Annotated in this window: 44 protein-coding genes (1 of these 44 running past the window's edge); 30 read left to right on the forward strand and 14 right to left on the reverse strand. The window is 64.4% G+C overall.

Features of this window, described 5'->3' with window-relative positions; all coding sequences use genetic code 11:
* The 12 genes from QMA10_RS10005 to QMA10_RS10060 all read left to right on the forward strand — a co-directional run.
* The coding region (locus tag QMA10_RS10005) for a hypothetical protein (RefSeq protein WP_290167965.1) at positions 1–419 on the forward strand (419 nt) is incomplete at its 5' end.
* Between the two features lie 74 nt (positions 420–493).
* Positions 494–1,696 (forward strand): glycosyltransferase family 4 protein, encoded by a 1,203-nt coding sequence (locus QMA10_RS10010; RefSeq protein ID WP_290167967.1) that lies wholly within the window; start codon positions 494–496, stop codon positions 1,694–1,696.
* The gene (locus QMA10_RS10015) at positions 1,693–3,438 is read left to right on the forward strand and encodes a glycosyltransferase family 4 protein (protein WP_290167968.1); all 1,746 of its coding nucleotides are present in this window, start codon (positions 1,693–1,695) and stop codon (positions 3,436–3,438) included. Before QMA10_RS10010 ends, QMA10_RS10015 begins: the two co-directional genes overlap by 4 nt.
* Entirely contained in the window at positions 3,438–4,349 is a 912-nt protein-coding gene (locus QMA10_RS10020; RefSeq protein WP_290167969.1) for an ABC transporter permease, read from the forward strand. Before QMA10_RS10015 ends, QMA10_RS10020 begins: the two co-directional genes overlap by 1 nt.
* Positions 4,336–5,235 (forward strand): ABC transporter ATP-binding protein, encoded by a 900-nt coding sequence (locus QMA10_RS10025; protein ID WP_290167971.1) that lies wholly within the window; start codon positions 4,336–4,338, stop codon positions 5,233–5,235. Before QMA10_RS10020 ends, QMA10_RS10025 begins: the two co-directional genes overlap by 14 nt.
* A complete protein-coding gene (locus tag QMA10_RS10030; RefSeq protein ID WP_290167974.1) occupies positions 5,236–7,143 on the forward strand; it encodes a glycosyltransferase in 1,908 nt (635 codons plus the stop codon). It begins immediately after the preceding gene.
* Entirely contained in the window at positions 7,124–8,416 is a 1,293-nt protein-coding gene (gene wecC, locus QMA10_RS10035) for a UDP-N-acetyl-D-mannosamine dehydrogenase (RefSeq protein WP_290167976.1), read from the forward strand. Before QMA10_RS10030 ends, wecC begins: the two co-directional genes overlap by 20 nt.
* A complete protein-coding gene (locus QMA10_RS10040; protein ID WP_290167978.1) occupies positions 8,398–11,529 on the forward strand; it encodes a CDP-glycerol glycerophosphotransferase family protein in 3,132 nt (1,043 codons plus the stop codon). The genes wecC and QMA10_RS10040 overlap by 19 nt, the downstream gene beginning before the upstream one ends.
* The gene (locus QMA10_RS10045; protein WP_290167980.1) at positions 11,522–14,275 is read left to right on the forward strand and encodes a glycosyltransferase; all 2,754 of its coding nucleotides are present in this window, start codon (positions 11,522–11,524) and stop codon (positions 14,273–14,275) included. Before QMA10_RS10040 ends, QMA10_RS10045 begins: the two co-directional genes overlap by 8 nt.
* Before the next feature lie 62 nt (positions 14,276–14,337).
* Positions 14,338–17,244 carry a CDP-glycerol glycerophosphotransferase family protein gene (locus QMA10_RS10050; RefSeq protein WP_290167982.1) on the forward strand — a complete coding sequence of 969 codons (2,907 nt, stop codon included), beginning with the start codon at positions 14,338–14,340 and terminating at the stop codon, positions 17,242–17,244.
* 182 nt (positions 17,245–17,426) lie between these two features.
* Positions 17,427–18,152, forward strand: a complete 726-nt coding sequence (locus tag QMA10_RS10055) for a phosphocholine cytidylyltransferase family protein (RefSeq protein ID WP_290167984.1) — start codon at positions 17,427–17,429, stop codon at positions 18,150–18,152.
* An 86-nt stretch (positions 18,153–18,238) separates the two neighbouring features.
* Positions 18,239–19,366: a hypothetical protein gene (locus QMA10_RS10060; protein ID WP_290167988.1), complete on the forward strand. Its 1,128-nt coding sequence runs from the start codon at positions 18,239–18,241 to the stop codon at positions 19,364–19,366.
* Positions 19,367–19,667: 301 nt separating this feature from the next.
* Here the strand turns inward: QMA10_RS10060 and QMA10_RS10065 are convergent, their stop codons facing one another.
* From QMA10_RS10065 to QMA10_RS10075, 3 genes are all read right to left on the reverse strand, one after another.
* Positions 19,668–23,258 (reverse strand): bifunctional glycosyltransferase family 2 protein/CDP-glycerol:glycerophosphate glycerophosphotransferase, encoded by a 3,591-nt coding sequence (locus QMA10_RS10065; protein WP_290167989.1) that lies wholly within the window; start codon positions 23,256–23,258, stop codon positions 19,668–19,670.
* Positions 23,259–23,411: 153 nt separating this feature from the next.
* The gene (wecB, locus tag QMA10_RS10070) at positions 23,412–24,593 is read right to left on the reverse strand and encodes a UDP-N-acetylglucosamine 2-epimerase (non-hydrolyzing) (RefSeq protein ID WP_290167990.1); all 1,182 of its coding nucleotides are present in this window, start codon (positions 24,591–24,593) and stop codon (positions 23,412–23,414) included.
* A 120-nt stretch (positions 24,594–24,713) separates the two neighbouring features.
* Positions 24,714–24,962, reverse strand: coding sequence for a hypothetical protein (locus QMA10_RS10075; RefSeq protein ID WP_290167993.1), 249 nt, complete (start codon positions 24,960–24,962; stop codon positions 24,714–24,716).
* Between the two features lie 174 nt (positions 24,963–25,136).
* On the opposite strand from QMA10_RS10075, the gene QMA10_RS10080 reads away from it, so the two are divergent.
* The 3 genes from QMA10_RS10080 to rsmD all read left to right on the forward strand — a co-directional run bounded on the left by QMA10_RS10080 (position 25,137) and on the right by rsmD (position 29,003).
* Positions 25,137–26,108 (forward strand): DAK2 domain-containing protein, encoded by a 972-nt coding sequence (locus tag QMA10_RS10080; protein WP_290168086.1) that lies wholly within the window; start codon positions 25,137–25,139, stop codon positions 26,106–26,108.
* Complete coding sequence (locus tag QMA10_RS10085) at positions 26,098–28,317, forward strand: ATP-dependent DNA helicase RecG (RefSeq protein ID WP_290167995.1); 2,220 nt, start codon at positions 26,098–26,100, stop codon at positions 28,315–28,317. The genes QMA10_RS10080 and QMA10_RS10085 overlap by 11 nt, the downstream gene beginning before the upstream one ends.
* A gap of 71 nt (positions 28,318–28,388) precedes the next feature.
* Entirely contained in the window at positions 28,389–29,003 is a 615-nt protein-coding gene (gene rsmD, locus QMA10_RS10090; protein WP_290167999.1) for a 16S rRNA (guanine(966)-N(2))-methyltransferase RsmD, read from the forward strand.
* Here rsmD and QMA10_RS10095 read toward each other — a convergent pair.
* Together QMA10_RS10095 and QMA10_RS10100 are read right to left on the reverse strand one after the other, a co-directional pair.
* Entirely contained in the window at positions 29,000–29,803 is an 804-nt protein-coding gene (locus QMA10_RS10095; RefSeq protein ID WP_290168001.1) for a fused MFS/spermidine synthase, read from the reverse strand. The genes rsmD and QMA10_RS10095 overlap by 4 nt on opposite strands.
* The gene (locus tag QMA10_RS10100; protein ID WP_290168003.1) at positions 29,803–31,047 is read right to left on the reverse strand and encodes an aminotransferase class I/II-fold pyridoxal phosphate-dependent enzyme; all 1,245 of its coding nucleotides are present in this window, start codon (positions 31,045–31,047) and stop codon (positions 29,803–29,805) included. The genes QMA10_RS10095 and QMA10_RS10100 overlap by 1 nt, the downstream gene beginning before the upstream one ends.
* Positions 31,048–31,291: 244 nt before the next feature.
* Between QMA10_RS10100 and QMA10_RS10105 the strand changes: the two genes are divergently transcribed.
* The 4 genes from QMA10_RS10105 to QMA10_RS10120 all read left to right on the forward strand — a co-directional run bounded on the left by QMA10_RS10105 (position 31,292) and on the right by QMA10_RS10120 (position 33,316).
* Positions 31,292–31,690 (forward strand): hypothetical protein, encoded by a 399-nt coding sequence (locus QMA10_RS10105; RefSeq protein ID WP_290168004.1) that lies wholly within the window; start codon positions 31,292–31,294, stop codon positions 31,688–31,690.
* Positions 31,691–31,778: 88 nt separating this feature from the next.
* On the forward strand, positions 31,779–32,258 hold the full coding sequence (coaD, locus tag QMA10_RS10110; RefSeq protein ID WP_290168006.1) for a pantetheine-phosphate adenylyltransferase: 480 nt from the start codon (positions 31,779–31,781) through the stop codon (positions 32,256–32,258).
* 4 nt (positions 32,259–32,262) lie between these two features.
* Complete coding sequence (locus tag QMA10_RS10115) at positions 32,263–32,799, forward strand: hypothetical protein (RefSeq protein ID WP_290168007.1); 537 nt, start codon at positions 32,263–32,265, stop codon at positions 32,797–32,799.
* 145 nt (positions 32,800–32,944) lie between these two features.
* Entirely contained in the window at positions 32,945–33,316 is a 372-nt protein-coding gene (locus tag QMA10_RS10120; RefSeq protein WP_290168088.1) for a polysaccharide pyruvyl transferase family protein, read from the forward strand.
* Here QMA10_RS10120 and QMA10_RS10125 read toward each other — a convergent pair.
* Positions 33,313–33,957, reverse strand: coding sequence for a YdcF family protein (locus QMA10_RS10125; RefSeq protein WP_290168008.1), 645 nt, complete (start codon positions 33,955–33,957; stop codon positions 33,313–33,315). The genes QMA10_RS10120 and QMA10_RS10125 overlap by 4 nt on opposite strands.
* A 213-nt stretch (positions 33,958–34,170) precedes the next feature.
* On the opposite strand from QMA10_RS10125, the gene QMA10_RS10130 reads away from it, so the two are divergent.
* The 4 genes from QMA10_RS10130 to mutM all read left to right on the forward strand — a co-directional run bounded on the left by QMA10_RS10130 (position 34,171) and on the right by mutM (position 36,714).
* On the forward strand, positions 34,171–34,737 hold the full coding sequence (locus QMA10_RS10130; protein ID WP_290168010.1) for a YceD family protein: 567 nt from the start codon (positions 34,171–34,173) through the stop codon (positions 34,735–34,737).
* A 2-nt stretch (positions 34,738–34,739) separates the two neighbouring features.
* Positions 34,740–34,943: a 50S ribosomal protein L32 gene (gene rpmF, locus QMA10_RS10135; protein WP_055240805.1), complete on the forward strand. Its 204-nt coding sequence runs from the start codon at positions 34,740–34,742 to the stop codon at positions 34,941–34,943.
* Between the two features lie 72 nt (positions 34,944–35,015).
* Positions 35,016–35,717, forward strand: a complete 702-nt coding sequence (rnc, locus tag QMA10_RS10140; protein WP_290168017.1) for a ribonuclease III — start codon at positions 35,016–35,018, stop codon at positions 35,715–35,717.
* Between the two features lie 4 nt (positions 35,718–35,721).
* Entirely contained in the window at positions 35,722–36,714 is a 993-nt protein-coding gene (mutM, locus tag QMA10_RS10145) for a bifunctional DNA-formamidopyrimidine glycosylase/DNA-(apurinic or apyrimidinic site) lyase (RefSeq protein ID WP_290168019.1), read from the forward strand.
* A 177-nt stretch (positions 36,715–36,891) separates the two neighbouring features.
* Here the strand turns inward: mutM and QMA10_RS10150 are convergent, their stop codons facing one another.
* The 4 genes from QMA10_RS10150 to QMA10_RS10165 all read right to left on the reverse strand — a co-directional run bounded on the left by QMA10_RS10150 (position 36,892) and on the right by QMA10_RS10165 (position 42,490).
* Complete coding sequence (locus tag QMA10_RS10150; RefSeq protein WP_290168021.1) at positions 36,892–37,710, reverse strand: serine hydrolase domain-containing protein; 819 nt, start codon at positions 37,708–37,710, stop codon at positions 36,892–36,894.
* A 75-nt stretch (positions 37,711–37,785) separates the two neighbouring features.
* Positions 37,786–38,814, reverse strand: a complete 1,029-nt coding sequence (locus QMA10_RS10155) for an NAD-dependent epimerase/dehydratase family protein (protein ID WP_290168023.1) — start codon at positions 38,812–38,814, stop codon at positions 37,786–37,788.
* Positions 38,811–41,468 carry an alpha/beta fold hydrolase gene (locus QMA10_RS10160; RefSeq protein ID WP_290168024.1) on the reverse strand — a complete coding sequence of 886 codons (2,658 nt, stop codon included), beginning with the start codon at positions 41,466–41,468 and terminating at the stop codon, positions 38,811–38,813. Before QMA10_RS10160 ends, QMA10_RS10155 begins: the two co-directional genes overlap by 4 nt.
* Positions 41,462–42,490, reverse strand: a complete 1,029-nt coding sequence (locus QMA10_RS10165) for a 3-oxoacyl-ACP synthase III (RefSeq protein WP_290168091.1) — start codon at positions 42,488–42,490, stop codon at positions 41,462–41,464. The genes QMA10_RS10160 and QMA10_RS10165 overlap by 7 nt, the downstream gene beginning before the upstream one ends.
* Before the next feature lie 215 nt (positions 42,491–42,705).
* Between QMA10_RS10165 and smc the strand changes: the two genes are divergently transcribed.
* Positions 42,706–46,389 (forward strand): chromosome segregation protein SMC, encoded by a 3,684-nt coding sequence (smc, locus tag QMA10_RS10170; protein WP_290168026.1) that lies wholly within the window; start codon positions 42,706–42,708, stop codon positions 46,387–46,389.
* A 217-nt stretch (positions 46,390–46,606) separates the two neighbouring features.
* On the opposite strand, the gene QMA10_RS10175 is transcribed toward smc, so the two are convergent.
* Both QMA10_RS10175 and QMA10_RS10180 read right to left on the reverse strand, forming a co-directional pair.
* Positions 46,607–47,338 (reverse strand): glutamine amidotransferase, encoded by a 732-nt coding sequence (locus QMA10_RS10175; RefSeq protein ID WP_290168027.1) that lies wholly within the window; start codon positions 47,336–47,338, stop codon positions 46,607–46,609.
* The gene (locus QMA10_RS10180) at positions 47,335–48,603 is read right to left on the reverse strand and encodes an MFS transporter (protein WP_290168029.1); all 1,269 of its coding nucleotides are present in this window, start codon (positions 48,601–48,603) and stop codon (positions 47,335–47,337) included. Before QMA10_RS10180 ends, QMA10_RS10175 begins: the two co-directional genes overlap by 4 nt.
* 133 nt (positions 48,604–48,736) lie before the next feature.
* Between QMA10_RS10180 and ftsY the strand changes: the two genes are divergently transcribed.
* Positions 48,737–49,939 (forward strand): signal recognition particle-docking protein FtsY, encoded by a 1,203-nt coding sequence (gene ftsY / locus QMA10_RS10185; protein ID WP_290168031.1) that lies wholly within the window; start codon positions 48,737–48,739, stop codon positions 49,937–49,939.
* 80 nt (positions 49,940–50,019) lie between these two features.
* Here the strand turns inward: ftsY and QMA10_RS10190 are convergent, their stop codons facing one another.
* Positions 50,020–51,717: a hypothetical protein gene (locus tag QMA10_RS10190; RefSeq protein WP_290168033.1), complete on the reverse strand. Its 1,698-nt coding sequence runs from the start codon at positions 51,715–51,717 to the stop codon at positions 50,020–50,022.
* A gap of 267 nt (positions 51,718–51,984) precedes the next feature.
* On the opposite strand from QMA10_RS10190, the gene QMA10_RS10195 reads away from it, so the two are divergent.
* The gene (locus tag QMA10_RS10195; RefSeq protein WP_290168035.1) at positions 51,985–53,280 is read left to right on the forward strand and encodes an ammonium transporter; all 1,296 of its coding nucleotides are present in this window, start codon (positions 51,985–51,987) and stop codon (positions 53,278–53,280) included.
* Positions 53,277–53,615, forward strand: coding sequence for a P-II family nitrogen regulator (locus tag QMA10_RS10200; RefSeq protein ID WP_104053827.1), 339 nt, complete (start codon positions 53,277–53,279; stop codon positions 53,613–53,615). The genes QMA10_RS10195 and QMA10_RS10200 overlap by 4 nt, the downstream gene beginning before the upstream one ends.
* Positions 53,616–53,725: 110 nt before the next feature.
* Here QMA10_RS10200 and QMA10_RS10205 read toward each other — a convergent pair whose 3' ends face one another.
* Positions 53,726–55,135: a glucose-6-phosphate dehydrogenase gene (locus tag QMA10_RS10205; RefSeq protein ID WP_290168037.1), complete on the reverse strand. Its 1,410-nt coding sequence runs from the start codon at positions 55,133–55,135 to the stop codon at positions 53,726–53,728.
* A gap of 129 nt (positions 55,136–55,264) precedes the next feature.
* Here QMA10_RS10205 and ffh point away from each other — a divergent pair, with 129 nt between their 5' ends.
* The 3 genes from ffh to QMA10_RS10220 all read left to right on the forward strand — a co-directional run.
* Entirely contained in the window at positions 55,265–56,848 is a 1,584-nt protein-coding gene (gene ffh, locus QMA10_RS10210) for a signal recognition particle protein (protein ID WP_290168038.1), read from the forward strand.
* 149 nt (positions 56,849–56,997) lie between these two features.
* On the forward strand, positions 56,998–57,582 hold the full coding sequence (locus QMA10_RS10215) for an NUDIX hydrolase (protein WP_290168040.1): 585 nt from the start codon (positions 56,998–57,000) through the stop codon (positions 57,580–57,582).
* On the forward strand, positions 57,572–57,671 hold the 5' portion of the coding sequence (locus tag QMA10_RS10220; RefSeq protein WP_290168042.1) for an alpha/beta hydrolase. It continues 641 nt past the right edge of the window; 100 of the gene's 741 nt are visible here — the first part of the coding sequence; it begins with the start codon at positions 57,572–57,574; the stop codon falls past the right edge of the window. The genes QMA10_RS10215 and QMA10_RS10220 overlap by 11 nt, the downstream gene beginning before the upstream one ends.

The raw sequence follows: 57,671 nt of genomic DNA on the forward strand, positions 1-57,671 counted from the left end.
CGGGTTTCCTGATCCACCCGGGCACCGGCTGGCTGATTGAGGCAGGGACCGGCTACCTGGTCGAAGCCGGAAGCCTGCTGTACACGAATTTCCGCTGGGATCCTGTAACCGGCGTTGTGGTTGAGATAGTGGATGACCAGGAGCCGGCCGGCCCCACTCCGTCCCCTGCGGAGCCGCCGTCCCCCTCGCCGACCGCCGCCGCGACAGCGGTCACGTCACCTTCCCCGGCAGCCGCACCCGCGCCGTCGGCAACCGCTTCGCCCAGCCTGCTGGCGGCAGTGCCCGGCAGCGACAGTGAAGGGGCGGACGGCAGCGGATGGCTGGTGCGCACCCTGGTGATTCTGGGACTCATCGGAGCGGGCGCCCTCTATTACATTAAGCTGCGCGGATCCTCGGCGAAGGCTGCTTTCACCCGATAACGGGCGGCAGGGGATAGACTGTCACGGTCTTATACCGTGGTCCATGCCACAGCACAACTCTGGGGGGGTAGTTTTTGCGGGTTCTCTTACTCACTCATTCCTACTCGCCGGAGCACAGCCCTCCGCAGCGCCGCTGGACCCAGATCATCCGTTCCTTCCGGCAGCGGGGCTGGGACGTCGACGTCGTGGCTCCCGTTGCTCATGCGCCCCACGGCCGGCGCACGCTGCCCAAGGCAGAAGCGGGCCGGGCCTTCCGCCGCGATACCGGAGTTTTCGGGGAACAGATTCGACGGGTCCCCTACCTCCTGCACCGCACCACGCGGCTGGGGCGCCTGTCGGACCATCTGTTTTCAGCGGCCTGCAGCGTACCGGCTGCCCTCCTGGGCCCCAAACCGGACGCCGTCATTGTCACCGTCCCCAGCCTGCCCATCCTCGGGGCCGGCTACCTCGCTGCCCGGCTGCTGCGCACACCGCTGGTTGTGGACATGCGGGACGCCTGGCCGGACATAGCACGCGACGCACGGCTGGTTCCGGGCAGCGCAAAAGGCCTGGCCGAGCGCATCATCATGGGAATCCAGGACAGCGCAGCCCTTGTTGTCACAGTGACCTACGGATTCGCGCAGACGCTCAGGGACCGCGGGCTGGGCAACGTAGCCACAGTGAGCAACGGCGTTGACGTGTCAGTCCGCGAGCTGCTGATGCCGCCTCCCGAGCAGTCGGAATTCCTCAACGTGCTGTATCTCGGCAACCACGGCGAGAGCCAGCGGCTGGACATCGTGATCCGTGCGGCCGCCCTGGCCCGGGACTGCGTCCGGCTGAACCTGGTGGGACACGGCGTCCAGCGCCGCGAACTGATAGCCCTCGCCCGGGAGCTGGACGCACCGGTGGTCTTCCACCATCCGGCGGTGGGCGCCGAGGTGATGGAACACTACCGGCACGCTGATACCTGCGTGGTGTCGCTGCGGGATGATTGGAAGTCCTTTGAAACCACCATTCCTTCCAAGACTTATGAAGTGCTTGCGGTTGGCCGGCATGTGACCGGTATTGTGCTGGGCGAGGCCCGCAAGATCATTGAAGAATCCGGAGCCGGTGACGTAGTGTCCGCCCACCCCGAAAAGGTTGCCGAGCTGTGGCGTGAACTCGCAGCTGACCGGACCAGGCTGCTGACCGGCACCGCAGGACGGGACTGGGTTCATGACAATGCCAACGTCGATGCCCTGGCCGATGCCTATGCCGAGCTGCTGACCACCCTGGTGGACGGAGTCTCCACCCCGTGAACCGTTTCGGCACACTTGTGCGCAATCTGCTGCTGGCCGGCGGAACCGCCGTCGAACACCTGGGCGATGATCCGGTGGTCCTGGCACTTCAAATCTCCCGCCGGCTTCCTCCCGGCGTGCTGAGCCCGCCGCTGGACACCGCCGCCCGCATCCCAGGGCGGGGCACCCTCGCCTCGCTGGTGGCGCTGCTGCGCGGGGACAGGCAGCGGCTGGAAGCGAACCTCCGTGCGTGTCTGCAGGGCGGCGGCCGCGACGGTCAGCGGCTGCGGATGGCGGACGTGGCCACAGCTGCCGGACTGCCGGACCTTGCCGCCGGGCTCCTGGAAAACGTCCGGCCGGACGCCCGCGGCCGCCGGGGAACCCTGGCCCGGCTGAACTGGTACAACGGCAGCACCTCCGAAGCGGTCAGCGCCCTGGACGGTGGATCCCGCCGGGAGCTCGCCCAGCAGCGCCGCCTGGCGGCTGAAGCGCGGGTTTTCGCCGGCTGGCAGCCCCGGCTGGCGCCGGTGCGGGGGTATGAGCCGGAGCCCCGGACGGTGCTCCATGTCCTGACCAATTCGCTGCCGCACACGCAGAGCGGATATGCGCAGCGGACACATTCCATCCTCAAAGCCCAGCTGGAGCTGGGGTGGAACGTCCATGCCGTGACCCGGTTGGGCTATCCCGTGCAGGTGGGCAAGCTGGGGGCCGGGGATACGGACGTGATCGACGGCGTGGCATACCACCGGCTGCTTCCGGCCCGGATGCCCTTTGGCATGGACCGCCGGCTGCAGCGGCAGGCAGAGGACATGCTGGCACTGGCCCGGGTCCTCCGGCCAACCGTGCTGCACACCACCACACACTTCACCAACGGACTGGTCACCGCGGCCGTGGCGGAAGCCCTCGGTATTCCGTGGGTGTACGAGGTCCGCGGGCAGCTGGCGGACACCTGGGCCTCCACCCGGCCCGAGGAAGCCCGGAGCAGCCGGCGTTACCGGGATTTCAAGGCCGCGGAGGCCCGGATCATGAACCGCGCCTCGCTGGTGCCCACCCTGGGCACGGTGATGGCTGAGGAAATCACCGCTGCCGGGGTGGACCCCGCCAAGATTGTGCTGCTGCCCAACGCCGTGGGGGAGTTCTATCTGAAGGAGCCGCTGGCGCCCCGGGAGGCGCGCCTGCTGCTCGGACTTCCCGCGGACACGGAGATCATCGGAACCGTCAGCAGCCTGGTTGACTATGAAGGCCTGGACGATCTGCTGCGGGCCTTCGCCGTGCTTGCACCGAAACACCCGCAGCTGACCTGCCTCATCGCCGGCGACGGCGTGGCGGCACCCGCATTGAAGGCGCTCGCCGCAAAACTGGGGATAGACCGCAGGGTGGTGTTCCCGGGTCGTGTATCCCGCCAGGATGCACATTTGTATCATCAGGCACTCGACATCTTTGTGGTGCCCCGGAAGGATCTGAACGTGACACGAGCGGTTACCCCGCTGAAACCCGTGGAAGCCATGGCCTGCTGCACCCCCGTGGTGGCCAGCAGCCTGCCGGCGCTCCGGGAATTGGTGAACGACGGCGGCAACGGCACCCTGGTGCCGGCGGCAGACCACGCGGCGCTGGCGGCAGCGCTCAGCCGCCTGCTCACCGATGGCGGTCAGCGCACCCGGATGGGTGTCAACGGGCGCCGGCATGTCCTGGCTACCCGGACCTGGCACGCCAACGCGCAGCTCTGCGTGGAGAAGTACGGCTCCCTGACGGTTGCGGCCTGATGGCCGGGATCAAGGCGGATTCCCAGTCCGGCCGGCAGGGGGATTCCGTGCCCGGAGTCCAGGTGAAACCGCTGTCCGTGGATGTCCGGGGACTGCAGCGCGTGGGCGCGCGCCCGGGTTTTGTGGACTACGTTGTCCAGGTCTGGAACTACCGCCAGTTTATTTTCTATGACGCCAAGTCACGGGTGCAGAGCGGAAACCGCCGGGACCGGCTGGGCAGCATCTGGCTGATCCTGAATCCCGTGCTGAACGGGCTGACCTACTTCCTGATTTTCGGCCTGCTGCTGGGAACAGGGGGAGGTATCGAGAACTTCATCGGCTACCTGGTGATCGGCATCTTCCTCTTCCAGTACAGCTCACGCGCCATCACCAACGGTGCGCGGTCCATCCAGCAGAACCGGTCAGTTATCCAGGCCTTTTCCTTTCCGCGGGCCACTCTGCCCATTGCCGTAAACCTGCGCGAGCTGCTCGCCAACATTCCGGTGTTCATCGTGATGGTGCTGATTGTCCTGCTGATCCCTCCCACCGAGGAAATCTCCTGGCTGGGATTGCTCATCATCCCGGCTCTGCTGCTGCAGAGCATCTTCAACCTGGGAGTGGGACTGATCCTGGCCCGGGTGATCTCCAAGGTGAATGACGTGGTGCATCTCCTGAGTTTCGCGCTGCGGGCCTGGATGTACGCTTCGGCAGTCTTTTACTCCTACGACAGGTTTATCCACCAGCCGGTGATGCTTGAGATCATCAAGCTCAACCCGCTGTTCAACGTCCTGGATATTGTCCGCGACGTGCTGCTCTACAACACCGCGCCGGACTGGCAGTCCTGGGCCGTCCTGAGCTGCTGGGCGCTGGGTGCGCTTGCCATCGGGTCCGTCTACTTCTGGCGGGCGGAGGAAACCTATGGACGGGGTTAAGGACCTGGAGTACCTGCAGGAGGACCCCTGCATCGTCATCGATGACGTGAGCATGCGTTACCGTGTGCCGTCCAGCGAGGCACCCGCCGCCGATGACACGTCCAGCGGTACCTCGCGATTTCTGCGGCGTGTGATGGCAAGACCCAACCTGGTCACCGTCAACGCGCTGAACCCCATGTCCCTGGTGGCGCTCCGCGGCGAATCAATAGGCATTGTGGGCCGCAACGGCTCGGGCAAAAGCACCCTCATGAAACTCATCAGCGGGCAGGTCAAACCCACCACGGGGGCTGTCTACGCCGTGAGCACCCCGGTCATGCTGGGAGTTAACGCTGCTCTGGTTCCCGAACTGCCAGGTGACCACAACGTGGTGCTGGGCTGCCTGGCCATGGGAATGTCCAAAGCGCAGATCGCTGAGAAGTTCGACGAAATCGTGGAACTCTCCGGCTTGGAAAAGGCCATTCACCTGCCGATGCGCTCCTACTCTTCCGGGATGGCGTCCCGGCTTCGCTTTGCCATTGCCGCCAGCATCGATCCGGAAATACTCCTCATTGACGAGGCATTGAACACCGGTGACGCGCAGTTCGCGGACCGCAGCAAAAAGCGGATGGACGAGTTGCGCGGCAGGGCGGGCTGCGTGTTCCTGGTCAGCCACAGCCTTGATACCATCCTGGAGATGTGCACCCGCGTCGTCTGGATCGACAAAGGGGATCTGCTGATGGACGGCGACCCCGGAGCGGTTGTCAGCGCCTACAAGGACTTCACGCGGCACCTTTCCAAGGGCAACAACATCAGTGCCGCGAAAATCCGGACAGATGCCATGGAATCCCTGACCGTCACCCGGGTGATGGAGCGTTCCACCGGCCGCCGCAGCCTGAGGATGCAGTAGGTGGCTTTGCTGGGCGACGTCCGCACCGGACTCTGGCACCTGCGCGCAGGTGGCCCCGCCCAACTCAAGGAATGGAAAATCCGCAGCCGGGCCGAGCGTAACTTCGCGGATCCCGCCAATGCCCGCGGTGTGGAAGCCGGATGGATCGGCCGGGGCGCCGCACGCCGGTTATCGATCCCGGCGGCACCGCTGCCCGCACCGGTGCCGCGCAGGAGCGACCTCACGGTCGGCGTCATCCTGGACGAATTCTCCGCCATGGCCTTTGCCTACGAGTGGAACACGGTGGCTCTGGACCCGGCGTCCTGGCGGCAGCAGATGACAGCGGCGGCAGTGGACCTGGTTTTCATTGAATCGGCCTGGGCCGGCAACAACCGGCTTTGGCGCGGCAAACTCGCCGGTCCATCCGGTCCTGCTCCCGAACTCGTGGAGCTGCTCCAATGGAGCCGACACAACGGAATCCCGACGGTCTTTTGGAACAAGGAAGATCCGCCCCACTACCAGGACTTCCTTCCTGCAGCAAAGCTCTTTGAACATGTCTTCACTTCCGACGTGCGCCGGGTCCCGTTTTACCGGCAGGATCTCGGTCACGAGCACATTGGTGTGCTGCCGTTTGCCGCACAGCCTGCCATCCACAACCCGGTGCGTCCCCGGCACGGCCGGCACTCCCGGGACATCGCCTTTGCCGGCATGTACTTTGCCCACAAGTATCCGGAGCGCCGCAGCCAGATGGACCTGCTCCTGGGCGGGGCCATGGACGCATCGGAAAAACTCGCCACCGGGCTGGAGATCTTTTCCCGCAAGCTCGGCGGTGACAGCAACTACCAGTTCCCGGCGCCGCTGAATACCCGGGTGGTGGGTTCCCTGAGCTACCCCCAGATGCTCTCCGCCTACAAGACGTACAAGGTGTTCCTTAACGTGAACTCCGTGGTGGATTCGCCCAGCATGTGCGCCCGCCGGATCTTCGAAATCAGTGCAGCCGGCACCCCCGTCATCACTACGCCCAGCGCCGCCGTGGAGCAGTTTTTCGCTCCAACGGAGGTGCCCGTGGCAACCACCAGGGAGGAAGCGGCCGCACTGAGCCGCGGCCTGGCCTCCAACCCGGAGTACAACGACAGGACCGTGCACCTGGCCCAGCGCCGGATCTGGGAGCAGCACACCTACGCACACCGTGCGGAGGAGGTTCTGGCAGCCGTACTGCCGGACCGTGCCCGCCCCCTGATCCGGCCCGCCGTTTCGGCGCTGGTGCCCACCATCCGGCCGCACCAGCTGGACGGCCTGTTCGCCACCATTGCCCGCCAGCGGAACGTGGATGTGGAACTGGTGCTGCTGACCCACGGATTCGAGCTGGAACCGGGCAGGCTCGAGGAACTGCAAACCACGCACGGGGTGGCGAAAGTAAAGCTGCTGACCGCCGGACGCGGCGTATCACTGGGCGAATGCCTGAACAGGTGCGCCGCTGCCGCCACCGGAGAGGTAGTGGCCAAAATGGACGACGACGACCATTACGGTCCCCACTACCTCAGCGACCAGCTGCATGCCCTGCATTATTCGGGCGCGGACATCGTGGGCAAACAGGCGCATTACATGCACCTGCGCACCTCCAACGCCACAGTGCTGCGGTTCGGACACCGGGAGCACCGGTACACGGACTTCGTCATGGGCCCCACCATCACGGCCCGCCGCAGCCTGGTCCTGGAACTGCCCTTCCCCGCGCTGGGGCTGGGCGAGGACACCGGGTTCCTGCGGCAGGCTGCAGCCGCGGGCAAACGCATTTACTCATCAGACCGTTTCAACTACTTTCAGGTCCGGGAAGCAACCGGGCACACATGGCAGGTGGCGGACGCCGCCCTGCTGGCGTCCGGTGACCTGAAATTTTATGGGGGACCGCATGAACACACAGACATTTAATCCCGGGGAGGCTGCCACCGAAGTCTCCACGGTCGCCGTCGTCGGCCTTGGCTATATTGGCCTGCCCACCGCCGCCATCCTGGCCGGCAAGGGACTGCACGTCATCGGTGTGGACGTAAATCCGGACACCGTTCAGGCCGTCAACGAAGGCCGGGTGCCCTTCATCGAACCCGATCTGGGTGTTCATGTGGCCGGCGCAGTGAGCCAGGGGCATCTCACGGCGCAGGAAAGCATGCCGGAGGCGGACGCCTACATCGTGGCTGTGCCCACTCCGTTCCGGGATGACAAGACTGCCGATCTGGTCTACGTGGAGCAGGCCGCCCGCAGCATTGCCGCCAGGATCCGTCCCGGCAACCTGGTGATCCTCGAGTCCACCTCGCCTCCCGGCACCACGCGCCGGATGGCGGACGTCATTCTTGACCTGCGTCCCGACCTGTCCGCGGCGGCCGGCAGCGACAGGGACCGGGTCCTGTTTGCGCACTGTCCCGAGCGTGTGCTGCCCGGAAGAATTATGATCGAGCTGGTCACCAATGACCGCATCATCGGCGGACTGACACTGGAGGCTGCCACAGCCGCCGCCGGCCTGTACAGCACGTTCTGCCAGGGGCGTATCCACCTCACTGACGCTGCCACGGCTGAAATGGCCAAGCTGGTGGAAAACGCCTACCGGGACGTGAACATCGCGTTCGCGAACGAACTCTCCGTCATCAGCGGCAACCTCGGCATTGACGTGTGGAATCTGATTGAGCTGGCCAATTACCACCCGCGCGTCAATATCCTCCAGCCCGGTCCCGGAGTAGGGGGCCACTGCATTGCCGTGGATCCCTGGTTCATCGTGTCCGCGGACCCGGAGAATTCCCGCCTGATCCGCACAGCGCGCGAGGTCAACGACGCAAAGCCCGGCCATGTCATTGCCGAGGTAAAGACGGCGGTTGAGGGGATTGAAGCTCCCGTCATTGCAGCCCTGGGACTGGCTTTCAAAGCGAATATTGATGACACCCGCGAATCCCCGGCAGTGGAGATTGTCCGCCGGCTGGCACTGGAAAACCCCAGGGCGCGGATCCTGGTGGGACGGTCATTCCCGGGAGCTAAACTTCCCGATGAACTGTCCCCGCTGCCGAACGTATCGTCCGTCGTCACCAATGACGCCGTAGCCGCCGCTGACGCCGTCGTCCTCCTGGTGGACCACGATGCCTTCCGGGAAATCCGCCCCGAACAGCTGGCCGGAAAGGCCGTCATCGATACCAGGGGATTTTGGCGCACCACGGCATGAAGCGGCTCGCCAAACGGTTCGCGGCCGCCGGTGCCGGTCTGCACCCGGCGCTGAAGGCTCGCCTGCGGCGCACCGTGGGGCGCGGCCGGCCGGACCACGGAGAGCTGAGCGTGGTGGTGCCCATGCACAATGTGGCTCCGTACCTGGAGCGTTGCCTCACCAGCCTGGTGAACCAGACTTACGCCAACCTGGACATCATTGTGGTGGATGACGGATCAACCGACAGCTCAGCAGCAGCTGCCGGCCGGTATGCCGCGTATGATCCGCGGATCCGCCTGATTAAGCTTCCCCACGGCGGCAACGGGCGCGCCCGCAATGCCGGCATCGCTGCCGCACGCGGAGAGTTCCTCACCTTTGCCGACGCCGACGACGTTGTTCCCGGCAACGCCTACGAAGTCATGATGGCGTCTCTGGCGGCGTCCGGGTCCGATTTCTGCGTGGGATCCTACGGACGGATCCGAGGCAGCCGGAAGATCCCGGTCCGGTTGGCCGGGAGCATCCACGCACGGATGAGGACCGGCGTTACGGTCAGCGATATTCCGGAGGTTATCGACAACGTCTTCCTCTGGAACAAGGTCTTCCGCCGGGACTTCTGGGACCGTCAGGTAGGTCCCATGCCGGAGAACATCCGGTATGAGGACCAGGAAACCACTGCCCGGGCCTATCTGCGCTCGCAATCCTTCGATGTGCTTCCGGATGTGGTCTACTGGTGGCGGATCCGGGAGGACGGCTCTTCCATCACCCAGGCCAAACATCTGATCGAAGATCTGCGGGACCGGCTCTCCGTAGCCGGTGACGTCACCGCCCTCTGTGAGGCGGAGGCGCCGGCACCGGTTGCCGCAGGCTGGTTCCGGCGGCTGCTGGGCGCGGACCTCCTTCCCTATATTGAACAAATTCCGGACGCCGGCGAGGAGTATTGGCAGCTGCTTAGACGGGGTGTCCGGCAGCTCTGCGCAGCCGGGCAGCCGCATCTGCGGGACATTGATCCGCAGGTACGCGTGCTGCTGCACCTGACGGCGGAGGGAAGGCGTGAGGATATCCGGCGAGCCCTGGTGGACCGGATCAACAACGGAACCGCCAGCCCGCTCGTCTTTGACCGGGGACGGATCTTTGCTGAGCCGCCGCTCCTGCAGGTACTCGCTGAACCCGTGGACCGGGAGCTCCTGGCAGTGGACGCCCGGCACCTTGACCTGGTGGCTGCGCTTGCACCACCCGTGACGGAGCACGACGGCGGTGCCACCCTCAGGGGATACGCCTACCTGCGCAACGTGGACCTGCGCCGCACTACAGTGCAGCTTTCCGTGCGCGTCTGCGGGGACGAGGGTTTCCAGCCGCTGCCGCTACAGCCCGGCACGGACCCCGGCCTGGATACTGCGTCGGGGGACCGGAACTGCAGTTATGCGGATTCCGCCTTTTCCCTGCAGATAAATGCGCCGCTGCCAGTGGAGCTGACGGTGTGTGCGGAAGTGGACGGACACCGGACCGAACGGACGGTAGCCCTGCCCGTTCCCGCCGGACCGGGCGCCAAGTCCCGCGGCAACGGTCCCGCAGTGACAGCCTTCGCCGCTGAAGCCGGCGGCGACGCCATAGACATAGTGGTGGACGGCGCTCCTGCAGCGGCAGCCTTTGCCCTGGTCACCGCGCGTTTCCGGATTCCGGCAGGAGACGCCGAGCCGCTGCCCGACGGCGGGACGCGGCTCCGGTTCCCCCTGCCCGTCACACGGTGGGGCAGGGAACTGCCGGCCCCGCCGTCGGACTCTTACACCCTGCGCTGGAACGCCGGGGGAGGCCGGCCGGACCCGTCGGATCCCACCGTTCCAGTTGCCGAAGACACGGCCGCATCCTTCCGGTCCAGCCTGTTGTCCGCGGCGCGGGTCTGCGGCCTGCGGACAGCGGCAGGAGCCATGGCCGTCAGCATCGCTGCTCCGCTGGCCGCGGATGAAGCGGGAACCTTTCACCAGTACCGGCTGCGGCGCGAGGTCTTCGGCACGCACCCTGCTCCGGAACTCACGCCCGGAGTTTTCTTTGAAAGCTTTGGCGGAAAAAGCTGCACGGACAGTCCCCGGGCCATTTCCGATTACCTTGCCGCCAATGGTTTTGATGAGCCTCTGTATTGGTCCGTCGCTGACCGTTCCGTCCCCGTGCCGGACTATGCGGTGCCCCTGCTGCAGGGATCCGCTCAGTGGTACCGGAAACTGGCCTCCACCCGGCGGCTGGTCAACAACAACAACTTCCCTTGGTATTTCCGTAAATCGCCGGGCCAGTTCTACCTGCAGACCTGGCACGGAACGCCGCTGAAAAAAATTGGCCTGGACGTGCCGCAGCGGGTGCTCTCCCTGTCCTACCGGGACCTGATGGCCCGGGAAGCAAAGTGGTGGGACCTGCTGCTGGCACAGAATGACTTTGCCGCCGGAGTGCTTCCGACGGCGCTGGGCTATAAGGGGGAAGTGCTGACTGCCGGATACCCCCGCAACGATGCACTGCTGCATCCACAGGCCGCGGACGGCGGGAACAGGGTGCGGGCCCTGCTCGCAATTCCGGCGGACCAGAAGGTGCTGCTCTACGCTCCCACCTGGCGCGACAGTGTCCGGGACGGCGCCGGCCGGTCGGACTGGAACGGATTCCTCGACGTAGCGGAAGCCAGCCGCCGGTTGGGGCCGGGATGGACCTTCCTGATCCGCGGCCACCACAACGTTGCCGGCCAGCGCCGGATCGAGAACCACCCTGCGGCGATCGATGTGACCGACTATCCGGACATCAATGATCTGTATCTGGTCTCGGATGTCCTGGTCACTGACTACTCCTCGGCAATCTTCGACTATGCAGTGCTCCGGAAGCCAATGGTCCTGCTGGTTCCGGACCTGGCTGAGTACCGCAGGTCGCGCGGACTGTATCCGGAGCCGTCCGATGTCTTTGGGCTGCTGCCGACAGCGTCCGCTACTGATGAACTCATCTCTGCACTGACACGGAGTGCAGCCGCCGGTGAACCGGCTTGGAGCCGCATCGCGGACCGTTATGCTTCCGCTGAACAAGGCACGGCGGCAGCGGCGTCCGTTGCACTGCTGCCAGCCTCCGCTCATTTCCAGAACCCCACAGGAGTCCAACGTGGCTAAGGGCCAATTTTCCCTCGTAGTGGCGCTGTATAACGTGGCCGACTATGTTCCCACCTTCCTCAAGTCTCTGGAGGCCCAGACCTACCCGTTGGCGGACCTGGACATAGTTGTGATCGACGACGGCTCCACCGACGAATCTGCGGATGTGGTGTCTGAATGGGCCCGCGGCCGTTCCAACGTCCGCCTGGTCCGCAAAGAAAACGGCGGCCCGGCCTCGGCCCGCAATGTGGGACTGGACCTGGTCCGGAATGCCTGGGTGACCTTCTGCGACCCGGACGACGCCTTCCACCCGCACTATTTTGACCGGATTGCCGCCTTCATCAGCCGTGATGTCCAGCAGTCCGCACAAATGCTCACCGGCCGGCTCGTGCAGTTCAACGACTCTTCACTGCGGACGTCGCAGGGCCACCTGCTGAACCGCAAGTTCCGCCAGGGGGACCTGCTGGTTGATCTGGACCTGAACCCGGAGTACTTCCACATGCACGGGCCCACCACCTTCCTCCGCAGAGAGATGCTGGAGGCGCATCAGCTCCGCTTTGACGAACGCATCCGCCCCAAATTCGAGGACGCGAATCTCATCGGCCGCTACCTCGCGGCGGCCGGCCGTCCGGTAGTAGGCCTTGTTGCCTCGGCCAGCTACTACTACCGCCGGCAACGCCGCGGCACAGCGTCACTGGTGCAGGGGACATGGGCCGACCCCCGTGCCTACAGCGACCTGCCGCAGTACGGCTGGCTGGGCATGCTCGAGGGCGTGCGTTCCAGTGCCGGAGGGGTTCCGCACTGGGCACAGTACATGGTGCTTTATGACCTGGTCTGGCTCTACATTGATGACAAGCGCATGCACAGCGACACCGGCTCCGCCACGCCCGAGCAGCAGGCCCGCATGCATGAGCTGCTGGAAAGCATCATCTCCCTGATTGACGAAGACGTCATCAACACGTTCAGCGTGGTCAGCCAGGGGTGGCTTTTCCACAGTATTCTCCGCACCTACTACAAAGGCATCCGCGACGCTGATCCTCTCGTGGTGGAGGGGACAACGGATCCGGTGCAGCAGGTCACCACCTACAACTACCTCTACCAGGGAAACGTGCCGCAGGAAGAGTACCTGGTGGACGGCGTTTCCCGGGTTCCGGCGGCCGCAAAGGTGCTCGAACACCGGGTGCTGGGCAGAGTCCTCATCCGTGAGCGGATCCTTGTTCTGCCGGCAGGGGAGAGCGCAGAGATTGTGCTTGACGGCGTCACAGCGGTTCCCTCCAAGGACCGCGGAGTTCCGCTGCAGCCCGGACGGCGGCCTACGCCGGCTCCCTACCTTCAACTGGCTGCGGGGCGGGCAAGGAGCCGTCTGACTAAGACGGTAGGTGGAAGCCGTATATCCCGGCGCCTGGCGCGTGCCCGTGCGGGACTCACCGTCCGGCAGGTACTGTCCGGACAATCCCGTTCACGGACGGCCGCGTCGGCAATAAAGCGGGTGATCCGCCGGCAACTCAAGTCTGCCGCAGCCAAGAAACGGGCTGCTGCGGACCGTGCGCTCATCCGCCGGGCATCCAGCGAACCTGTGCGCTCGCGGTACAAGGATGCCTGGCTGCTGATGGACCGGATTGACCGGGCCGATGACAATGCCGAGCACCTCTACCGGTACCTCATGAAGCACCGCCCCGACATCAATATCCACTTCGTGATTGAAAAGGACTGTCCCGACTGGCACCGGCTGCAGGGCGACGGCTTCAAGCTGGTCCCCTACGGCTCGGATGAATCGGTGCTGCTGGTACTGAACGCCGCCTATAAGCTCTCGTCTCACGCTAACTGGAACGTCGAATACCCGGTGAGCCGACGCCGTTACGGTGCGGGCAGCGCCAAATTCGTCTACCTTCAGCACGGAGTCATTAAAGACGACATGTCGCGTTGGATCAACGGCAAGAACATTGCAGCCATGGTCACAACCACCCGTGGCGAGCACGAGTCCATTGCCGGTGACAACAGCGTTTACCGGCTGTCCAACCATCAGGCCAAACTCGTTGGGCTGCCTCGTTACGATGCCCTGCGTAAGGCAGCGCTTGCCTCACCGGTGGAGGAGCGCCGCCGGCTACTCATCGCACCCACCTGGCGTCAGTACGTGAAAAAGGTCATCGAAGTGTGCCCCACGCCTGCCGAGGCGGCCAGGGCATTCGAAGAAACCGACTTCGGTAGCACATGGATGGCGCTGCTGCGCTCTGCGGAGCTGAAAGAACTGAGCGTGAACGAGGACATGGACGTGGTCTTCATGCCCCACCCGGAGTTCGAATTTGTGGTGCCCTATCTCGACCTTCCCGAGTTTGTACGCCCTGCGCGGTACCGGGACGTGAGCGTCCAAGCCGAGCTGACCAAAGCCCACACCATGATTACCGACCATTCCTCCATTGCCTTTGATGCCGCGTATGCCGGCAGCAACCTCATCTACCTGCAGTTCGACGGCGACGAAATTTTCCGCGGCAAGCATGTGTACCGCAAGGGATACTTCGACTACGCCCGGCACGGTTTTGGTCCGGTGACCGAGAACGTGGACAGCGCTATTAAAGAACTCGAACGCATCGTTTGTAGGGGGCTGGCCCGCGAAGGGAAGTATGAGGAGCGGGTACGGGAAACGTTCCCCTTCTGGGATTCACGCTCCTGCGAACGGATCACTGCAGCAGTGGAGAACCTGGCACGTCCCTGGGATCAGCAGCTGCCACTTGATGCGCCTCTCAATACGCCAGGCAACGGGGAATGAAGGCCGCACAGTGGCTGAGGCGGGGAATGAAGCAGCTGAAGCGAAGAGCCGATCCTGATCCCGTGTCCCGCCAACCGGCGGATGCGGCCGGCTGGCTTGCACCGGAAGTGCCGGCCGCTCCAGCACCGGCTGCTGCTGTCACAGGTCTGCGTGAATGGTTGGATCAGGTGTCCGCTGCCGCCGCCGTCGTCGTCTGCAGCGAAGCTCCGGAAGCGGAGATGCGCAACTGGTACGTGCAGCTGCTGGGAGAACTCAGGGACCACCTAACGTATGTGCAGCACAGCGGACCGGAGTACTTCGAGGTTCTTCAGGAGCTTGTTGCCGGCGTGCTGCAGGCTCCGGCCGGGCGTCATGCCCTGTTTACGTTGCCGGATGTTCATCAACGGGTGCTGCTTTGGCTGACGGCACATAACCGGCGCAACGATGTGCTGCTGGTACTGGCGGACCTGCAGGACAATGGCCGCAGCTACCGCCTGTCCACCGCACACGGCGCAGAAACCATCAGGGACTTCAGTGCGGAGCTGTCATACCTCCTGCTGCTCAGCAGCCACGTTGACGCCGAACTGCTCCGGCTAACCCAGGCGGACTTGGTGCTGACAACCCGACTAACGGGATTCGCCTGGACCGAAGACGGAATGCTCAAGCTCGGGGGATGGGCCTATCTTCCCGGAGTCGACCCTGCAGAGTGCGCTTTGGAGGTTCGGTTTCAAGCCACCGGTTCGGATAAGAGCACCACGCTCGCCGTGATCCGGGGGCACGATCCACGGATCGATGCGACGGCATCGGATCGCTGGTTGTCCTATGCCGGTGCAGCTTTCACGGCAATAGTGGATCCCGGAGCGCTGCCGCAGCTGGACCTCCAATCCGGCACAGTCTCGGAGTGGGTGCTGGAAGTGACGTTGAGGTTCGGCGGGATCTCGGTGTGCGGCCCGTTTCGGGACCGGGATCCGGATACCGTGCCGCGGCGTCTTCCGATCGGACCGCTGACCGATGAGCGCATTCGTGTCATTGGCTTGATGGACGGCACCGCGGGCCTCAGGCTCAGGCGGGTGCGCTATTCCTGCAGCGCTGTGTCCGTTGCAATGGACGGGAGCACGGCGGGTATCAGCTTCAACCCTGATGGCGGTGTCACGCCGTCGGCTTTGCATCTTGAAGCGCCCGGCGAACCTCCGTTGGAGTTCCGCCCAACGGATTCCGGCGGAACCTCGTTTGCCGTGGACGTGAGGTCAAGTGGCTCCACCGCCAGCAACCAAAACCAACGCTGGACGGTCAAAGCTGTTCTGCCCAACGGCCGCAGCGAACCGGTGGGCTGGGGCGGCTCAGGCGCCGAGTTGGCAGCGGCGTCGGAGCCCTCAGCGGTGCTGCGAGCCGAATGCACGGGGTACGGGTACCTGCAGCTGGTGATGCAACCGGGGCGGGTGACCCTGGACAGCGCGGAGATCAGCCCGGACGGTGCCACGCTGGTCATGGAAGGAAGGGCGGGTCAATTGCCGGGCTCACCGGATCCAGTGCTCCCGGAGATGCTGTTGCTTACTGCCCGCAATGAACTGCGCCCGCTGTCCACCATCTGGCTGGATGGCACTCATCGTTTCCGCACGGAATTCCCGCTCCAGCAGAACAAATGGGGACACGGGAACCGTGCGCCGGAGGCCGGGCATTACCGCGTGCTGCACGCTGTGACCGACGATGCCGGGCGCGTCCGCAATGCCAGAGTTCCTGCACTGGGACAGCTGCTCCGGCAACTTCCTCTGCGAGCTGAGCGGACATTGGCAGCCCTGGAGCTGGTGGGGGAGGGAAACGAGCAGGATCTGGTACTGCGGGTTTCCGCTCCGCGCCCTTCGGCTGACCGCACCGCCCTGGGCCGTGGCCGATTGATCGCGGATTATTGCGGGACGACGGAAGCGGTGGACCCCGGTGCCGTGCTCTTTGAGACTTTTGACGGCAAGTCCTGCTCGGACAGCGGCCGTGCCATCAGCGATGTACTAGGCGCTCACCGGCCGGATCTGCAGAGGTACTGGACCGTGGCGGACTTTTCGGTGCAGGTTCCGCCGAACTGTACGCCGGTGCTGCGCGAGAGCCCGGAGTGGTTCCGCCTTCTCGCCACCGCCGGCTATCTCGTCAACAACAACAACTTTCCGCACTATTTCCGTAAACGCCCGGAACAGTTCTATCTGCAGACCTGGCACGGAACACCTCTCAAGCGCATCGGTTGCGATACACCCGTGGCCGGAACCACCGCCTCCTACCGCGCGCTGATGCAACGCGAGGCGGCGGCCTGGGACATGCTCCTGGCACAGAATGAGTTCGCTGCCGGCACCTTGGCTGCCGCCTTCGGATACCGGGGGCGGACCGCCGTTCTCGGGTATCCCCGCAATGATGCGCTGGCCGCTGGGCCAGCTGCCGGGCGCCGGGAAGAGACTCGGCGCCGCCTCGGAATCAACCCGGGTCAGAAGGTGCTTCTCTACATGCCCACGTGGCGGGACAGCGCAGCCGCCGCAAGCCGGTACCTTGATTTCAACAAGGCCGCAAGGGAACTTGGTCCGGACTATGTGAATCTTTACCGGGGTCATCACAAGATCGCTGGCCGCCGCAAAACAACGGGTCAGGAGCACTACTTGGACGTCACTGCCTATCCCGAGGTAAACGATCTTTATCTGGCGGCGGACCTGCTGGTCACCGACTACTCCTCGGCCATGTTCGATTTCTGTGTGACCGGCAAACCGATGTACTTTCTGACTCCGGACCTCGAGCATTACCGGGACACCGAACGAGGTTTCTATTTCGATTTTGAGGCGGGGGCACCTGGACCCATTGCGAGTAAGACTGAGGATTTGCTGGCGGCAATCCTCTCAGAGGATGCGGCCGCCGAACAACACTCCCTTCGCTACAAGGTGTTTCTGGAGAGGTTTGCGCCGGACGACGATGGCGCTGCCGCGGGCAGGATTGTGCGGGCAGTTTGGGGGTCATAAACAAAAAGCGGAGACTCGCTGAGACCCAAAGACAAACTATATGTTCGAAGGTGTACTGCAGTTCACCTTTTGTTCCTCTGCGCGTACTCTGGCATGGGGGCGCGAAGATTTGTGTACGTGGCAATGACGAGCTGTCGATATTCGAGAGTCCCATTTCAACACTCCGACGAACAGGACAACAGATGACCGTGCAGGCCGTAATTCTCGCAGCAGGAATGGGGACCAGATTGGCGCGCCCCCATCCGAAGGCATTGACGCAGTTGGATGATGGACGCACGATTATGGAACAGCAGGTAGAGAATCTACGAGCTGCTTTCGGTGACGATCTCCATCTGACGATTGTAGTAGGTTACAAACTGGAACAAATAATGGAGCACGTTCCCGAGGCGTCTTTCGTCTATAACGAGGCCTTTGACCAGACAAATACTTCCAAAAGTCTCCTGAAAGCCCTTAGGAATTCTTTCGACGGCGGCGTTTTGTGGATGAACGGTGATGTTGTTTTTGATCCAGCTATCCTCGGTCACCTTCAGGATCACATACTTGCGGACCAATCCTTCGTTGCAGTGGATACTTCATCAGTCTCTGATGAAGAAGTAAAATATACTGTTGATGAATCCGGGCATATTTATGGTCTATCAAAATCGGTGCAAGGAGGACTTGGAGAAGCCGTCGGTATCAACTTTGTTTCTTCGGCTCATAAGGGGCAACTGGTAGCCCGACTCAACGAAGTTGAGGACCAAGATTATTTCGAGAAGGGAATGGAGATCACGATCGTGCAGGATCGGTTCAAGTATCTCCCTGCAGACATTAGTCAGTTTTATGCTGTTGAGGTGGATTATGCGGATGATTTGGCTCGTGCCAATCAACAACTTTTGGCAGAATCGGCATCAGGAATAACTGCTCGTTGAGCCTAATGTGTTCCACGAAGTACGCCGGGGGCCAAGCAGGGCGGTCAGTCCAGAGCTGTGGCCTCTAAACACTATGGAGATACTCATTGCATGAAACTGTCAAGCTAGTCGTATACCCGTCACCCGTTGTGCTGCCAAGTAACGCGATCCAACGATTCCCGCCGCGGCCGAAGAGTCAGCGACAGGATAGTTACGACGAACTTTTCGATGCAAACACTTTGTTTTATGATTCCGTACAAGTGGACGGTGGAATTAGCCTTATAGGTCCGCCGTTGCTGAACCTTGAGACAGTACTTTCTCAGGGTGTCGTCACAGACCGTAGGGGAAGACCTTTACGGACAGTTCACAACTCGCTGGACCGCACATCGATAATTCGCGTTGACGGAGATGAAAACGTCGATGTTGTGAATATTTGTTCTTCTGAGATGGCTTTGTCGGCTATTGCATCACCCAACTTCCGCGACCTGTTTGAAGGAACGAATACCCTCGTCACCAAATCCAAAGACAATCGTCTAACGTGGATTTCTGATTGGGTCAAGTTTCATGTTGCTGAACAGAAGATTGACGCAGTACTTATCTACGACAATAACTCGAGCCAGTATGGTCCGGAGGACGTTCTCGAGGCCATATCTGTTCCTGGAATCAAAGTTGCCGTAGTGGTTCACTGGCCGTTTAAGTTTGGACCCCAAGGCGGAAGCTGGAACGGGCTAAACGGGGCACCCTGGGATTCAGATTTTTGTGAATATGGCATCATGGAGCACGCGCGTCATCGGTTCCTTGGGGGCGCGGCCGGCGTATTGAATGTTGATATTGACGAGTTGGTTATCACGAAGGGTGATAACACGGTTTTCGATGTTCTCACCGATCTTGAATGCGGGGCTATCTCGTTTGCGGGACGATGGATTGAGACAGCCGGACGCCGTGGCGCCAGTGAGTCGTTCGCTGATTACTCGTACTATGACAAGCGCCGTGCACCAACGACCATAAAGTGGGCTATCTCGCCAACGAAGATACCCGAAGCCACGCAATGGAAGACGCACATGATTGCCGGTGTGACAATGGTTCCTTCCCCGACAACTATGCATCGACACTTCATGGGGATCAGTTCGAATTGGAAATGGCAGCGGTCGACTGACCGTGACCTTGCGGCCCATCATGAACGGGATCATGAATTGTTGACCGCCTTTGGGCGGGCATTTGCCATTGGGGTCTGAAAGAGTCGCTGCGCGGGGTGGGGGACCACTCCTAGAAACCTGCATGGCGCCTTTAGTAGACCTGCGCCGAATTGGCATACAGCCACAGGTGCTCGGAAACAGCGTATAAATCCGCGCTGATTATCATTCGACACGGGGTGGGCCCGTGCTGCGCCCGCTTGCTAATCGGCGAAGTTACGGCTGCCCCAGCATGGAGTGAAACCGGGGCAGTTGGTTGCAGCTTTCGTTCTTAGACAGCAGATGGGGGGAGTCTCGTTCTGAGACTCCCCCATAGATATTTGGTTTGCGCCCCTAGGAGACGTCAGAGATGTGATGCGCCCCAAATATGGTCGTAAACACGCTGTGCGGCCTTCCCATCATCGTGGGATGCGTACAACTTTCTGAAGCTCTCGTATTTATCCGCATAAGCCGTGGTGGGACCCTGAAGTATCGATTCAACCAGGGACTCCGTGCTGGCAACGATGGGACCCGGACTAGTGGATTCAAAGTCGAAATAGAATCCTCTGACCGAATCGCGGTATCTCTCCAAATCAGGTGCGAGGAAGTACATGGGCTTCCCGGTGACACAGTAGTCGAACATGACCGATGAATAGTCGGTGACTAAAAGATCGGAAGCTGTGTACAGCTCATTTATGTCTTCATAATCTGTCACGTCGATGCAACTTAGATTAGTAAGTGCCGGCACTTGACCAGCAACATTGCTGTGTCCCCTTACCAGAAAAACAAAATTGGCTCCCAGGCGGTCGTTTGCTTTCTGGAAATCCAGGAAGGAACTCATCTGATATCGATTGCCCTGGCCTCTGAGGTAATCCCGCCAGGTCGGCGCATAAAGAACAACAGTCTTGTCTTCATCGATGCCTAAGCGACTCCGGACGGCAGCACGTAGAGGGTAATGGTCATCCTGAACCAAAGTGTCATTACGTGGATAGCCTTCAGTGACAACGCGACAACTAGTGCCGAAGGCTCGGGGAAGAACTTCGGCAGAGAAGTCGTTCTGTGCAAGCAGGAAGTCCCAGTATCGGGCTTCACGTTGCATCAAATTTACATAAGGCAACGATAGATGAGTCGACGGTATGTCGTTTCCAATACGCTTCAGTGGTGTTCCGTGCCAAGTCTGAACGTATTTTTGGCCTGCGCGCTTTCGGTAATAGAAAGGAAAGTTGTTGTTGTTTACGAGATATTCGACGGTATGAAGTTTTCTGTACCACTCCTCCGAGTACCGGATGAGCGGGACTGCCCCGGTAGGAACATGCACCGAAAGGTCAACTACTGACCAATATCTGGTTCGGGGATCATCCCGGCGATCCATTTCATTGAATAGTGCGAGGCCTGAGTCTGTGACTGACTTGCCACCGAAGGACTCAAATAAAACGGCCCCGGGCTCTAGGGGGAGTTCGGAAAATTCAGGAATCCGGTCCTGAAGAGTTCTCTGCCTGTACTTACCTCTCTCAGAGGTATCCAGAGGTGCCAACACCTGCAACGCGAGGGCGCCAGCCCTTGGCGTACGACCAAGCTTCAACCGTGTGGTTTGCGTCGTTAGTTCCTGAGGAAGGCGAAGCTCAAGGTCCTTGGTAACTGGTATCCAATACTCATGACTTTCTCCACCCAACGATTCTGTGGCACACCGGACCGTATAGGTGCCGGACGTTAGGACCTCACGAGAAGAGCCATGCTTTTCACGATTGAGCACAAAAGTCGTAGTCATTGCGCCGGATCCGTGGAGGACTTCGGTTTTGGACGGCCTTACCCTGTGTGCGTCGCTAGCTAGTACCAATGGAGGCAAGGTCAGGTAGGGGGGAGTGCCGACGACACACTTGGCACGGTACTCCACCTTCAGCTCATTTGTGGCGGCGTCGTAAGAGGCGTCATCTATAACTAGTCTCCACCGCTGCTGCGTCAGCTCGAGGTACCCGTATCCCGACACCGTAGCGCGAAGATTATTGATGTCCTCGGAAGTTCTGTTCAGAGACTCAATATCTGTGGGCCAAGCTATATGGTGCAGCTTTCCGTCGCTGCTGATGACCCTCACCTTATACATGTAGTTCGCGGTGGGCGGCTGGTCCTCATTCAGGGTGGGTACATCAATGATGAACTTGGCCGCTTCATCGGCCGGCCCCGGAATCTTCCGGCCGTCGAGTTCGATACCGAGCTTCGGACACTCAATCCTTATGCCCACGAGATCTTCGCCTGGTGCCCCGGTGACGCTCAAATTCACCGTCTGATCTTCAACGCTAAGTTCCGTTACAAAACGACGCTGCTTCACGTCAAAGAATGACAGGCCGTATTGTTTGGAGAATCGAGTGATGAGTCTACGGTTTCCGGCGGCGTCAAGAAGGGGCATGCTCGCAGTCGTCCCACCGGCATCTTTCGTCAGAAAATTTGACGTGATATTTTCGTTGTCCAAACTGAGCGACAGCGACAGCGCCCACTCGGAGCCATCGTGCTGTGGTCCGGTCGGCAAAGAATCCAAGTCGACCTCAGCCACAAAGCCAGTGCCCGCATAACTAACCCAAGGGTCACCGTCGACTGCGTCAACGTCGAAGTCTGAACGTTTTATCGGACCTAGTTCGATTCGCTGGGAAGAGAGAATGTCAATGAGTTCAACACGAGGTACACCGGGGTAGTATTTCGGGCTCAGACCTTCAATAAATGCGTAACCGGAAATTTCCATGGACCGTGGACCTGTTTTCCGCATTGCGGTTAGGCGGCTCTTAACGCTGAGGTTCTTTGGGTCGACACGCATCAAACCGGGTTCCGGAATGTAATCTATATCCTCAAGATATGCAGGTTTCGCAGTCAGGCCGGAATGATCCTTCTCAATTTCGAAGGAGTGTCCGTACTCAGCCAAGTGCAGTACTACCTTTTCTGCATTTTTACGATCCGCAGACCCAATGAGACGTACCAGTATCTTGTGATGTGGGGACATCTCATTGAGTACGGCGTCATCCAAGTCAGCCGCCAGCCGTTCAACCCCTCGTTGGAGCTCTTTCCAATACTTGTCATCAACCCGAGGAATAAGGCTGTAGTACTGACCAAGATCTGGTCCAAGGGTCCGTGCAAGCCACGCGATCCTGGTGGATTCTTTACCAGCTTCTTGGAGAAGTTTCGCGACGCAATCTATTGCCGCCAGTCGATCTCTCACATCAACATATCGTTCCTTCTGCTGTGTGATCGACGAGTTATCGCTGCGGATCCGCCAGTCATAGACTACTTCTTTTACAACATCGAATTTAGTCGAGAGTAGATAGGCTTTGGCGGTAGTCTCCTGGTCTTCGTAGAGAACACCCTCTGGGAACTGTCCGATGTTTAGATCCCAAAACGTCTTCCGGAATAGTTTGTTACAGGCAAATACGTCCTGCAATATTCCGGGACAGTCTTCGACACTGATTCCATGTTGGGGTTCTGCATGGAGCCTTTCCGCCCATGCAGGAACACGCCTGACGCCGTTCGTTAGACGCCTGATTGTTCCCACCACAAAATCGGACCCGGTGTCGGTAAGTGTACGAATCATCTGGGTATAGGCATCACGCGGAATGATGTCATCGGAATCCACAAATGATAGGAAATCACCAGTTGACTCCTTGATTCCCGTATTCCGTGCCGCGCCTAGTCCGGCGTTGTCTTTATTTATCAATCGTATACGTGTGTCGGAGGACGCCAAAGCCTCTGCTATAGCAACGCTTGAATCGGTGGAACCATCGTTTATCAGAAGTATTTCAAGATGTGGATATGACTGTGAAGTAATACTTTCGACACACTCGGCAAGATAATCTTCGACATTATAAACAGGAATTATGACTGATATGGTTCCAAGATGCTGTGGTGCGGGTTTTGACTTCGAATCCAACACATGCAGGTTGTCTTCTTTGATAGCGACCTTTGGGGGCAGCATTAGCTCTTTTTTTGTCTTAGCTGCGGAGATATTGGCTGCCGAAAGTAGGGGGCGGACCTGGTTTCGTACAGATGGTGGAACTCGTCGCCACACAGCTCTTAGGTATGGAGATCTTACGTGCGGTGACATTGTGTCTGCACCTTTCTAGAGGTGTTAATTGTCGGTATTTTTAGGTAGCTCACTTGCGGGCAGATTAATATCAGCGACGTTTTGCGGCGAGGTTTGAATAAAAAACCTGCTAATGGCATCGAGTGTACGGCGTGCGGCGAACCCATCGCCGTACGGATTTATAGCCTTGGACATGGAATCGAAGTAGTCCCGGTCATGGAGCACCCGGTTCACCTCGTACACAATCCTGTCCTCACCGGTGCCGATGAGCTTCACGACGCCGGCTTCCACTGCTTCCGGCCGCTCAGTGTTTTCCCTCATCACCAGCACGGGGACACCCAGGCTGGGGGCCTCTTCCTGGACTCCGCCGGAATCGGTCAGGATGATGTGTGCCAGCGACAGCAGCCGGGTGAACTCGCCGTACTCAAGCGGTTCGGTGACCAGGACGTTGGCCAAACCGTCCAGATGGGGGAGCACTGCCTCGCGGACCAGCGGATTGGCATGGGCCGGCAGCACAATGCTTAGGTTGGGCTCGGCGGCGGCAATGCGGGCGAGGGCCCGGCCAATGCCCTGCATTCCTTCGCCCTGGTTTTCCCTGCGGTGTGTGGTGACCAGCAGGATTCTGCGGCCGGAGTCTGCCAGGTCTTCCAGCTCCGGGTCCTTGAAGGGAACGTTCTTCTCCACCGTGGCCAGCAGGGCGTCCACAACAGTGTTGCCGGTAACCACAATGCTGGCCGGGTTGATGTTTTCTGCCAGCAGGTTTTGCCGGCTTCCCTCAGTAGGCGCCAGATGCAGAGAGGCGAGCTGGGACGTGATTTTCCGGTTGCCCTCCTCAGGGAAAGGCGAATGCGGGTCCCCGCTGCGCAGTCCGGCTTCCACATGGACCACGGGAATGCCGTGGTAGAAGGCTGCCATGGCTGCGGCGGTGGAGGTGGTGGTATCGCCCTGGACAATGACGGCGTCCGGGCGGTTGACGTTAAAGAGTTTTTCCAGCCCGTCGATGGTCCGGGCAAGAATGCTGTTGAGGGTCTGGCCCGGCTCGAAAATGTTCAGGTCATGGTCAGGTTCAATCCCAAACAGGTTGTTGACCTGGTCCAGCATCGAGCGGTGCTGGCCGGTGACAGTGACAAAGCAGTCCAGCACGTCAGACTTCTTCAGGGCGGCTACGATCGGCGCCATTTTGATGGCTTCCGGCCGGGTGCCATAAATAGGCATGACCACTGGCATAAATTCCCCGCTTAGCTTGACAACTGCGCGATAACTCGGCTCAGTCTAACCGAAACGCATTTGGGGGGAATAAGAAGTCGAATCCGGACAGGTAGAGTACTTTTCACCTCATCCCGGGCATTACCCGAAGAGGACCAGCAGGGCTATCAGCGCGGGAACCGAAAGACACACCAGGGTTGTCAGCGCCAGGGCCACCAGACGCTTCCTGCGGTGCGCCCGGTCCTGTTCGGATTGGGGTGCGCGGCTGCCTGCCGGCGGACGGGGCAGAGGATCGGTGCGCTTGCCCTGCCCGGTCTCTGTCTCTGGCCCAAGGGGGGTGTCCCTCATATGTCTTGCCGCGGCAATGTCCGCGTACCGCTTGTTGGCCATGACCCAACTTTCCCACATTTATGCAAATCGTTATCGGCGACGCCAAGGCGCCTGCGGTAGAGTTCCTACTGACCAAACCGGCACGCAGGCAATGAGGCCAGCGCTCCGGATCAGAGGTGCCAGCACGGAAACGGAATCACTTTGCAGACCAAAATCACCGCGAACGCACAAGCGCTGAAGCGATGGTTGAGCAACGCCGAAGTATCCCTGGGTAACCACAGTGACCGGCTGAACGCGATCAATATCTTTCCGGTGGCCGACGGCGATACCGGCACTAACCTGTATCTCACGCTCCGCTCCGCCTCGCGGGCGGTCACCGACGTCGACACCACAGACATCGGGGAACTGCTCGGCATCGCCGGGCGCGCGGCCATGGAAGACGCCAAGGGCAATTCAGGCACTCTGCTTTCCGTGTTCCTGACCGCCATGGCTGAACCGCTGCAGGGCTGCACGCGGCTTTCCGCGCCGCTGCTGGCCACTGCGCTGCACCGGGCGCAGCTTCGCTCCTGGTCCGTCCTGAGCGACCCGGTGCCCGGCACCATGCTCTCGGTGCTGGAGGAAGCGGCCCGTGCCGCCATGGATGAGGAAGCCGCGCAGTCCGGTGATGACAGCAACGTGGGGCTGGCCACCACTTTGCGCGCCGTCATGAATGCCGCCCTGGCCGCCGTCGTCAACACCGAGCTGCAGCTGGACGCCCTCACCCAGGCCCGGGTGGTGGACGCCGGGGGAGTCGGGTTCCTGCTGGTGCTTGATGCCCTGCGTGCCTCGGCCCTGGGCGAGGAGCTGCAGGAAGAACTGCTGGACGGTCTGCACGGCTATGACGTGCAGGCCCCCCACATCCACAGCACCATGCCCCGGATGGAGGGCGTGGAAGTCATGTGCACCATCACGCTGAGCCCGCTGGACGCCGCCACGCTGCGCCTGCAGCTGGATGAGGTGGGTGACTCCGTGATCATGAGCGCCGTGAACGCGGTGGGGGAAGGGTACCGCTGGCGTGTGCACGTCCACACGCCCGACGCCGGCACCGCCATTGACCTGCTGCGCACCGTGGGCGAACCCATGAACCTGACGGTCACGGAACTGTCCGCCGACGGACATGAAACCAAGGAAATCATCAGCGAGATCCATGAGGCCCATGAAGTCTAACGTTCCCCCGGAACTGGACTTCCCGCTCGAACGGCGCATCGGCAAGCCCTCCGCCGCCAAGCTCGACAAGTACCTGGGCCTGAAAACCGTGGGCGACCTCCTGCACCACTTTCCGCGGCGCTACCTGGAACGCGGGGAACTGACGCCCATCGCGGAGATCCCCTTCGATGAGGAAGTCACCCTGATCGCCCGGGTGCAGAGCGCCAACGCCCGGCGCATGCAGACCCGCAAGGGGACTCTCCTTGAAGTGGTGGTCACCGATGACGCCTCCGGAGCCCTGGGCCAGCTGCACCTGACCTTTTTCAACGGCTGGAACGCTCAGAAGGAACTCACAGTGGGCACCCGCGCCATGTTCTCGGGCAAGGTGGGCGTCTACAAGCAGCAGCTGACGCTGACCAACCCCAACTACGTGGTGCTCGATGACGAAGCCGACGACGAGGAAATGGCCAAGCGCCCCATCCCCGTCTATCCCGCCACCGCCAAGCTCAACAGCTGGGACATCAAGAAAGCAGTGGACCTGCTGCTGGACACCATGCAGACCGAACAGCTGCAGGACCCCATTCCCGGGCCCATCCGGAAGACGGAGCACCTGCTGGGGCTGGCTGAGGCCTACGAGAAGATTCACCGGCCGGCGGAGATCGGGGAGGCGTACAAGGCCCGGCACCGGTTCCGCTACCAGGAAGCTCTGGTGCTCCAGACGGCGCTGGCCCGCCGCCGCAGCTACGCAGCCAAGGAAGATGCCACAGCGCGCCCGCCCAGCCCGGGCCGCCTGCTGGACAAATTTGATGCATCCCTGCCGTTCACGCTCACCGACGGCCAGTTCGGCGTCGGCCGTGAGCTCGCGGAGGACCTCGCCCGCCCGCATCCGATGAACCGGCTGCTGCAGGGCGAGGTGGGTTCCGGCAAGACACTGGTGGCGCTGCGCGCAATGCTCCAGGTGATCGACGCCGGCGGTCAGGCGGCTCTGCTGGCCCCCACCGAGGTCCTCGCGGCGCAGCACTATGAATCCATCACCAAAACCCTGGGCCCGCTGGGGCAGGGGGGACGGCTGGGGAGCGACGACGACGCCACCCGGGTCACGCTGCTGACCGGGTCCATGGACACCGGCGGACGCCGTGCCGCTCTGCTGGATGCCGCGGGCGGCGCCGCCGGCATAGTGATCGGCACCCACGCGCTGCTCTCCGAACACGTGCAGTTCGCGGACCTCGGGCTCGTCGTCGTGGACGAACAGCACCGGTTCGGTGTGGAGCAGCGGGATGTCCTGCGGACCAAGGGCCGCAGTACCCCGCACCTGCTGGTCATGACGGCCACTCCCATTCCGCGGACCGTGGCCATGACAGTGTTCGGCGATCTGGAAGTCTCTACCCTGACCGAACTGCCGGCCGGACGGGCACCTATCTCCACCTTCATGGCGCCGCTGGCCGAGAACCCGGCCTGGGGCCGCCGCATCTGGGAACGCGCCCGCGAGGAGATCGACGCCGGACGGCAGGTGTACGTGGTCTGCCCCAAGATCGGGGACAAGGAAGAGGAACCGGGAACCGACCTGACCCTGCTGGATTATGGACCGCCCCCGGCCGGAAAAGCGAACAAACCGGAGCTGGCATCAGTAGCCGAGATGTACCAGCAGCTCGCCGAGGCGCCGGCGCTCGCGGGCGTCCGGATTGGAGTCCTTCACGGCAGGCTGGATCCCGTGGACAAGACCGAGACCATGGCGGCGTTTACCCGCGGCGACATTGACCTGCTGATCTCCACCACGGTCATCGAAGTGGGTGTGGACGTCCATAACGCCTCGCTCATGGTGATCATGGACGCTGACCGTTTCGGCATCTCCCAGCTGCACCAGCTGCGCGGACGGGTGGGCCGCGGCGGCCTGCCAGGCACCTGCCTGCTGGTCACCCGGCTGGAGCCCGGGCATCCCAGCCGGGAGCGGCTTGAGGCAGTGGCATCCACCACCGACGGTTTTGAGCTCTCCCGCCGGGACCTGGAGCTGCGCCGTGAAGGGGACATTCTGGGGGCCTCCCAGTCCGGCGGGCGTTCCACGCTGAAACTGCTGCGGGCTATCCAGGACGAGCCGCTGATTGAAAAGGCCCGTGCTTCCGCCTCAGCCCTGGTGGCGGAGGATCCGGATCTGACGCAGCACCCGGCGCTGAACGAGGCGATCGAGGATTACCTGAACCCGGAGAAGGAAGCCTTCCTGGACCGCGGCTAGGCCGTCCGTGCCCCCGCACAGGCCGCCCCGCAGTGTCCGGGCACCGATTCAAAGCCCGATAAAGTGAACCCATGAGCCGCATCATTGCCGGAACCGCCGGCGGAACCTCCCTGACCAGCGTTCCCGGAACAGGAACCCGCCCCACCACGGACCGGGTGAAGGAAGCCCTGTTCTCCCGGCTGGAGTCCTATGACGTCCTGTCGGGGGCGCGCGTGCTGGATCTCTTTGCCGGTTCCGGCGCCCTGGGCATTGAAAGCGCCAGCCGCGGCGCCGTCTCCGTGGACCTGGTGGAGCTGGCCGACAAGGCTGCCGGCACCTGCAGGCAGAACGCAAAACTGATCAATGACGCCGCCGGGCGGCCGGTGGTCAACGTGCACCGCGCCAAGGCCGACACCTACCTGCTGCGCGTGCCCGCCGAGGTCACCTGGGACCTCGTCTTCCTGGACCCGCCCTATGACCTGGACGAAGAAGACTTGAACTCCGTGCTGCGGGCACTGCCCCGGCACCTGGCCGAGGGCGCCGTCGTCGTCCTGGAACGCTCCGCCCGCTCACCGGAGCCGGAGTGGCCCGCCGGGATGGAACGCTTCAGCGAACGCAAGTACGGGGAGACCACGCTGTGGTTCGCTGAACCTGCGCAGGCTTCCGGTGAGGAAGCCGGGGACGCACAGGCGGACGGCGCTTCCTAGGAACCCGACGCGAAGACGTCCAGCCGTTCACCGGTAAGGACGTCCGCCGGATGCGGTCCCGCGGCCAGGAGCTGCGCGGTCCACTCCTCGGGCCAGGGGAAGGCCGTGGCGGCCAGCACTATGTTGCCCGGGTAGCGTCCGGTGAACATGGACTTTTCCGCCAGTGCCGCGAAGCCTGCCCGGGGGATGCCCGCCATCCCCTCCTGGACGGCGCGGACCTGCCGCCGGCAGAAAGCCAGCCCCGGATCGTCTCCCACATTCACCAGCAGCACCCCCGCAGGAGAAAGCAGGGCCGCGGCTTCGGCGTAGAACTCCGGCGTGGTCAGGTGCTCGGGTGCGTCGGCTCCGGCGAAGACATCGAGGACGATGGCGTCGAAGGACCCCGGTTCCCAGCGGGACAGGGCATCCCGGGCGTCTCCGATGACGGTCTCCAGCACGGTTCCCTCCGGCAGCGGCAGATGCGCCAGCACAAAGTCCAGCAGTTCCCGCTCCAGCTCCACGGCCGCCTGTTCCGAGCCGGGCCGGGTGGCCTGCAGATAGCGGGTGAGGGTCAGCGCGCCTGCACCCAGATGCAGGGTCCGCAGCGGCCGGCCGGCGGGGGCGGCCAGGTCCAGCACGTTCCCGATCCGCCGCAGGTACTCGTAGAAGATCTCCTCCGGGTGGGCCAGATTCACATGTGACTGTTCGGCGCCGCGGATGCTCAGCACCCGGGCACCCGGGGTGAAGCCGTCCTCGGTGATGGTGGCGTGGGCACCTATGCCGCGCAGCAGCCGGGACGGGATTTTATCCTGGGCAGCCATCAGAGCACCTGACCCAGCTTCGAGATGCGCTCGGCGGCTTCCTGCAGTACTTCTGTCTTCTTGCAGAAGGCGAACCGCAGCAGCGAACCCGTCCGGCGGGCGCCGTCGTCGTGGCAGAAGACGGCCACTGGAATGGCGCCCACGCCCACCAGCTCGGGCAGCCGGCGGGCCAGCGCAGTGGCATCGGTGATGCCCAGGGGCGCGACGTCGGCATTGACGAAGTAGGTGCCCTGCGGTTCAAAGACGGTCAGCCCGGCGGCCCGCAGTCCCTCGCTGAGGACATCCCGTTTGTTCTGCAGGGTGGTGGCGATGCCGGTAAAGAATTCATCCTCCATCCCCAGACCGAGGGCGATGGCGCCCTGGAACGGAGTTCCGGAGCTGTAGCTGAGGAACGACTTCACCGCACGGACGGCGGCCACCAGGTCCGCAGGCCCGGACAGCCAGCCGATCTTCCAGCCGGTGAAGGAGAAGGACTTGCCCGCGGAGGAGATGGTCAGAGTGCGTTCAGCAGCCCCGGGAAGGGTTGCGACGGGGATATGCCGGGGACCGAAGGTGAGGTGCTCGTACACCTCGTCAGTGACAATCACGGCGTTGTACTTGGCGGCAAGCTCCACAATCCGCTGCAGTGTTTCGGCGGGAAACACCGCGCCGGTGGGATTGTGCGGATTGTTCACCAGCACCACGCGCGTGCGCTCGGTAAAGGCATCCTCCAGTGTGGCGAGGTCCGGCTGGAAGTCCGGTGCGAGCAGCGGCGCCGTGGTGTGTGCGGCACCGCTGAGGCCGATGACCGCCCCGTAGGAGTCGTAGAACGGTTCAAACGTCAGGACCTCATCACCCGGGCCGGTGAGCGCGAGGAGCGCGGCGGCAATGGCTTCAGTGGCCCCGGTGCTGACAATGATCTGGGTGTCCGGATCCAGGGACAGGCCGTAGAAACGCTCCTGGTGGGCCGCGACGGCGTTGCGCAGCACCGGCAGGCCCTGTCCCGGTGCGTACTGGTTGGCCCCCGCGCTGATCGCCTCGCGGGCTGCCTCGCGGATGACCGACGGCCCGTCCTCGTCAGGGAATCCCTGACCCAGGTTGATGGCGTTGTGCTTGCCGGACAGCACCGTGATCTCCTCGAAAATGGTCACCCCCAGGGCGCCGTCAGAACCGAGCAGATTGGCGCCGGCGGCTGTGCGCTGCCAGGGCGGGGTGCCCGAAGCCGAAGCGGAGCGGAGAAGGGGAGTGCGGTCGAGAGAGCTCATGCCTACCAGTATTCCAGTATCGGAAATTTTGCATTTGTCCTGGCTCCTGCCGGCCTGGTTGTCAGCAACGGATGAGACAACCAGGGACTGTCTCACTGCAGGGCAAACGTACCTGCGAGTACGCTCTGCGCTCCGGCAATGAGCGGCCTGATTAGGGTGGCTGATACGTGTAGTGTTTACGCTAATAATTGGGAAATACCTCAGTTGTCAAACGCCGTTATTCTCAATCGTTAGGAGCTAAATAGTGCCAGCGAAAGATATCCTTACCGAGCTCGCTTCAGATCTTGAACGCTCGGTAAGGCTGACCAGTACCAGCACTAGAATTTGGGTATATAAGTCCAAAGCGGCTGTGATTGACTTTTCAATCGAGGGGCTTGACTTTGCTCTAGATCTCACCACCGATCAAGGGGCCTTGACTGCGAGTGTTCTAGGACGAAGTGATGAAGGTCGAGAGATTCTGAAGAATGCCTTTACCGATAGATATGAAATGCTGGCCATGGGCGGAGGGCGTCACATTATGGGGCGGCTCAAAGATGCTTATGAATTTCCTGAAGCTGCCGCTGAACAGTGTTACCAGTGGATTTTAGAAACACGCAGGCTCGTATCGGCTCAGACACACGCTGGCACCGAACTGACCGTGTGATCCGGAGTACCGGCCGGTTGCGCTGCTGCTGCCGCACTCAAACAGCGGGTGCACGCGCTTTCATGCCGGAACCGGGTAGATTCGACCTATGCGACGCGCTGTATGCCCCGGATCCTATGACCCCCTCCATAACGGACACGTGGAGGTGATCGCGCGGGCTGCCAGCCTGTTCGACGAAGTCCTTGTAGCGGTGTCCACTAATTACGCGAAGAAATACCGGTTTTCCGGCGACGAACGGCTGGCCATGGCACGGGAGACCCTCGGCGGGCTGCGCGGCGTTTCAGTGGTGCCGATGGGGGAGGGGCTGCTGGCGGATTTCTGCCGCGAACACGGCGTGAACGCCATCGTCAAGGGACTGCGGTCGGTGCAGGACTACCAGTACGAGCTGCCAATGGCGGTGATGAACCGGCACCTGACCGGCATCGAGACCGTGTTCCTGCCGGCCGAGAGCCGTTACACGCACCTGTCCTCAAGTCTTATCAAGGAAGTTTCCTCCCTGGGCGGTGACATTTCGGAACTGGTGCCCCGCGCTGCGTACCGCCGCCTGTACCAGGAACAGGGCGCTTAGCGGTATGCCGCCGAGGGTCCGCCCGCTGCCCCCGGAGAAGCAGGCACCGGAGTTTTTGGTCCGTGAGCTGGAGTTCGCGGACCCGGGGGTTTCCGGTCTGGCAGGCGCCCGGCTGGCGCTGGAGCTCGTTGAAGTGAACGACGGCGCTGCCGGACTCCGGACAGCCGTTTCCGTGCGTGCCGTTTCCAAGGACGGCGGGGGAGCGGAAAGCGCGGCCCCGGAGGCGCACCCCGGCGCAGCGCTGCTCCGTAACGCCCTGCTGGGCGAATCCTGCCTTGTCCGTGACGAGGAGCCCCCGGCGGGATCCGGCACCGAGCGGCACCTGGTGTCCTGCCTGCCTGCCGAGGCCGCACCCGAGCGGCAGCGCGCGGCGCTGGAAGAGGTCCGACGGCGCTCCCGGCGATGCTGGGGCCGTCGGCCGCCGTGGCGTCCGGGTCCCGGCAGCTCCCGGAAGGCTGCGTCAACCTGCTGTGGTGGGATGAGCGCGCGAACTTCGGAGACGCCGTCGGGCCCTGGCTGGTCCGGCGGATCAGCGGACTGACTGGAGCCGGCGGAGACTGAACGGCTGGCCGGCCTGCGCGGCGTGGGGGTCCATGCCGTCCGCGGCGCACTGACCGCTGCCGAGCTGCGCTCGAAGCTGGGCTGGAGGGTCCCTGAAGTCTACGGCGACCCGGCGCTGCTGCGGACTGTTCCCGGATAGCGGGGACCCGGGGGTCCATGTTGTGGATGCCAGGCAGGGAATGGAACAGGTGGTTCGGGAGATTGCCGGATCCCGGGCCTGCGTCTCCAGCTCGCTGCACGGGATTATTGTGGCCCAGGCCTACGGGGTGCCGTGGGTTTGGGTACGAGTCAGAGATGCCGTAATTGCCGGGGATACCTTCAAATGCCGGGACTTCTTCACCACTCTGGAGGAATCCTCAGTGGCCCGTGTGGACGTTACCGCGGCCCGGGCGCGCACGCTGGACCCCATGCGTCTTGCCCGCCGTGCGTCCCTGCCGCGGCTGCGCATTTCCCTGGATGCGCTGGAGGACGCTTTCCCAATGCCGCGGCGGACTTAGACGGCGTTGGAGCAGGCCGGGCGGAGCACCGCGGCGGCCAGTCCGCCGGTTTCCTCCACAAACCTGTCCAGCCACTGCTTGGCAGAGAGGTCCGGTTCCGACGCCACCATGGTGACCTTCGCCGTCGTGCATTGGCTGAGGTTGGTTTCCGCCCGCAGCAGGTGATAGCGGGAGGTGACCACAATGAGCTCGTCCCAGCCGTTGTCCGCGGCCAGGCGGGCGACGGCGCGGGCCTCGCCGCGCGTGGTCATGGGCTCGGGGAAGAAGCAGGTTACGACGGCGCTGGCGGGATCCCCCGTGACCGTGTCGCCGGCCATGTAGTCGCAGTACTGATCCGTCACCACGTTCCCCGGCGTTTCCGTGCTGGAGAGCACCAGATCCGGTGCGGCACCCGAGCGGACCAGGCTGCGCCCTACGGGAAAGCGCTCGGAGGCTGCTCCCGCCAGGACCACCACGGCGTCGGCCCTGCCCGCGTTGTCCGGGGAAGCAGCCTGCGGATAAAAGAAGAGGTTGGCGGCGGCGAAAAGCCACACGAACAGTACCGACGCAATGCCGGCCGCGGCCGCGTCCACGCTTCGGGGAACTCCGCGCTGCAGCCGGAGCACCAAGCGGTGCGGCAGGGTGCGGAGGGCGGTCAGCATTCCGTCAGCCTATGCGAGCAGGAGGTGCTCCGGTAAACCACTTGCCGCTTGGCCTGTAAACTGGAATGAGCAGTCCGTGCCCTGCCCGTTTTGGTGCCTGGTGCGGCGCAGTTTGAGAGAATCGGCCGTATCAGGCTAAGATGATATGTCGGTCTATGTTCTACAGGAGTTCTCATTAGCGTTCAGTCGCGGATTAATCCGGGTTCGTCGCCCTTGACCATTAGTGTCAAGGATCTCGGGCGCAGCCCGGGAGTCATGCGGACTATGCATGAACATGTTCCGGCACCGAAGGACTTCGGTGTTGCGCTTATCGGCGTGCCGGAAGGAGCAGATCTTGATCTGGACCTGAGGTTCGAAGCCGTGCACGAGGGGATTTTAGTATCCGGAACCGTCATCGCTCCTGTTAAGGGAGAATGCGGACGGTGCCTGAAGCCCATCGCGTACGACGAAGAAGTCGATGTGCAGGAACTCTTCTACTACGAGGACGCTGAGTCCTTTGGAACAGAAGAGGAAGAAGAGCAACACCGGATCGAGCGAGATGTCATCGATCTTGAGCCGGTTTTGCGGGACGCAGTGGTTACCACCCTGCCGTTCCAGCCGGTGTGCCGGGAGGACTGCGAAGGCCTTTGCTCCGAATGCGGAGCGCGCCTTGAGGAGGATCCGGGTCACCACCACGAAACAGTGGATCCTCGCTGGGCAGCCCTCTCCGGGCTGGCTGGCAGCGCCGCAGACAATTCTGCGGCAACAAGTACAGAGTCAGACGAGAGAGAAGAGAGTTAGTCGTGGCTGTTCCCAAGCGGAAAATGTCCCGCTCGAATACGCGTGCACGCCGGTCCCAGTGGAAGGCAACTGCCCCCAACCTGGTGAAGACCGTTGAGAACGGCCGCGTTACCTACAGCCTGCCTCACCAGGCCAAGGTCGTGACCGACTCAGCTGGTACCGCGCTGTTCCTTGAATACAAGGGCCGCAAGGTAGCGGACGTCTAAAACAGTGTTCCTTTCCCGGTGTGGCGAGCCGGACCGGGACTTGAATACTGCTTTTCGGGTCAGAACCAAAAAGTGAAGAATACTGAAGAGCTTTTGAAGCGTCTCGGTGTCGATATCGACGCCGGGACGCTTCGTCTTGCACTCACACACCGCTCCTACGCTTACGAGCAGGGCGGCATCCCCACGAACGAACGCCTCGAGTTCCTGGGTGACTCCATCCTGGGCTTCTCCGTCACGGATGCGCTGTACCGGGACAACCCGGAGCTGTCCGAGGGCGATCTGGCCAAGCGCCGTGCCGCCGTCGTCAGCACCCGTGCCCTCGCCGGAGTGGCCCGCGACCTCGAACTGGGACAGTACATCCTGCTGGGCCAGGGCGAGAAGCTGACCAACGGCCGGGACAAGTCCTCCATTCTGGCGGACACCACCGAGGCCCTGATCGGCGCCGTCTACCTCTGCCACGGGATGGAAACAGCCCGGGCGATGGTGATGCGCCTGATCGGTCCGCTGCTGCGCAACGCTGATGCCCTGGGTGCCGGCACCGACTGGAAGACCAGCATTCAGGAGATCGCCGCCAGCCGTAAGCTCGGCGACATCCACTATGAGGTCACCGGCTCCGGTCCGGACCATTCGCGCAGCTTCGTTGCCGTGCTCCACATCGGCGACAAAGCCTACGGATCCGGCGTGGGACATTCCAAGAAGGAAGCGGAGCAGGAAGCTGCCGCCGCTACCTGGAAGATTATCTGCCCCTCCGGCAGCACGGCCGCCGAAGCCTAGCTCCGTGCCCGAACTGCCCGAAGTGGAAGTGGTCCGCCGCGGACTGGCCTCATGGGTCCGCGGCCGGACCATCACCGGCGTCGACGTCCTCGACCCCCGCTCGGTGCGGCGCCACGCCGCCGGTCCCGAGGACCTCGTCGGGAACCTTGAAGGCGCGGCGGTTACCGACGTCGTACGCCGCGGAAAGTTCCTCTGGATGCCGCTGGTGGAAGCGTCCGCTGCTGCTGTTCCCGGCGTCGTCCCCGGGGACGGCGCCGGCGTTCCGAGGCTGGCGCTGATGGCCCACCTGGGCATGAGCGGACAGCTGCTGATGGAAGATCCGCACCTGCCCGACGAGAAACACCTCAAAGTCCGGTTTACGCTCAGCCCTGCGGTGTCTGCCGACGGGACCCGCATGCCTTCCGAGCTGCGCTTCGTGGACCAGCGGATTTTCGGGGGAGTTTTTCTCACGGACCTGCAGCCCACCCCCGACGGAGCTCCCGGAGGTTTGTCGGAGACGGGGTTGGCGCTGATTCCGGAGGAAGCTGCCCACATTGCCCGTGACCCGCTGGATCCGGCGTTCTCCTTTGACGAGTTCTACACCCGGCTGCGCCGGCGCCGCACCGGCATCAAGCGCGCACTGCTGGACCAGGGGCTGATCTCCGGCGTCGGGAACATTTATGCGGACGAAGCCCTGTGGGCCGCGAAGCTGCACTTTGCCCGGCCGACGGACACCATGCGGCGTGCCGACGCGCTGCGTCTGGTCGAGTCCGCGAGGGACGTCATGACCCGTGCGCTGGCCGCCGGGGGAACCAGCTTCGATTCCCTGTACGTCAACGTGAACGGGGCGTCCGGGTACTTTTCCCGGTCCCTCAACGCCTATGGCCGGGAGGGCGAACCGTGTCCCCGGTGTGCCGCCGTCGGGCTCTCGACCCTGATCCGCCGCGACTCGTTCATGAACCGTTCCTCGTACAGCTGCCCGGTCTGCCAGCCAAGGCCCCGCAACGGCCGCTGGTAAAGACTTTTTGGCGGGCTGCTGACGCCACAGATCGCGGGGCATGCGAAATCCTTCGTGCACATCCGGGGATCAAGAGGGCGAAAATCGGCTGAATGGGCCCGTTTGCTGCCCGAAGGATTCCGCGGCCGCGTGCACGCCCCCACCTCGCCGGCACCCACCGGCACGGATCAACCGGCGTCAGGCGCCGCTCAGCTCCGCAAGGACACCGTCGGTGAACGGGGGCCACACCTCGGCCGCCCAGGGACCGAAGTCGCGGTCCGTCAGTGCGACGGCGGCAGCACCGGCGTCGGGATCCACCCACAGGAACGTGCCGGACTGGCCGAAATGCCCAAACGTCCGCGGCGAGCTGCCTGCACCGGTCCAGTGCGGCGACTTGGAGCCGCGGATCTCAAAGCCCAGGCCCCAGTCGTTTTCCTTCTGCCGGCCAAAACCGGGAAGAACCCCGGCAAGACCGGGAAACACCACGGTGGTTGCCTCGGCCAGGCGGCCGGGCGCGGTGATCACCGGGTTCTGCAGCTCGGCAGCGAAACGGGACAGATCGGCCACTGTGGACACCGCACCGGCAGCGGGGGATCCCTCCAGTGCAGTGGACGTCATGCCCAGGGGAGCAAGGACGCCCTCGCGGAGGTACTCGGCCATCGAAATGCCCGTGGCTTCCGCCAGGGTTTCCCCCAGCACCTCAAAGCCGGCATTCGAGTACAGGCGCCGGGTTCCCGGTGCGTAGCGGACGGTGCGGTCACTGAAGTCATATCCGGCCGAATGCGCCAGCAGGTGGCGCACGGTTGAACCCTCGGGTCCGGCGGGCTGGTCCAGTTCCAGGGCGCCTTCATCCAGGGCCACCAGCATGCTGTATGCCGTCAGGAGCTTGGTGACCGAGGCCAGCGGAAAACGGCGCTCAACGTCACCGGATGTGCCCGCCACGGTGCCGTCCGCCAGAATAACGGCGGCGGCGGCATTGTCCACCGGCCAGTTTTCAATAACCTTGACGCTGTCCATGAAGTTCCTCTGCAGTGAAGCGGTCGTGACGAAAGGGGTCGGTTGGCGAAGGCCGCCCTGAACGGCCCTGCGCCGTTAGGCTGCGGCGCCGCCGTAATGGGCGGCGAGCCGGCGCATGCCGTCCTCCACCGTAACCTCCGGCGTCCAGTCCAGTACCTCGCGGGTGCGGCGCTGATCAAACCAGTGCGATGTGGAGAGCTGCTCAGCGAGGAAACGCGTCATGGGCGGCTCGTCGTGGACCAGTCCGCGGCTTCCGGCGGTGAGCCAGGCGCGTTCGATCACTGATCCGGCGCCGCGGGCCAGCCAGCCGGGAACGCTCCAGGCCGGCGGGGTGACGCCGGCTGCGGTGCAGATGCCCGCGAGCAGCTCGCCCACAGGGCGGGGCTGGCCGTTGGTTACCACCAGCGCCTGGCCGTGGGCATGGTCCATGCGTTCGAGCCCGCGGACAATCGCGGCCGCGGCGTTGGCAATGTACGTGGTGTCGATCAGGGCGGTCCCGCCGTTGAGCAGCGGCAGCCGGCCGGACCGGGCCCGGTCGATAACCCGCTCCACCAGCTGCGTGTCGCCCGGCCCCCACACAATGTGCGGACGGATGGCGCCCACCCGGAACGACGGCGAATCCTCCGCCAGTGCCAGCAGCTCGGCTGCGGCCTTGGACCGGGCATAGAAGCCGCGTGCCCGTTCGGGGTCGGCCGTACCGGCACCCGCGCCGGCAATGGGCTCCCCGAAATGCGCCACCGACGGAGAGGAGACAAACACGAAGTCCCGGACCCCGGCCGCCTTCGACGCATCAATCAGGGTGCGCGTTCCGGTGATGTTGGTGGCTGCGAAGTCCTGCCACTCGCCGGTGAAGGACACCTTCGCGGCCAGGTGCACGACGGCGTCCGTCCCCTCCACGGCGCGCGCTGCGGCGGCCGGATCGGAGACGGAGCCGGCGATGGACTCCAGGCCTGCGGCTGCGCTTCCCGCCATCGGCGTGCGCTGCAGGGTCCGGACCGTGTGGCCCTTCTCCGCCAGCAGCCGGGCAACGGCGCCGCCGAGCAGGCCGCTGGCACCGGTCACCAGAACCCGCCGCGGTGTGCCGGGGCTGGCGGCAGAACTCATTTGCGTCCGCCTGTGCCGGGCACCTTGGCGCTTCCGCCGGCCAGGATCGTTGCCGCCCAGCCGGCCAGGGCCGTGCGGTCAATCTTGGAGTTGTGCCGGATATCGGTGGGCATGGCCGGCAGTACCAGTACCGCGGCCAAATCCAGACCCGTACCGGCGGCAACAGCTGTCCGCACAGCGACGGCCAGCTCCTGCGGGGCAGTGCCGGGACGGCGCACGGGGTCCTTCAGTTCCAGGACGGCCACCGGAACCTGGGCCCCGGCCGGTCCCACGCCGACGACCGCGGCACGGCCAACGGCAGGAACGGACTCCGCGGCCTGCTCGGCGGCAACGGGGGTGACCACGCCGCCGGGCGTTGTCAGGATATGGCCGAGGCGGCCTTCCACCCAGAGCCGGCCCTGCTCGTCCAGATGCCCGACGTCGCCGGTGCGGTGCCAGCCCGGCAGCGACGCACTCTTGGACTCGGTGATCCAAAGCCGGTCATAGCGGTCCTTGACGTGCGGGGCGGATACCAGGATTTCACCGGTGAGGTTTGGTTCCACGAGCGGGGTGTCACCCACGGATCCATCCGGTGCCAGGGCAGCGATGGCCACCTGCGCCCGCGAGACCGGGGTCCCCACGCAGACGCCGTTGCCGGCACCGGCGGCCCGGATCCCGTCCAGGTCAATGTCAGTTACCGGCAGGGCTTCGGTCATCCCGTACGGGGTGTGCAGTTCAGCATTGGGCGTCAGCGCGGAGACCCGTGCCAGGAGAGGTTCCGGAATGGGCGCGCCGGCGGAGAGCAGCAGTTCCACCTGGTGCAGTGCCTTGCGCTGGTCCTCGGTCAGGTCACCGGCGGTGGCCAGCACGTTTCCCAGAGCCGCCGGAGACGCGAACACGGCGGTCGCGCTGACGGCGGCAGCGGCGTCGGCCAGCGCCGCCGCAGTGAGGGTCCGGGGGGAGGTGACGTCCATGTCCGGGGTGACGGACGTGGCGCCAAGCGCCGGCCCCAGCAGGGCAAACGGTGCAAACCCGGCAACCAGCGAGGTGCCGGCCTGCAGGTTGTAGGTGTTCTTGAGGGCATCGCGCATGGCGGTGAGCTGGCGGTGCGTGTACACCACGCCCTTGGCCGGGCCGGTGGAGCCGGAGGTGAAGAGCACGGCGGCGTCGGCGTCCGGGTCGGTCCGCAGCCACGGCTCGTTGGGGTCCTTGCCGGTTGAGGCGTCCTTGCCGGCCGCGATCAGCTCGGGTACGGAGTGCTTGACGTCCAGCAGGCGTGCCTTGGCGGGGGACAGCGTTTCTGCACTGATCCGGATGCCGGGCCAGCCGAAAACGCGTGCGCCGATGAGGGCGCGTTCAATGCCGACAATGTACGCAGGACCGGCGCCCTTGATGGCGCGGCCCATGCCCTTGGTGCCCAGCCCGGCGTCGGCGACAACAATCACGGCGCCCAGCCGCAGGCAGGCATAAATCAGGGAGGTGAGTTCAATGCCCGGAGGCACCAGCAGGTTCACGCGGTCCCCGGCACGGACACCGGCGCCGGACAGTCCGGCGGCCAGCTGGTTGACGCGCGCCGCCAGCTCCGCCCAGGACAGGGTGGCGGGGGACACGCCGGCCGGTGCGCCCAGCGGCGCCATGTCGACGACGGCGGGGGAGGAGTCGTCGTCGCGCTCGTCCAGTTCGGCCAGCATGGGCCGGAACACGGACAGGCCGGCAACGTTGCGGCTGCGAATTTCCCGGTTTTCGGTGCCCGGACCCTTCTCGAGCCAGCTGAACACCGGGGCGGTGATGTCCACGTCTTCGGGCAGCAGATGGCTGGCGCCCTCAAAGCGGTGGACGTCCGCCTGCGGCAGGCGGTCCATCAGATCCCGCAGGTAGCGGTCGGAAAACACCGGATCCTTGGGTCCCCAGAGCATCAGGGCGGGCACATCCAGGCGCTTGATGCCTTCGGCCACCCGGTTCAGGGTGCCCCAGCTCGGATGCGTGGAATCAGCCGGGATGTCCGCCACAAAGTTGGCAACACCCTCGCGCCGGGACGAGCCGCGGTACGGTGCGGAGAAGGCGGCCCGGACCTCCGGAGCCAGAGCCGGCCGGGCCAGGGAGTGTGTGACCCGGATGAACGCGTCAGTGGTTTGCGTGCCCCAGCCGTGGACGGCCGGATGCAGGGCAAGGCGCAGGGCGGGCGGCAGCGTGAAGCCGGCCGGATGCACCGCGGTGTTGGTCAGGATAATTCCGGCAAGCCGGCTGCTGTGCGTCAGCGCCCAGCCCAGCGAAATGATGCCGCCCCAGTCGTGGCCCACGGTGATGACTTTGCCGGTCAGCTCCAGCGCGTCCGTAAGGTCCCCGAGGTCGCTGATGCGGTCTTCAAGGCGGCGGAACGTGCCGGTCCGGGCGGAGAAGCCCATGTCCAGCTGGTCGACGGCGATGACCCGCCACGGCTGCCCGGCTTCCGCGCCGGCGGCGAGCAGGCTGCGCCAGAGGTAGGACCAGGTGGGGTTTCCGTGGACGCACAGCAGGGTCCCGGCGGGTTCGACGCCGCGCGCGGCCAGCTCCGGACCGTTGTCCAGCACGTGCCACTTATGAACGGTGTCCGGACGGTCAACGGCCGCGGTGGAGGGCACCTGGACAAAGGAAGACCAGGATTCCGGAACGCCGGGCCAGAGTTCGGCTACCACGCAATCTCCATCATGGTGGTGTTCAGGCCCGAGCCCACGCCCATGCACAGCACCCGGTCGCCCGGGTTCAGCGTGCGGGCTTCCTGGGCCAGGGTCATCGGCAGCGACGCCGGTCCCACGTTGCCCCAGCGCGGGAAGGTGATCGGCACCCGTTCCCGGACCAGGTCCACGGCCTTGATGATGGCGTTGGTGTAGGAGTTGGAAACCTGGTGGGTGACGTAGCGGTCCATGGAACGCCAGTCCCAGCCCTTGTGCTCGTGGGCTTCATTCCAGGCGTCCACCACCAGTTCCAGGCCGCCGTCCAGCAGGCCCTTCGTGTCGGTGTACATGCCGTCAACGCCGCCCACGCACAGCTCATGGTGCTGGGTGCCCGCCCGGGACACCCCGCCCACGATGCGGTGCGAACCCGGATGCTCGTCGGCACGGCCGATCACGGCGGCGGCGGCGCCGGAGCCCAGAGTCAGTGTGGCGAACTCGCGCAGGTAATCCTGACGGGTGGAGTCGGGGCTGTTGAGCCGGTTGAACGTTGCTTCCTGAGTGCCCTGCGCATCTTCGCCGGCCACGATCAGGGCGTACCTGATCTGCCCGGATTCAATCATGTTCGCGGCCATGGTGATGCCGTTGACAAAGCCCAGGCACGCGTTGGCCAGGTCAAAGTTCAGGGCCGAGGACGGCAGCCCCAGCTGGTGGTGGATCTTCACCGCAACTGAGGGTTCCAGGTTCCGCCGGGTCACCGAGGTGTTGATCAGGAGGCCGATTTCCGAGGGTTCGACGCCGGCCTCGGCTATCGCTTTCGCGCCGGCTTCGATGGCGGCGTCGTCGAAGCTGGTGCCCGGGGACCACCAGCGGCGCTCGCTTACGCCGGCCACCCGTTCCAGCAGCCGTTTGGAGAGCCTGAGCCGTTTCAGCGACGGCGCCAGCCGTTCATCAAATTCGGCCGAGGTCATAACCACCGGTGCTTCAACGCTTGTGACGCTGAGAAGAGCCGTATTTTCGTGCTGGAAGTTGAAGTTCCCGGTCAAAATGCCTGCCTTGTCTCCTGCTGAAGTGATCGCGCTGACGGGCTGGAGGCAGCCTGCATCCACGGTCTGATTCACTTGTTCCTTAGAGAATCCTACGTTCCCCCTGAGGCCAAAGGGACGTGCAGGCCGGGATTACGCTCAGCGAGTACTGCAGTTAAGTCTCAGGCACCAAGTAGGTTTAAGGAATCACCCCTCAGCAGGAAAGATTGGCCCCCGTGCATTTGAAGACGCTGACCATGCGTGGATTTAAATCCTTCGCATCAGCCACCACCTTCGAGTTTGAACCCGGAGTGACCGCAGTGGTTGGGCCCAACGGCTCCGGAAAATCCAATGTCGTAGACGCGCTGGCGTGGGTGATGGGGGAGCAGGGAGCCAAGACCCTGCGCGGCGGAAAGATGGAAGACGTCATCTTTGCCGGCACCAGCGGCCGTCCGGCGCTTGGCCGGGCGCAGGTGTCCCTGACCATCGACAACGCCGACGGCGCCCTGCCGATCGAGTACTCGGAAGTCACCATTTCCCGGACCCTGTTCCGCGCCGGCGGGTCCGAATACGCCATTAACGGCGCGCCCGCCAGGCTGCTGGACATCCAGGAGCTGCTCTCCGATTCCGGCCTGGGACGTGAGATGCATGTCATAGTGGGCCAGGGCCAGCTGGACCGGATCCTGCACGCCGGAGCCGATGAGCGCCGCGGGTTCATTGAGGAGGCCGCCGGCATCCTCAAACACCGCCGCCGGCGGGAAAAAACCGTGCGCAAACTGGACGCGATGCAGGCCAACCTTGCCCGTCTGAATGACCTGACCTCGGAGCTGCGGCGCCAGCTGGGGCCGCTGGGCAAGCAGGCCGCCGTCGCCCGCCGTGCCCGCACCGTGCAGCAGGACGTCCGCGACGCCCGGGCCCGGCTGCTCGCCGATGACCTGGTGACGCTGAACAACACCATGGCCCGCGACGCGGCTGAGGAAGCCGAACTCCTGGCCCGCCGGGATAAAGCAGCCGCCGCACTGGCAGCCGCCCGGGTCCGCCAGTCCGAGCTGGAGACACTCGCCGCGCAGGCCACCCCGCAGGTCAATGCTGCCCGGGACACCTGGTACGCCCTGTCCGCGCAGCGGGAACGGTACCTGTCCCTGATCGCGTTGGCTCAGGAACGGCGCCGGCTGCTGGGGTCTTCGGACCACCGGGAAGACTCCGGACAGGACCCGGAGCGGCTGCAGGCCCAGGCCGGGCGGGTCCGCGCGGAGGCCGCCGCACTCAGCCAGACCATTGAGGAACGCCGCAGCGCCCTGGCAGCTGCCGAAGAAACCCGGACGTCAGCGGAGCAGGCCGCCGCCGCCGAGGAGCAGCGCCTGGCAGCTGTGCTCCGGGCGGCGGCGGACCGCCGCGAAGGGCTGGCCCGGATCGCCGGAGCCGTGGGGTCGGCCCGCTCCCGGGTGGATGCCGCCGAAGCGGAGCTGGGCCGGCTGCGTGCCTCCATCAGCGCCGGAGAGGAGCGCCGCCGCCAGGCGCAGCAGGAATTCACCGCGCTGGAGAATTCCGCGGCGGGTGCCGAGGAGAGCGAAGAAAGCCTGGATGCGGAGTATGAAGAAGCGCAGGCCGAGCTGGACGGGGCCAACGCAGCCCTGGACGAGGTGCGCCGCGTCAAGCAGGAGGCTGACCGGGAACGGGAAACCCTGACCGCCCGCCGCGACGCCCTGCGGGTGGGGCTGGACCGCCGGGACGGTTCCGCAGCCCTGCTGGACGCCGGCGTTGAAGGCGTGCTCTTACCGCTCGCCGCACAGCTCACTGTGCGGGCCGGCTGCGAACGCGCCGTGACTGCAGCACTGGGTTCGGCGGCGTCGGCGGTTGCGGTGGCGGATACTGCGGCCGCGGTCCGCGCCCTGTCGCACCTCAGGGAGGCCGACGGCGGGCAGGTGGACGTGGTGCTGGCGTCCGCTTCGGCAGACGCAGACGGCGGTCCCATGTTTGACGGTGCCGTGGTTGCCGTTGCCGTTTCCGGACGGGCCGCACCGATGGAGGGAGCGGTGTGGGCCCTGGACGCCGTTGACGCACCGGAGGAGCTGCGCCCGGCACTGGGCCGTCTGCTGAAGGACACCGTCATTGTGGCGTCCCTTGAGGACGCAGCCCTGCTGCTGGCGGAGCATCCTGAGCTGACCGCCGTGACATTCGGCGGAGATGTCCTGTCCGTATTTTCCGGCCGCGGCGGATCCGCCTCGGCCCCCGGGCTGCTGGAGCTGCAGGCCGCAGTAGAGGAAACCGAAGCACGGATCCGGGCTGCCGCTGCCCGGTCCGAGCAGGCCGGATTTGCCCTGTCCGGGGCCGTGGCCCGCCGGAACGCCGCCCGGCAGCGCTCCGACGATGCCCTGGCCGCGCTGCATGATTCCGATGCCCGGCTGGCCGCTGTCTCGGAACGGCTGGGAACACTGGGTTCGGCGCTGCGCTCCGCCGTCGGCGAATCCGAGCGGCTGAAGCAGCTCGTTGCTGCGGCCGAAGCCAATCTTGCGGCGGAACAGGAAGCCCTGGCCGCTGCGGCGGCACGCCTGGCCGCCGCGAGCGACGCACCGGCCGAAGCTGAGCCGTCCACGGAACAGCGCGAAGCCCTGTCGCTGGCCGCGGCGGCTGCCCGGAGGGCGGAAACCGAGGCACGCCTGGCCCTGCGCTCAGCTGAAGAGCAGTACAAGGCGGTAGCCGGCAGGGCAGCAGGTCTGGAACGTGCCGCGGACAGCGAACGCCGTGCCAGGGCTGCCGCGGAGGTGCGTGCCCGCCGTCGGGCCCTGCAGGCGGCGAAGGCGGCGGCCGTGGCGGAAGCCGCGCAGGCTGTGCTGGCCTACCTCACCGTGTCGCTGGAAACGGCAGCGGCGGAACGGGACTCCGCTGAAGCGGTGCGCACCGCCTGGGACGCGGAACTGGCGCAGGTCCGCGCAGCGGCAGCCGATGCAGCCGCGGAGGTGGCCCGGCTGACCGACGCCGCGCACCGCGATGAACTGGCCCGCGCCCAGCAGCAGCTCCGCCTGGAGGCCGTGGAGGCCCGTGCCATCGAGGAGCTGGGAATGACGCCGGAACACCTCGTGGCGGAGTTTGGACCGGACCAGCCGGTTCCGGTGCCGGCCGGCCCGGACGCCGGAGCCGCGGACGCCGCGGGGAACAAATGGGCCGCCCTGCACGTGCCGGTGGACGAAGACGGTAATCCGCTCACCACCGGCGTCCCCTACAACCGGGCGGCCCAGGAAAAGCGGCTCAAACAGGCGGAGCGTGACCTGGCTGCCCTGGGCCGGGTCAACCCGCTGGCGCTGGAGGAGTTTGCCGCACTCGAGGAACGGCACACCTTCCTCAGCACCCAGCTCGAGGACCTCAAGGCCACCCGCCGGGACCTGCTGGACATCATCAAAGATGTGGACCGGAAAGTGGAGGAAGTCTTCACGGCGGCCTACCGGGACACCGCCGAACAGTTTGAGCGCGTGTTCGCCACACTGTTTCCGGGCGGAGAAGGCCGGCTGGTCCTGACGGATCCAAGCGACATGCTGACCACCGGCATCGAAATCCAGGCCAGGCCCGCCGGCAAGAAGATCAAGCGGCTGTCGCTGCTTTCAGGCGGGGAGCGGTCCCTGACCGCGGTGGCCCTGCTGGTGGCGATCTTCAAGGCCCGGCCCTCGCCGTTCTACGTCATGGACGAAGTGGAGGCGGCGCTGGATGACACCAACCTGAGCCGGCTGATCACCATCTTCGAGGAGCTGAAGGAATCCAGCCAGCTGATCGTCATCACGCACCAGAAGCGGACGATGGAAGTCGCTGATGCACTGTACGGGGTAACCATGCAGGGTGACGGCGTTTCCACCGTGATCAGTCAGCGGCTGGAAAAAGACGGGCTGGAAAGGGACCGGCTGGAGGGGAACAGGGCCGCCGGCTGACGCTGTCTGTGGCGGCCGGACCCCCCGCCGGGCGTACAGTTCATACCTTTACCCCCGCCGGGCGTACAGTTCATACCTCTACCCCCGCCGAGCGTACAGCTCATACCTCTACCCCCGCCGGGCGTACAGTTCGTGCCGGAATCGGCGGGGTATTACGGTATGAGCTCGACAACGGAATCGCCAAAAGGGCACGACGTCGGCACTCGGCCGGGCAGTCCTACCGGGCGTAGCGCCGAACAAAGTTGGCGAGGATCAGCGGCGGCACGCTCACATCGGCGTGGCGCACGGAGGCCCGGACGGCGTCGGCTTCCTCCGGCGGGAAGTATCCTGCATGCCGGTAGACGGTGATCCGGGTCAGCAGCCCCGGCACATCCAGCTCGGGATGGAACTGCGTGGCGTAGAGGTTTTCCTTGATCCGGAACATCTGCACGGGGCAGGTGGAGGACCCGGCCAGGTTCACGGCGTTGGGCGGCAGCACGGAGATGGCCTCGCGGTGACCCACAAAGGCGCTGAAGGACTCCGGAACACCTTCGAGCAGCGGATCCTGCCTGCCGTCGGCCGTGAGCTTGATCTCCACGGCGCCGATCGCCTCGCCGTACTGCCGGTCAACCACGCCGCCCTGATGCCGGCCCAGTGTACCCACGCCGTAGCAGGCGCCCAGGAACGGGAAATCGCGCTCGACGACGTCGTCGAGCAGGGCGCCCAGCTCGCTTTCGACCCGCAGCTGCAGGTCCGATTTGGAGCTGTCCGGGTCGCTCGCGTTAAACGGACTGCCGCTGACGATGATTCCGCTGTACTCATCCGGATTGAGGTGCCCCAGCGGACCGGCCTCAAGCCGGATCCGCTGCAGCTGGTGAGGTTTCAGCTTTCCGAAACGGAGGAACGCCTCATACTCTTCGGCGGCGGCGTCGTCTTCGGCCCGGGAGGCCAGCAGGAGGAAAGGCTTCATTCCTTGATCGTAGTGCCGCCGGACCCTGCCGGGGTGTCCGGCGTCCTACCCTCTGCCGGAGGAACCGGGGAAGACGCTTCAGGCTCAAGCGTCTCGCGGGCGCCGATCCAGGCGAAACATGCCATGACCACAATGGCGCCGGTAACACCGAACGCCCAGCTGAAGCCCAGCGAGTCAGCGAGCAGCCCGGCCAGGATAGGGCCCGCAATGGCACCGCTGTCGGCGGCCATCTGGAACGTGGCCAGCACTTTCCCGCCGCTGCGGTCATTGCCCACGACGTCGCCGACGGCGGCCTGCTGCGCCGGGTTCAGGAGCCCGGTGCCCATCCCGGCAATGGCGGAAACCACCAGGAACATGGTGATGCTGGTGCTGAAACCGATCGCGGCGGTGGCCAGGGCGTTCACCGCCAGCCCGGTCAGTACCAGCGGCCGGCGGCCCCAGCTGTCGGCGAGCCGGCCGGAGAAGGTCAGGACGACGGCGGTTCCCACAGCGAACGCGGTCAGCGAGATGCCGGCGATCTCGGGGCCGGCGGACAGGGCGGCCGCGGCGAACAGCGGCAGCAGCGAGTTGCGGACACCGAATGAGGACCACCCGTTGGCGAAGCTGGATGCCAGCGCGGCACGGTAGGCGGAATCACCCAGTGCCTCGCGGACGGTCAGCACCGGACGCGCCGCGGGCTTGGGTTCGCCGTCGGCCAGCCGCGCATCCTTGAGCTGGAGGGCTACGACGGCGGCTGCCACCACCAGGGCGCCCGCATAGACGAGGAAGGGAACGCGCAGCCCGAAACCGGCCATCAGCCCGCCCGCCAGGGGTCCGGCGATATTGCCGAGCAGGAACGAGGAGGCATACGCGCTGGAGACCCGGCCGCGCACCGAAGGCTTCGCCAGCCGGATGATCAGGGCCATGGCCGAGATGGTGAACATGGTGGAGCCGATGCCGCCCAGCCCGCGGAAGACCAGCAGCTGCCAGTAACTCTCGGCGAAGGCGCAGGCTCCGGTGGAGGCAGCGACAATGAGCAGCCCCGCGATGTACACCGGACGCTCGCCGAACTTCTCCAGCAGCGCTCCGCCGGCCGGCGCGAAGACCAGCCGGGTGAAGGCAAAGGCGCTGACGATGACGGAGGATGCGGCAACGCCCACGTTGAAGCTCTGCGCAAACTGCGGGAGCACCGGTGCCACCAGGCCAAAGCCCAGGGCGATGACAAAGGCGGCGGCAATAAGGACTTTGATTTCGCGCGGAATCGCGAGACGGGGAGTTCGGACCATGATGCTCTGATTCTCTCAGACACTTCCCGCTCCCGGATGCGTATTCAGGGTGCCGGCAGTGCGATCCTCCGTGCGCTCGCACACACCCGCAAACGGGTGCCCGGGAACACACCGGTATGACATGCTAAAGAGCGTGAATGAGACTCTTGCGATTGTGATCTATGTGGTCATCGCTCTTGCGGTCGTCGGCTCTGTGGCAGCTCTGCTGGTCCGGACCCGACGCACCCCCAAGGGCATGTACCCCACCACCCGTGACGCCAATGATCCGGTGACCGGAGCAGGCGCGCATGCCGCCGGCACGGACGTCCTGGACGCGCCCCCGGCGGAGACCGACGTCGTCGTCCCCGATGACCTGCGCGACCTGGAGCCGGCGCCCGCTCCCGTTCCCGAAGCGCCGGCGCTGGAAACCCCCGACCCGGTCCAGGGCCGCCTGGCCCGCCTGCGTGCCCGCCTGTCCAAGTCCAACAATGCCCTGGGCAAGGCGCTGCTGGCGCTGCTGTCCAGCGACAAGATTGACGAGGATGTCTGGGACGAGATCGAGGAGACGCTGCTCCTGGCGGACCTTGGCACCGAACCCACCATGGAACTGGTTGACGCCCTGCGCGAGCGGGTAAAGATTTCCGGCAGCCGCGACCCGCAGGAAGTGCACCAGATGCTCCGCGAGGAGCTCATCAAGGTTGTTGATCCGACCATGGACCGCTCCCTGGCCACCGCCCGGCACGCGGACAAGCCCGCCGTCGTCATGGTGGTGGGCGTGAACGGCGTCGGCAAAACCACCACGGTGGGCAAGCTGGCCCGCGTACTGGTGGCCGAGGACAAGGATGTGCTGCTGGGTGCTGCGGATACCTTCCGTGCCGCCGCGGCCGAGCAGCTGGCCACCTGGGGACAGCGCGTGGGCGTGCCCACGGTGAAGTCCGACGTCGACGGCGCGGACCCCGCGTCGGTTGCCTTCGAGGCCGTGAAGGCCGGCATCGACGGCGAGGTGGACGTGGTCCTGATCGACACCGCCGGGCGCCTGCAGAACAAGGTTGGCCTGATGGACGAGCTCGGCAAGGTCAAGCGCGTCATTGAAAAGCAGGCCGAGGTGGACGAGGTCCTGCTGGTCCTGGACGCCACCACCGGCCAGAACGGCCTGATGCAGGCCAAGGTGTTCTCCGAGGTCGTGAACATCACCGGCATTGTTCTGACCAAGCTGGACGGCACCGCCAAGGGCGGCATCGTCGTTGCCATTCAGCGCACGCTGGGTGTGCCGGTGAAGCTGATCGGCCTGGGCGAGGGCGCCGATGACCTGGCGCCGTTTGAAGCCGAGGGCTTTGTGGATGCGCTGCTGAGTTAAGCACCCGCACCGCGCAAAAGGGGCTCCGCACCTTCCGAAAGGAAAGTGCGGAGCCCCTTTTTCGTGGGACGTGCTGCTTGCTAGAACGTGAAGTTCAGGACCGTGACCGTGCCCGCGGTGAGGGGGAACGTCTGGGTGCTGGAACCGTATTCGAAGCCCGGCACGGTCAGCCGCTCGGCGGCCGGCGTGCCTTCGGCGGCGGCACCGTCAATCAGTGTGCCGTCCTGCGCACTGTAGGAGGTGCCCGTCATCTGGGTCATGGTTCCGGTCAGTGCCTTCCCCGGGAGCTCCAGGGTGACATCAACGGGGGCGTCGGTCTCCGGGTTGTAGTTGTTGACCACCGCAATGCTGATGCTGCCGTCCGCGTGGCGCACCGCATAGGGGTAGGCCAGGCCGCCGCCGGCGGTATCCAGTTTCAGGAACTCTCCTGCGGGCATTTCGGCCACCATGGACATGCCGTAGTAATTGGACCGTTCATCCACCGCCCCGTTGGGCTGCAGGTAATCACCGCCGGTGCAGATGGCGGACATGGGCGGTCCGCCCTTGCACGTGATCAGCGAGCTGTGGAAGGAGACCCGGGAAATGCCCATCTGTGCGGCGCTCAGGGCGTAGTCGGCGCTCCAGAGGGCCGAGGCGTGGGTTTTGGTGGTCTCGTTGGAGCCGGGGCAGGCGGAGATGCCGGTTTCGGGGATCCAGGTTTCCAGTCCCGCGGTCAGGGCCGGCTGCATGGCTTTGCCACGGAAATTGTTGGCGTGGTCGTGCAGATGCCGCGTGGTCAGGTTTGCCATGATCGGCTCGCCCAGCGGGTCGGCGCCCTCGCAGGAGGACAGCGGGTAGTGGTGGAAGGAGAGGATCTTCTTCTGCGGCAGCTCCACCTCGGCGAACGGAGCCCACCAGGTCTGCTCATAGGTGCCCGGACCAACAATGGGAACTTCCGGGGCGACGTCGTACATCGCAGCGGCGTAGGCCTTCAGCTCGGTCAGATAATCCTCAATGCCGTAACCGGAGTCCCGCAGCCCGGTCTTGGCGAAGCCGTTGGGCTCGTTGCCCACAGTGACCCCGACCAGACGCTCACCGAACGCGGCGGCGGCGTATTTGGTCATGTCCGCCGCGCGGGCCGGATCATAGTTGCCCAGATCCACGGTCAGGGCAATCTGCCCGTCAACGGCTTCCAGCAGGGTGTTGACCCGCTCCAGGTCCGCCGGGGTGACGGCGCGGACGGGATGGGCTTCGTCCCCGGACAGGTTTCCGGGAATGGACTCATCGGACGACGTCCAGAAGAAGCGGCGGTCCACGGCGTTGCCGCCGAAGCGCAGCAGCGGCCGGCCGAGACCCGAAATTGACTGCACCATTTCGGGGTTGCCGCCGGACAGTGAAGGATCGGCCAGGTCCGTGGCTTCCAAAGAGAGACCGATCAGCCCGTCGGGCAGGGCTGTGCCGGTGGTAGCCGCTGCCACGCTGATGCTCAGCGGTTCCACGGGGTTCAGCGGCGAACCGGCGGGCGGTCCCGCCTGCTCGTAGTAGGTGACGTCCGGAGCAGCGGCCTGTGACGGCGCCGCCGAGACCGTGAACGGTGTTCCGGTGGGCGTGGGGGCCGCGGCCGGGGCGGCGTCGTCGTTCATCACCATCGGCGCAACCACGGCACCGGCAGCCAGAACGGCTACGAGGGCGGTCCCGGAGATGATCCACGTTTTCTTCTTGTTCTTGCCTGGGTTTTTGTCCTGGCCGCCGCCGGCCCCGGCGTCGGGGCCCTCGGACGGCGGAAACTGCTCGGGCATAAAGGATGTACCTCCGGATTGTGAGACGTAGGGTCCATCCTAGCGGCGGGGCCCCCGGGCGGAATCCGTCCCGTTTCCCCGCGAAAATCCGCGTCCCCGAGCGTGCGGACAAGCCGCGAAACGCTGTGGAAACTTTTCCGTCACCGACTGTTTACACCGCCGGGCGGTTTGTAATGTTCCGGCAACGTTCCCGGGCCATTGCCGAAATCTTGCCCCGGCAGAGTTCAAGGTGCGGGAAGGGCCCGCGGTAGGTGAAGGGACGTGAAGATGGATCTGTCAGCAGGTCACGTCTGGGTGATGATTTCAGCGGCGCTGGTGCTGCTCATGACGCCCGGAGTGGCATTCTTTTACGGCGGCATGACCCGCGCCAAGGCAGCACTGAACATGATGATGATGAGCTTTGTCTCCATCGGCCTGGTAGGGGTTGTCTGGGTTCTCTGGGGCTTCTCCATGACCGGGGGCGACGGCGTGGGCGGGCTTTTCGGCAATCCCTTTACTTCCTTCGGGCTTGAATCGCTCATCGGCAGCGAAGACCTCATCGGCGCCGGCTTCGGCGCCACCTTCGCCATCATCACGGTGGCCCTGATCAGCGGAGCCATTGCGGACCGTGCCAAGTTCAGCGCCTGGGCGGTCTTCGTGCCGGTCTGGGTGACGCTGGTGTACTGCCCGCTGGCCTTCATGGTCTGGGGCGGCGGACTGCTCGGGGAAGAAGGAGCCATCGGCTCAGTGGTCGGAGAAGCCATCGACTTTGCCGGCGGCACCGTGGTCCACATCAACGCCGGCGTGGCAGCCCTGGTGCTGGCCCTGATCATCGGCAAGCGTAAGGGCTTCGGCAAGGACCCGAGCCAGCGTCCCCACAACATTCCGTTTGTCATGCTCGGTGCCACCCTGCTGTGGTTCGGCTGGTTCGGGTTCAACGGGGGAGCGGCCGGTTCCGCCGAAGAAGCAGGCCTGATCTGGGTCAACACCATGGCTGCTCCGGCTGCTGCGATGGTTGGCTGGCTGCTGACCGAGCGTATCCGTGACGGTCGCCCGACGTCGCTCGGTGCCGCTTCCGGCATTGTTGCCGGACTGGTAGCCATCACCCCGGCCTGTGCCAACGTCAGTCCGCTGGGCGCCGTCGGCCTCGGCCTGCTCGCCGGAGTCCTGTCGGCGCTCGCCGTCGGCCTGAAGTACAAGATGGGTTACGACGATTCCCTGGATGTGGTGGGCGTGCACCTGGTGGCCGGCATCGTGGGAACCCTGGCTCTGGGTTTCATCGCCCTCCCCGTCGAAGGCGTTGGCGGCGGCCTGTTCTACGGCGGCGGGTTCGCGCAGCTTGGCGCACAGCTGGTTGCCATGATGGTAGCCATTATCTTCTCCGCAGTCCTGACCCTGGTGATCGGCCTGGCCATCCACAAGACCATCGGCTTCCGGGTGTCCGAGGAGCAGGAAGTCAACGGCGTGGACCTGAGCGAACACGCCGAAACGGCTTACGAATTCGGCGGCCTGGGCGTGGGCGGTTCCTTCCGCCCCGTTCACGAGACCGTCCGCACCGCCACGAAGGAGAGCATCAACTCATGAAACTCGTAACGGCCATTGTCCGCCCGGAAAAACTCGATGCCGTCCGCGGGTCCCTGGAAAGCTACGGCGTGCAGGGGCTGACCGTCAGCCAGGCCAACGGCTACGGGCGTCAGCGCGGCCACACCGAGGTGTACCGCGGCGCCGAGTACACGGTGGACCTGCTGCCGAAGATCCGCATTGAGGTCCTGGTAGCCAACGAATGGCTCAACGACATTGTGGACGTGCTGGTGTCCACCGCGAACACCGGCCGCGCCGGCGACGGCAAGGTGTGGGTGGTCAACGTGGAGGAGGCCCTCCGGGTCCGCACCGGGGAACGGGGGGACTCCGCTTTGTAGATGCGGGGTTCTCAACGTGGGGGACAGGAAGACGCCTTGGACGGCTGCGTGCTTGCAGCTGCCGGGGGTCTTCCTGCGTTAAGAGGACTTTCTCTGTGAAGTCCCGGCGGTCACAGCTCCGAACGGCTGGACTCCCACTCCGGAGGGCCCATGGTCCCGGCCGGATATGAATCCAGCGGGACTTCGCCGTCAGCCCATGCCTTGAGGACCGGGTCCACAATCCGCCAGCACTCCTCGGCAATGTCCGCCCGCACGGAGACCAGCGGGTCGCCGGAAAGGATGCCGTCCAGCACTTCGCCGTACGGGGTCATCGCCGATTTGTGCATGGGCGCGCTGAGCCCGGTCCGCTCCAGCGTGAAGACATTCTCGGGACCGTTGACGTTCAACTCCAGTTCCAGCCGGGCGGGGGCGAAAGAGATCCGCAGCCGGGAAGCTTCCCCTGCCGAGCCGGTGAATCCATCCGGAAGGTGGCTCACCGGCTTGAACGTGATGACGGCCTCCTGCCGGGTTTTGCCCAGTGCCTTGCCCGAACGCAGAATGAACGGAACGCCGGCCCAGCGGTCGTTCTCCACCCGGATTTCCACTTCCGCGAGCGTCTCCGTCTCCCGGTCCGGTTCAACACCGGGGGAATCGGCGTATGCCTCAACCTCTTCGCCGTCGATCTCCCCGGCGGACCAGCGCGCCCGGCGGGTGCTGCGGGCATAGTCCTGCGGCACGCTGGACGCCCGAAGCGTGGCTGCGATCAAATCCCGCACATCCCGCTGGCCAAGGGTTGCCGGCGCGCCCATGGCGATGACGGCCATGGTGTGCAGCAGATGGCTCTGGATCATGTCGCGCAGTGCCCCTGCGCCGTCGTAGTACTTTGCGCGGCCCTCCAGGCCGAGTTTCTCGTCGAAGATGATCTCCACGCGCTCAATGTGAAGGTTGTTCCACACCGGTTCCAGGATCCGGTTGGTGAACCGCAGCCCCAGAACGTTCATCACGGTGGCCATGCCCAGGAAATGGTCCACCCGGTACACATGGCTTTCGGGCAGCAGATCCGCCAGCAGCCGGTTGAGCTCGCGGGCCGAGGCTTCGTCGCCGGCAAAAGGTTTCTCCAGCACCAGCCGCGTATCCTCGGGCAGGTCGCCGCGTTTCAGCGCCGCAACCGTGGACTGAGTAACCTCCGGCGGGAGGGCAAAGTAGACGGCCAGCGGTGTTTCCAGGCTGCGGATGTCCTTCACCAGCTGCGCCGGATCCTTAAGATCCACCTGCAGGTAGCTGCCGTTCCGCACCGCGGCGTCGAGCGCTTCCTTTCCGTCGTCGTCGGCCTCGCTGCGGGCAGCGTCAAAAGATTCGTTCATCAGGTCCTGCCAGGTGGCATCGTCCCAGTCCCGGGAACCGGAGCCGACCACGCGGAGGCTGGCCGGTGCCCGGCCGCTGCCGATCAGCCGGCCCAGCCCCGGCAGCAGCAGCCGCCGGGAGAGGTCGCCGGTGCCGCCGAGAATAAGAAGTGTGCGCAGGGGAGAAGTTTCACTCATGGCTCCACCCTTTCATCCGCGCCGCAGGACGGGTAAGAGTTTTGCGGAAGTTTTCCAACCCGCCTTGGTACCCTTAACAGCTGGGCCTGCCAAACATGGCGAAGATCTGACGAAAGAAGTGCGCGGCACGTGTTCAATTCACTGTCTGACCGGTTGACTACAACCTTCAAGAACCTCCGCGGCAAGGGCCGGCTGACTGAGGCCGACGTCGATGCCACAGTCCGCGAGATCCGCCGCGCGCTGCTGGATGCCGACGTTGCCGTGCCCGTGGTCCGCGCTTTCACCGCCTCCGTCAAGGAGCGCGCACTGGGCCTCGAGGTGTCGCAGGCACTGAACCCGGGCCAGCAGGTTGTGAAGATCGTCAACGAGGAGCTCGTGGGCATCCTCGGCGGCGAGACCCGCCGGCTGCGCCTGGCCAAGAACCCGCCCACGGTCATCATGCTCGCGGGCCTGCAGGGTGCCGGTAAGACCACGCTGGCCGGCAAACTCTCCAAGCACCTGAAGTCCCAGGGCCACAGCCCGCTGCTGGTGGCCGCTGACCTCCAGCGCCCCAACGCCGTCAAGCAGCTGCAGGTCAACGGTGAGCGCGCCGGCGTGCCGGTCTACGCACCGCATCCGGGTGTCTCCTCCGAGTTCGAGTCCGCCACCGGCGATCCGGTGGCCGTTGCACGCCAGGGCATCGAAGAGGCACGCACCAAGCTCTACGACGTCGTCATTGTGGATACCGCCGGCCGCCTGGGCGTGGACGCCGAACTGATGCAGCAGGCCGCGGACATCCGCGCAGCCATCAACCCGGACGAAGTGCTGTTCGTCATTGACGCCATGATCGGCCAGGACGCCGTCAACACGGCCCAGGCCTTCAACGAGGGCGTCAACTTCACCGGCGTTGTCCTGACCAAGCTCGACGGCGATGCCCGCGGCGGTGCCGCCCTGTCCGTTGCGTCCGTGACCGGCAAGCCGATCATGTTCGCCTCCACCGGTGAAGCCCTGACCGACTTCGAGGTCTTCCACCCGGACCGCATGGCCAGCCGCATCTTGGACCTCGGCGACGTCCTGACGCTCATTGAGCAGGCCGAGCAGAACTGGGACAAGGACGAAGCCTCCCGGATGGCGAAGAAGTTCGCCGACCAGGAAGACTTCACCCTGGATGACTTCCTGCAGCAGATGCAGCAGCTGCGCAAGATGGGCTCCATGAAGAAGATGCTCATGATGATGCCCGGCGCCGCCGGCATGCGTGAGCAGCTGGAAAACTTCGACGAGCGCGAAATTGACCGCGTTGAAGCCATTGTCCGCTCCATGACCCCGCACGAGCGGGTGGCCCCGAAGATCATCAACGGCTCCCGCCGCGCCCGCATCGCGCGCGGTTCCGGCGTGCATGTCTCCGAGGTCAACGGCCTGCTGGAGCGCTTTGTGCAGGCCCAGAAGATGATGAAAAAGATGGCCTCGGGCGGCGGAATCCCGGGCATGCCCGGCATGGCCGGACCCGGCGGATTCGGCGGCGCGCGCAAGAAGCAGCAGGCAGCCAAGGGCAAGAAGAAGGCCAAGTCGGGCAACCCGGCCAAGGCCGCCCAGGAGCGCGCCGAGGCCGAGGCGCGCCGCGCCGGGGCCCGCAAGGCGCTCCCGACCGGCAGTGCTTTCGGGGGCCAGGATGCCAATTTCGATCCTTCCTCGCTGAATCTCCCCAAGGGCTTCGAAAAGTTCCTGGGCAAGTAGGCTTTGCCGCGCACCGCCGGACCTCGAGTCCGGCGGTGCGCCTTTAACGAGCCGGCGTATACCGGCTGCCGGGCCGGACGGCGGCGCCCCGGGCGCCGGGTCCGGCCCGGCACATTGGGGAAGTCCGGCAGCAGGGGAAGAGGCCAAGGGTGGCAGCACAGGGACTGAGCGGCTTTTACGGGTCGGTGTTCAAACGGAGCACCTCTGCCTTCGCTCTGATCCGCACCGCGGACGGGCGGATTTTGATGGTGCGCTCCGGCACCGGCGGCTGGGAGCTTCCCGGCGGCGTCGTCAAAGGCGGGGAGGACCCCCGCTCCGCCGCCCGCCGCGGGGCGGGTGAGGCGCTGGGAGCCGGGTTCGACGTCGGGCGCGTACTGGTGCTGGATTATGTCCAGGGCGGGGACCGGCCGGGCGGCGGTCACGCCGATTCCATTGCGTTTGTGTTCGACGGCGGCACGCTGGTCACGTCGGTGACAGGGTTCAGCGGCGCCGGAGGTGAGCGCGAAGCCCGCTTCGTTGCCCTCGGCGAGGGCACGGAGGTCCTTGGCTCCGGCACGGCCGGCCTGCTGGCCGGCGCAGTGGAAGCCCTGGAGCTGGGAACCGTGACCGAACTGGTTGACGGCAAGGCGGCCCGGGGCGAACCCATTGTCCCGCCGGTTTCCCGCAGGATGATGCCTCCGGTGAACGGTTTCGAAGGAATTCTAGGACGTCAGGAGTCCCGTTTTGCCCGCTGAACGAGTGGTATTTGTGCACGGCGCCGGAAGTTTCGGAGCCGCTGCCTGGCCGCGGCAGCACGGACTGGCCCTGGACTATGACTGCCTCT

Source organism: Arthrobacter sp. APC 3897 (genome assembly GCF_030407495.1).
Taxonomy (GTDB): domain Bacteria; phylum Actinomycetota; class Actinomycetes; order Actinomycetales; family Micrococcaceae; genus Arthrobacter_B.

Bases quoted from the DNA above. Each gene is read 5' to 3' on its own strand.
- QMA10_RS10195 (WP_290168035.1), top strand. From the start codon at position 51,985: ATGGATCTGTCAGCAGGTCACGTCTGGGTGATGATTTCAGCGGCGCTG.
- QMA10_RS10065 (WP_290167989.1), bottom strand. From the start codon at position 23,258: ATGCTGCCCCCAAAGGTCGCTATCAAAGAAGACAACCTGCATGTGTTG.
- QMA10_RS10025 (WP_290167971.1), top strand. From the start codon at position 4,336: ATGGACGGGGTTAAGGACCTGGAGTACCTGCAGGAGGACCCCTGCATC.
- QMA10_RS10055 (WP_290167984.1), top strand. From the start codon at position 17,427: ATGACCGTGCAGGCCGTAATTCTCGCAGCAGGAATGGGGACCAGATTG.
- QMA10_RS10205 (WP_290168037.1), bottom strand. From the start codon at position 55,135: ATGAGTGAAACTTCTCCCCTGCGCACACTTCTTATTCTCGGCGGCACC.
- QMA10_RS10115 (WP_290168007.1), top strand. From the start codon at position 32,263: ATGCCGCCGAGGGTCCGCCCGCTGCCCCCGGAGAAGCAGGCACCGGAG.
- wecB (WP_290167990.1), bottom strand. From the start codon at position 24,593: ATGCCAGTGGTCATGCCTATTTATGGCACCCGGCCGGAAGCCATCAAA.
- QMA10_RS10095 (WP_290168001.1), bottom strand. From the start codon at position 29,803: ATGGCTGCCCAGGATAAAATCCCGTCCCGGCTGCTGCGCGGCATAGGT.
- QMA10_RS10155 (WP_290168023.1), bottom strand. From the start codon at position 38,814: ATGAGTTCTGCCGCCAGCCCCGGCACACCGCGGCGGGTTCTGGTGACC.
- QMA10_RS10100 (WP_290168003.1), bottom strand. From the start codon at position 31,047: ATGAGCTCTCTCGACCGCACTCCCCTTCTCCGCTCCGCTTCGGCTTCG.
- QMA10_RS10200 (WP_104053827.1), top strand. From the start codon at position 53,277: ATGAAACTCGTAACGGCCATTGTCCGCCCGGAAAAACTCGATGCCGTC.
- QMA10_RS10075 (WP_290167993.1), bottom strand. From the start codon at position 24,962: ATGGCCAACAAGCGGTACGCGGACATTGCCGCGGCAAGACATATGAGG.
- QMA10_RS10085 (WP_290167995.1), top strand. From the start codon at position 26,098: ATGAAGTCTAACGTTCCCCCGGAACTGGACTTCCCGCTCGAACGGCGC.
- QMA10_RS10150 (WP_290168021.1), bottom strand. From the start codon at position 37,710: ATGGACAGCGTCAAGGTTATTGAAAACTGGCCGGTGGACAATGCCGCC.
- QMA10_RS10175 (WP_290168027.1), bottom strand. From the start codon at position 47,338: ATGAAGCCTTTCCTCCTGCTGGCCTCCCGGGCCGAAGACGACGCCGCC.
- wecC (WP_290167976.1), top strand. From the start codon at position 7,124: ATGAACACACAGACATTTAATCCCGGGGAGGCTGCCACCGAAGTCTCC.
- QMA10_RS10125 (WP_290168008.1), bottom strand. From the start codon at position 33,957: ATGCTGACCGCCCTCCGCACCCTGCCGCACCGCTTGGTGCTCCGGCTG.
- rsmD (WP_290167999.1), top strand. From the start codon at position 28,389: ATGAGCCGCATCATTGCCGGAACCGCCGGCGGAACCTCCCTGACCAGC.
- coaD (WP_290168006.1), top strand. From the start codon at position 31,779: ATGCGACGCGCTGTATGCCCCGGATCCTATGACCCCCTCCATAACGGA.
- QMA10_RS10180 (WP_290168029.1), bottom strand. From the start codon at position 48,603: ATGGTCCGAACTCCCCGTCTCGCGATTCCGCGCGAAATCAAAGTCCTT.
- QMA10_RS10020 (WP_290167969.1), top strand. From the start codon at position 3,438: ATGGCCGGGATCAAGGCGGATTCCCAGTCCGGCCGGCAGGGGGATTCC.
- QMA10_RS10190 (WP_290168033.1), bottom strand. From the start codon at position 51,717: ATGCCCGAGCAGTTTCCGCCGTCCGAGGGCCCCGACGCCGGGGCCGGC.